Source organism: Bifidobacterium avesanii (genome assembly GCF_009299475.1).
Lineage (GTDB): Bacteria > Actinomycetota > Actinomycetes > Actinomycetales > Bifidobacteriaceae > Bifidobacterium > Bifidobacterium avesanii.
Genome location: NZ_WBSN01000004.1, coordinates 1 through 57,111 on the forward strand (window position 1 = coordinate 1; position 57,111 = coordinate 57,111).

Consider the following 57,111-nt stretch of genomic DNA (forward strand, 5'->3'; position numbering starts at 1 on the left):
GGGCTACGACGAGTTCCACGCGCGCCTGGCCGCCTACCTGTCCCATTACAATGGGACCCGTATCAAGAAGTCGCTGGGCTGGATGAGCCCGGTGCAATACCGCAGACACCTTGGGCTGGCGGTGTAGCCGTCCAAGAAAAAGTCCGCACCCCCAATCAGGCCGCAGCGCATCGGATTCGCTCAATTTGTCGGATCGTGTGTCCGGATTGAGCGAATCGGGTTTGCGGCAAGCCGATTTGTGCCGTGCCGCACTGGACTCGCTCATTTTGAGGTCATGCTTAGCGGAATGTGCGGGACGGATTGAGCGGATTCAGTGCGACGCCCGTCACGGCACGTGGCACAATGGGCGTCATGATGATTCGAGTGGGGCTCACGGGCGGGATCGCCGCGGGCAAGAGCACGGTGGCGGCGCGGCTGAGGGAGCTGGGCGCCGCGCACATCGATTACGATGCGATCGCGCACGGGATCACGCAGCCCGGGGGAGCGGCGCTGCCGGCGATCAGGCGCGAGTTCGGTCCCGAGGCGATCAACCCGGACGGCTCGCTCAACCGCGTGTGGATGGCCGAACACGTGTTCGGCGCGCATGCCGCTTCGGACGCGCGCGAACGGCTGGACGCGATCGAACACCCGCTCATCTACGACGAGGCGCGATGGCAGGAGGCGAACGCCGTCATGGCCGCGCAGCGCGATGGCCGCGATGCCGAGAGCAGGACCGATGGCGGGGAACCGGACGGGAGCGCGGCGCATGGCGAATCCGGAACCTGGGAAGGCGCGGATCCGGACGAGGACGACCGTCCGCTCGTGGTGGTGCACGACGTGCCGCTGCTGGCCGAGGTGATCGAATCCATGCCGTTCGAGTTCGACCATGTAGTGACCGTGGAGGCGCCGGAGGAGACGCGCATCGAGCGCATGGAGGCGACCCGCGGCATGACGCGCGAACAGGCGGAGGACCGCATCCGCCACCAGTCCACGCCGGAGGAGCGTGAGGAGATCGCCGACGCGGTGATCGACTCGACGCAGCCCCTAGAACAAATGTTCGCACAGGTTGATAGGCTGTACCGCAGTTGGATCGCCGAGTGCGGGGAAGGCCGCGAATAGCAGGGAGGCGTGATGGGCTTCAACATCGAGCGCACGAACAAGCCGTTCGTCGTCAAGTCGCCGTACAAGCCGAGCGGAGACCAGCCGCAGGCCATCGACGAGCTGGCGCGGCGCATCGAGAACGGCGAGAACGACGTGGTGCTCATGGGCGCCACCGGCACCGGCAAGACCGCCACCACCGCGTGGCTGATCGAACGGCTGCAGCGCCCCACGCTCATCATCGAGCCTAACAAGACGCTGGCCGCGCAGCTGTGCGCCGAGTTCCGCGAGCTCATGCCGGACAACGCCGTGAGCTACTTCGTCTCCTACTACGACTACTACCAGCCCGAGGCGTACATCCCCCAGACGGACACGTACATCGAGAAGGACTCGAACATCAACGACGACGTGGAGCGCCTGCGCCACGCCGCCACCGCGAACCTGCTCACCCGGCGCGACTGCGTGGTCGTCGCCACCGTCTCCTGCATCTACGGCCTCGGCACGCCGGAGGAGTACGCCGGGCGCATGCTGCTGCTGCACGAGGGCCAGCAGATCGACCGCGACCAGCTGCTGCGCAAGTTCGTGGACATGCAGTACAAGCGCAACGACATCGCCTTCACGCGCGGCACGTTCCGCGTGCGCGGCGACACCGTCGAGATCATCCCCGTGTACGAGGAGCTCGCCGTGCGCATCGAGTTCTTCGGCGACGAGATCGACCGCATCTCCACGCTGCACCCGCTCACCGGCGACGAGATCGCGCACGAGACGCAGGTGCACATCTTCCCGGCGTCGCACTACGTGGCCGGCCCCGAACGCATGGAGCGGGCCCTCAAAACCATCAAGGAGGAGCTCGACCAGCGTACCGCGGAGCTGCGCAAGCAGGGCAAGGAGCTCGAGGCGCAGCGCCTGACCATGCGCACCACGTACGACCTCGAGATGCTCACGCAGGTGGGCGTCTGCTCCGGCGTGGAGAACTACTCGCGGCACTTCGACGGCCGCGCGCCCGGCACGCCGCCGCACACCCTGCTCGACTTCTTCCCCGACGACTTCCTGCTCGTCATCGACGAGTCGCACGTGACCGTCCCGCAGATCGGCGCCATGTACGAGGGCGACGCCTCCCGCAAGCGCACGCTCGTGGAGCACGGCTTCCGCCTGCCGTCCGCGATGGACAACCGCCCGCTCAAATGGCCGGAGTTCCTCGACCGCGTGGGCCAGACCGTGTACCTGTCCGCCACGCCCGGCGACTACGAGCTGGGCCTTTCGGACGGCGTGGTCGAGCAGATCATCCGCCCGACCGGCCTGCTGGACCCGAAGGTGGAGGTGCGCCCGGTCGAGGGGCAGATCGACGACCTGCTCGCGGAGATCAAGGACCGCGTGGCCAGGAACGAGCGCGCGCTGGTCACCACGCTCACCAAGAAGATGGCCGAGGACCTTACGGCGTACCTGCTCGAGCGGGACGTCAAAGTGGAGTACTTGCACTCCGACGTGGACACGCTGCGTCGCGTGGAGCTGCTGCGTGAGTTGCGCGAGGGCAAGATCGACGTGATCGTGGGCATCAACCTGCTGCGCGAGGGCCTCGACCTGCCGGAGGTCTCGCTCGTGGCCATCCTCGACGCGGACAAGGAGGGCTTCCTGCGCTCGTACCGCTCGCTCATCCAGACCATCGGCCGCGCGGCCCGCAACGTGTCCGGCACGGTGATCATGTACGCGGACGAGGTCACCGACGCCATGCACAAGGCCATCGACGAGACCGAGCGCCGCCGCGCCAAGCAGATCGCGTACAACAAGGAGCACGGCATCGACCCGAAGCCGCTCATCAAGAAGATCAGCGACGTCAACGACATGCTCGCCAAGGAGGACGTGGACACCCAGACCCTGCTCGCCGGCGGATACCGCAACGCCGGCAAGGCGGGCAACACGCACCTCGGCGTGCCCACGGCCAACGCCGAGGAGGCCCAGCGGCGCCACGAGGAGATCCTCAGGGCGGGTTTGCCCGCGCAGGATCTCGCCGACCTGATCCGCCAGCTGAGCGAACAGATGCACACCGCCGCCGAACAGCTCCAGTTCGAGCTCGCGGCCCGCCTGCGCGACGAGATCCGCGACCTCAAGAAGGAGCTGCGGCAGATGACCAAGGCGCAGGAGTAGTCTCGGCATATGGGCGTCAGCGCCTTTTCCTATGCTGGTGCCTATGGCTGAAACCCCTCTTGCGTTTGAAATCGGCACCTTTGTGGTGCTTGCGATCTTCTTCATCGTCGATCTGCTCATCATCGGGCGGCGCCCGCACATCCCGTCCACCAAGGAATGCGTGCAGCACATCGCGTTCTTCGTGGTCATGGCGCTGATCTTCGGCGGGTGCATCTGGTTCTTCGCCGGCTCCAAGCCCGCCATCGAGTTCTACTCCGGATGGCTCACCGAATACTCGCTGAGCATCGACAACCTGTTCGTCTTCGTCATCATCATGTCCAACTTCGCCGTGCCGAAGGTCTACCAGAAGTACGTGCTGTCCGTGGGCATCACCGTCGCGCTCGTGCTGCGCGGCTGCTTCATCCTCGTCGGCGCCGCGATCATCGAGCGCTTCACCTGGGTGTTCTTCCTGTTCGGCGCGTTCCTCATCTACACCGCCATCGGCCTGGTCAGGGGCGACGACGACGATGAGGAATACAAGGAGAACGGCGTCATCCGCATGCTGCGCAAGGTCGTCAAGATCTCCGACGACTACGACGGCGAGAAGCTCAGGACCGTCAAGGGCGGCGTGAAGTACTGGACGCCCATGCTCATCGTGTTCCTCGCCATCGGCACCACGGACGTGATGTTCGCGTTCGACTCCATCCCCGCGATCTTCGGCCTGACCAAGGATCCGTTCCTGGTGTTCACCTCCAACGTGTTCGCTCTGCTCGGCCTGCAGCAGCTGTACTTCCTGCTCGGCGCCCTGCTCGACAAGCTCGTCTACCTGCCGCTGGGCCTCGCCGTGGTGCTCGGCTTCATCGGCGTCAAGCTCATCATGGAGGCCCTGCACGGCAACTCGCTGCCCTTCATCAACGGCGGCCAGCCGGTGCACTGGGTGCCGGAGATCCCCACGTGGCTCTCGCTCGCGGTGATCGTCGTGTCCATCGGCGCGGCGGCCGTGGCGTCCGTGCTCAAGATGAAGTCTTTGGAAACGAAGGGTGACGCGAAGGCCGAGGTGACGGCCGAGTAACGCGCCGTCCGGCGTTCGCGTTCTCCGGAAAGGGCGTTCCGCATTCGCGTGCGGGGCGCCCTTTTCCGCGTCTTATCGGGGATTCCGGCCGTTTCCGGCGTTCCCACGTCCAGCATGTGAGCGTTCACAACACGCTAGGCGCCTCAATCTCGACCACGTCCCCGAAAACTAGTAGACTGTCCCTTGGCAATTGAGAGGGTTTGGAAAAACCCCGATACCACCAACTACAAGAAATAGGCAGGCATTCATGCGCAAAGCCAAGATCGTAGATACCATCGGTCCCGCTACCGAATCGCTCGACGGCATCACCAAGCTCGTCGCGGCCGGTATGGACGTCGCTCGTCTGAACCGCTCGCACGGCACCCCGGAGGACCACCTCAAGGTGTACAACAACGTGCGCGAGGCCGCCAAGGCCTCCGGCCGCAACGTGGCCGTGCTGGTTGATCTGCAGGGCCCGAAGATCCGCTGCGGCTGGTTCAAGAAGAACGCCGAGGGCGAGGACAAGGTCCAGCTCACCGAGGGCCAGGAGTTCGTCATCACCACCGACGACGTCGAGGGCGACGAGCACATCACCTCCACCACCTTCAAGGGCCTGCCGGGCGACTGCCACCCGGGCGACCCGATCCTGATCGACGACGGCAAGGTCCGCCTCGAGGTCACCAAGGTCGAGGGCAACAACGTGCACACCAAGGTCGTCGTGGCCGGTCCGGTCTCCTCCCACAAGGGCATCAACCTGCCCGGCGTGGCCGTGAGCCTGCCCGCCCTGACCGAGAAGGACGAGGCCGACCTGCGCTGGGCCATCCGCACCGGCGCCGACATCATCGCCATGTCCTTCGTGCGCTTCGCCACCGACATCGACCGCGCCCACGAGATCATGGACGAGGAAGGCCGCCGCATCCCGATCGTCGCGAAGATCGAGAAGCCGCAGGCCCTCGCCAACCTCGAGGACATCGTCAAGACCTTCGACGGCATCATGGCCGCCCGTGGCGACATGGCCGTCGAGTGCCCGCTCGAGGAGGTCCCGCTGGCCACCAAGCGCATCATCGAGCTGTCCCGCAAGTACGCCAAGCCCGTGATCGTGGCCACCGAGGTGCTCGGCTCCATGGTCCACTCCCCGGTGCCGTCCCGCGCCGAGGCCTCCGACTGCGCCAACGCCGTGCTTGACGGCGCCGACGCCACGATGACCTCCAACGAGACCGCCGTCGGCGAGTACCCGGACGTCACCGTCGCCACCATGGCCCGCATCTCCAACTTCGCCACCGAGCACGGCTTCGAGCGCATCCCGGAGCTGAAGAACCTCGACATGTCCGCCACCGGCGCCGTTTCCTCCGCCGCCGTGGATCTGGCCGAGAAGCTCAACGCCAAGGCCATCGTCGCCTACACCCAGACCGGCTCCACCGTGCACCGCGTGTCCCGCGAGCGCCCGGCCACCCCGATCTACGCCCTGACCACCAACGAGCACACCTACCACTGGCTGGCTCTGAGCTGGGGCACCGAAGCCTTCCTGCTGGACAAGGACTACCACGACCTGTCCCGCAAGGACCTCATGGCCTTCACCGACGCGACCCTCAAGGCCGCCGGCAAGGTCGAGGACGGCGACAAGATCGTCATCCTGAGCTCCGCCCAGGGCGATCACGAGCCGGGCCGTACCGACTCCATCTACGTCCACACCGTCGGCTCCGCCGAGTGACCGTAGCGTCGCATGCGTAGCGTCGCATAGCGCGAACGCGTAGCGAACATAGGCAAGGGCCCGTCGACCGGAAGCGATTCCGATCGGCGGGCCCTTGCTCGTTATGTTTGCGGTGTTTGCGGTATGCGCCCCGCCGGCCTACTCGCCGAGCGTGCGCAGGCCCATGTGGGCGCGCAGGATGGCGATCATCGACTTGGCGTCGCAGATGGTGCCGTTGAGGACCATCTGGTAGGCGTCCTCCAGCGGGAACATGCGCACGTTGAAGCGCGGGCTCTCCGGGCCGATGCCCTCTTCGCGGGCCACCGGCGTGAGGCCCGAGGCATAGAACAGGCACGTGTGCTGCGTGGAGTAGCCGGGCGTGTTGAGGAAGCGCGAAAACTGCGCGTAGTGCTTGGCCTCGAATCCGGCCTCGTCGCGCAGCTTGCGGATCGCCACGTCCAGCGGGCGCTCGCCCGGGTTGTCGGCGTGGCCGGCGGGCAGCTCCAGCGTCCAGCGGTGGTTGGCGATGCGGTACTGTTCGATCAGCGGGATCTTGCCGTCGTCGGTGACGGCCAGCACGGCCACGGTCTCGCCGTTGTTCTCATGGATGAAGTAGCGTTCGAAGGAGCCGACCTGCGGGGATTCGAACGCCACGTGATCGACGTTGAAGTAATGGGTCTCGACGATCTGGTTGCGGGACACCTCCCTGACCGGGGACGGACGCCACGGATCGAAGGTGCGGAAGGTTTTGTCTGCCATGAGAAACTCCTTTGGTTGGGCTGCCTCCCATTGTAGTTGGGCCGGGCATCGCGGCCGGGAGGCGTCCCGCCGTGTCGCGTCGTGTTGCGCCGTGTCGGTCGGGCTGATATGGTACATTCTCTTGGAGCACCGAACAGGCCCTCGTATCCCAATTGGTAGAGGAAGCAGCCTCAAAATCTGCGCAGTGTGGGTTCGAGTCCCACCGAGGGCACTTTGGTTAGGTTCACACTGAAGGCGAACAGCGACGTACGCGGCGCCGGTGGGCCCAGCGGAAAAGGAAAGGGGCTGTCGTGGCAGACGATATGAACTATGAGGATGATTCCACCCGTCGCAAGGTCGTCGTGGCCGAGGACGAGGCGCTGATTCGCATGGACATCGTCGAGGCCCTCAACGACTCCGGCTACGACGTCGTGGGCCAGGCGGCCAACGGCGACGAGGCCGTGGAGCTCACCCGCGACCTCAAGCCGGACGTGGTGGTCATGGACGTCAAGATGCCCGGCAAGGACGGCATCACCGCCGCCACCGAAATCGCGGACATCGCCCCGGTCGTCATGCTCACCGCGTTCTCCCAGCGCAATCTGGTCGAGAAGGCCGCGGACGCCGGCGCCATGGCGTACGTCGTCAAGCCGTTCGTGCCGGAAAAGCTGCTGCCCGCCCTCGAGGTGGCCATCTCCCGCTTCGACCAGATCAACGCCCTGAAGGACGAGGTCACGGACATGAAGGCCCGCTTCGAGGCCCGCAAGCGCGTGGACCGCGCCAAGGGCCTGCTCATGGAGAACATGGGCCTGACGGAGTCCGAGGCGTTCCGCTGGATCCAGAAGACCTCCATGGACCGTCGCCTGACCATGCAGGAGGTGGCGGACGCCGTCATCGCGCAGGTCGAGGGCGATCGCTGATTCCATGACCGACGCGCATAACGAGCGCGGAACGCTGCTGGTCGTCGACGGCCACTCGCTGGCGTTCCGCGCCTTTTTCGCCATGCCCGTGGAAAGCTTCTCCACGTCCGGCGGGCAGGCCACGAACGCCGTGTGGGGCTTCGCCTCCATGCTCTCGCAGGTGATCGAATCCGAACATCCCACACATCTGGCGGTGGCGTTCGACGTCAAGGGAGGCACGTTCCGCAACGAGCTGCTGCCGCAGTACAAGGGCACGCGCGAGGCCGCGCCCGAGGAGCTGCTCACCCAGCTGCCGCTCATCCAGCGCATGCTCACGGCGCTCGGCGTGACGTACATCGAAAAGCCCGGATACGAGGGCGACGACGTGATCGGCACGCTCGCGCACATGGGCGACGACGCCGGCTACCGCACGCTCGTGCTGTCCGGCGACCGCGACGCGTTCCAGCTCATCGGCGGCAACATCACCGTGCTGTACCCCGGCCACCACTTCAAGGATTTGAAGCACATGACGGCCGAGGCGGTGGAGGAGAAGTACCACGTCAGCCCCGCGCTGTACCCGGACCTCGCGGCCCTGCGCGGCGAAACCGCGGACAACATCCCCGGCGTGCCGGGCGTGGGCGACGGCTTCGCGGCCAAGTGGATCAACCAGTTCGGCTCGCTCGACGGCGTGATCGAGCACGCCGACGAAATCGGCGGCAAGAAGGGCGAGGCCCTGCGCGCCAACATCGACCAGGTGCGCCTCAACCGCCGCGTCAACGCGCTGGTGACCGACCTCGACCTCGGCGTGTCCGTCGGCGACCTCACCTTCGGCAAGGTGGACGTCAAGGCCCTCGACGACGTGTTCGCCGACCTCGAATTCGGCGCGCGCACCCGCGCCCGCGTGCTCAAGGTGTTCTCCAACGGCGAGCCGGTCGAATCCGGCGACGGCGACGGCAGCGCGGCGGACGCCGTCGAGCTGCCGGAGCTGGCCGTGGACGAAGCGCCCGTGGCCGCGAAGGCGCTGGACGCATGGCTGGCCGCGCACGTCCCGCAAGCCCCGAGCGAAACCACGGCGGACGTGGGGCGCGCGTGGGTGCTGGACATGGCCGGCTCGGGCAAGCCCGGGCGCGCATCCTGGCGCGGACTGTCGATCGTGGCCGCGGACGGGCACGCGCTGCGCTTCACGCGCGACGGCCTCACCGGCTCCGACGCGGCCGGCGCGTTGGCCGAGGCCCTACGCTCGTTCATCATCGACCGTCTGCCCGGCGCCGTGGTCTACGGCTACAAGGAGCAGCGCCACATGCTCGCCGCGTTCGGCGTCGCGGACGCCCCCGCGCCGCTGTTCGACGCGCAGCTCGCCGGCTATCTGGTCCATCCCGACTTCCACGCCGACACGATCGAGCAGGCCGCCGAGCACTTCCTCGACCTCCACTTCGACGACGACGCGGCCGCGCAGGGCGAACTCGAGCTCGGCGACGACGAGGCGTCGGAGGAGTCCGGGGCGAACGCGGACGACGGCGCCGAACTGCGCCGGCTCGACCTGATCCGCCGCCTCGCCGCGCATCTGGCCCCGATCGTGGACGAGCGCGGACAGCGCAAGCTGCTCGACTCCATCGAGCTGCCGATCTCGCAGGTGCTCCAGCGCATGGAGTCCGTGGGCGCCGCCGTGGACTTGGAACGGCTCACGTCCATGCGGGACACGTTCGCAGCCGACGCCCGTCAGGCGCAGGAGATCGCCTGGGACGCGGCCGGCACGCGCGTGAACCTGCAAAGCCCCAAGCAGCTGCAGCAGGTGCTCTTCGAGGATATGGGCCTGAAGCCCCTGCGCCGCACCAAGGGCGGCTCGTACACCACCAACGCGGCCACGCTGCAGAGCCTGTACGCCCGTTCCGTGGACAACGAGCGAGCCAACAACTTCCTCGGCGCCCTCCTGCGGCACCGCGAGACCAACAAGCTCAAGCAGATCGTCACCACGCTCATCGACACCGTGAACCCGGACGACGGGCGCATCCACACCACGTTCGAGCAGACCGTGGCCGCCACCGGACGCCTGAGCTCCGCGGACCCGAACCTGCAGAACATCCCGAACCGCAACGCCGCCGGACGTGAGATCCGCTCCGCGTTCGTGCCGGGGGAGGGCTTCGAGTCGCTGCTGAGCTCCGACTACTCGCAGGTCGAGCTGCGCATCATGGCCGACCTGTCCGGCGACGAGGCGCTCATCGAGGCGTTCCGCTCCGGCACGGACTTCCACAAGTACGTGGCCAGTCTGGTCTACCAGCTGCCCATCGACGAGATCACACCCGACCAGCGCTCCCATGTCAAGGCGATGAGCTACGGCCTGGCCTACGGCCTGAGCACCTACGGGCTCGCGCAGCAGTTGAGGATCAGCCCCGCCGCCGCGGACGTGCTCAAGGAGAAGTACTTCGCCACGTTCGGCAAGGTGCACGACTACCTTGAGTCGCTGGTGGCGCAGGCGCGCCGCGACGGCTACACCGAGACGATGTTCGGCCGCCGCCGCTACTTCCCGGGCCTCAAGTCCCCGAATCGCAACGTGCGTGACGCCGCCGAGCGCGGCGCCCTCAACGCGCCGATCCAGGGCTCCGCCGCGGACATCATGAAGATCGCCATGATCCGCGCCGACAAGGCCCTGCGCGAGGCGGGCGTGAGGAGCCGGATCATCCTGCAGATCCACGACGAACTCGTGGTCGAGGTGGCGCACGGCGAGGCGGAGCGGGTCACCGAACTCGTGCGCGACGCCATGGAGCACGCCGTCACGCTCGCCGTGCCGCTGGACGTGTCCACGGGCATCGGCTCGGACTGGCAGCTCGCCGCGCACTGACCGGCCGCGACGGCCCGCGTAGACTGGTAGGCAGTGACACCGAGCCTCCAAGGAGGAACCAATGCCGAACCTCAAACAGGTCGTGGACGTGCTGGAACGCCTCTACCCGCTGCGCTACGCCGAATCATGGGACGAACCCGGACTCATCGTGGGCGCGCTCGACCACCCCGTGAACCGCATCTGCTGCGCCGCCGACCCCACGTCCGCCGTGGTGGACGAGGCCATCGCGCGCGGCGCCGACCTGCTGGTCTGCCACCATCCGCTCTTCTTCCGCTCGGTCCATCAGATCAGCGGGCTCGGATTCCGCGGCGACCTCGTCAACCGGCTCGTGGAGCACGGCTGCGCGCTGTGGGTGGGCCACACCAACGCCGACTCCGCCTACCGCGGCGTCGCATGGGCCGCCGCCGACCTGTTTGGGCTGAAGCCCGGGCACCGTCCGCTCGTGCCCATCGACGACCCCGCGAGCGAACACGAAATGGGGCTGGGCCGCGTGGGGGAGCTGCCCGAACCGATGCGGCTCATCGACTTCGCCCGCCGCGTGGCGCGCACGCTGCCGCACACCGAACTCGGCGTGCAGGTGTGCGGCGACCTCGAGGCTCCCGTGCGGCGCGTGGCCCTGCTGCCCGGCTCCGGCGACTCCATGTTCGACGAGGTGCGGGCCAGCGGCGCCGACGTGTACGTGACCAGCGACCTGCGCCACCATCCCGTCACCGACGCCATCGAACAGGCCCGCTACGAGGCCCGCATGCGCGACCGCGGCTTCGTGCTGGGGCGGGGCGACGCGCGCATCCGACCCGCGTTCGTCAACACCCCGCATTCGGCCATCGAATCCCTGTGGTTCGCCTACGCGGTCGAGGACGTGCCCGCCGCGGTCCTCGCCGACACGGGCGAGACCGTGGCGATGGAGCACATCGAACGCAACACCGACCCGTGGGAGGCGAGCATCCATGACTGAGCCCGAGACCGGAACCGAGGCCGGGCGCGCATCCCTCGACGCCGCGCTGGAGAACAGCTCCGACGGCATCGACATGGACCGCCCCGCCACCGTCGTCTCCCACGACGTGGTGTGGAGGGGCGTGGTCTTCGACGTGGACGACATGGCCATCGACCTGAACCGGCACGACGGGGGAGCGACGCGCATCCGCCGCCAGATCACCCGCCACCGGCCGTGTGTGGTGATGCTCGTGCACGACGAGGCACGCGACCTCTACCTGATGGAGCGCGAGTACCGCGCCGGCTCCGACCGCTACGCCCACGGGCTGCCGGCCGGGCTCATCGACGCGGGGGAGGACGTGGAGACCGCCGCGCTGCGCGAACTGGCCGAGGAGACCGGCGTGGCGCCCGACGGGCCCGAGGCCGTCGCCTTCGACCACGTGGGCGCGTTCTACTCGTCCGAGGGCATGAGCGACGAGCTCGCCAACATCATGGTCGTCCACCTCAAGGCGTGGCATGCCGTGGCGCGCCACTTCGACCCGGACGAGCACGTGGAGTCCGCGTGGGTGACGTTCGACCGGCTGCGCGCGGCGGGCGTGACGTCGTCCAACTCCGAGATCGCCATCCTGCACGAGGCGCTGCGGCGGGCCACGCGGACTCGCCGTGAAAACGGCGCGTCCAACGTTTGATTTCCCCGATGCGCGGGGAATGACGCAAGGCGGTGAGATACTAAAGATATGCAGATCAGACCAGGATCGATGTATCCGCTCGGCGCCAGCTACGACGGCGCGGGCGTGAATTTCGCCCTTTTCTCCCAAGTTGCGGAAAAGGTGGAGCTCTGTCTCTTCGACGACGACGGCAACGAGCGTCGCATCCAGATGACCGAGCAGAACTCGTACGTGTGGCACAACTACGTGCCCGGGCTCCAGCCGGGGCAGCTGTACGGCTACCGCGTCTACGGCCCGTACGACCCGGAGCGCGGCCTGAGGTGCAACCCCAGCAAGCTGCTGCTCGACCCGTACGCCAAGGCCATCGCCGGCATGGCGGACGGCGACGAAAGCCTGTTCTCTTACTGGTTCCGCAGCCCCGAGGACACGCACGCGATGAACGACCTCGACTCGGCCGACCACACAATGAAGTCCGCGGTCATCAACCCGTACTTCGACTGGGGCAACGACCAGCATCCGCGCATCCCGTACCACGACTCCGTGATCTACGAGGCCCACGTGCGCGGCATGACCAACCTCAACGACCGCGTGCCCCCGGAGATCCGCGGCACCTACGCGGGCCTCGCGTACCCGACCGTCATCGAATACCTGAAGAAGCTCGGCGTCACCGCCATCGAGCTCATGCCCATCCACCAGTTCGTCAACGACTCCTTCCTGCAGGAGAAGGGCCTGAGCAACTACTGGGGCTACAACACCATCGGCTTCTTCGCCCCGCACAATGGCTACTCCAGCTCCGGCGAGCACGGCGAGCAGGTCAACGAGTTCAAGTCCATGGTCAAGGCGTACCACAACGCCGGCATGGAGGTCATCCTCGACGTGGTGTACAACCACACCGCCGAGGGCAACCACTTGGGGCCCACGCTGAGCTTCAAGGGCATCGACAACCAGCAGTACTACCGCTTGGTCGACAACAGCCCCCGCCACTACTTCGACACCACCGGCACCGGCAACTCGCTGCTCATGCGCTCGCCGCACGCCCTGCAGCTCATCACCGACTCGCTGCGCTACTGGGTCACCGAAATGCACGTGGACGGCTTCCGCTTCGATCTGGCCGCCACGCTGGCCCGCCAGTTCCAGGAGGTGGACAAGCTGTCCGCGTTCTTCGACATCGTCGAGCAGGACCCGGTCATCAGTCGCGTCAAGCTCATCGCCGAACCGTGGGACCTCGGCTCCGGCGGATATCAGGTGGGCGGCTTCCCGTCCAGCTGGTCCGAATGGAACGGCCGGTACCGCGACTGCGTGCGCGACTTCTGGCGCTCGCAGCCGTCCACCCTGCCCGAATTCGCCAGCCGACTGCTCGGCAGCTCCGACCTGTATCAGGTCAACGGCCGCCGACCGGTCGCGTCCGTGAACTTCATCACCGCGCACGACGGCTTCACGCTCAACGACCTCGTGAGCTACAACGACAAGCACAACGAGGCCAACGGCGAGGGCAACCGCGACGGCGAAAGCCACAACCGCTCGTGGAACTGCGGCGTGGAGGGACCGACCAAGATCCATGACGTGACCGAGCTGCGCGCCCGCCAGTGCCGCAACTTCATGGCCACCCTGATGCTCAGCCAGGGCATCCCCATGATCTGCGGCGGCGACGAGATCCGCCGCACCCAGCAGGGCAACAACAACGCCTACTGCCAGGACAACGAGATCTCCTGGACGAACTGGGAGATGGGCCCCGAGCAGTCGGAGATGTGGCAGTTCACGCAGAAGCTCATCCACCTGCGCCTCGCGCATCCCGTGCTGCACCGCCGCCGCTTCTTCACCGGACGCGAGGCGGGCGACACGTCCGACATCGTGCCGCAGGTCGAATGGTTCGACCACACCGGCTCGATCATGGACCGCACCGACTGGGACAACACCCACGCGTTCACCGTGATGGTCTACCTCAACGGCAAGGACATCCCGGAGAAGGACTGGTTCGGCACCTCCATGGTGGACAACGACTTCCTGCTCATCTTCAACGCGTACTACGAGCCGATCGTGTTCACCCTGCCGGACGAGCGCTACGGCAAGAAGTGGCAGCTCGTGGTGGACACCTACAACCCCAAGGGGCCCGAACTGCGCTACGAGGCCGGGTTCGCCATCACCGCGCAGCCGCGCAGCTTCCTGCTGCTCATGAGCGCCGGCAAGCCCGAGCGGCCGAAGGACTTCTGAGTCTTCCGAGCCGGTCGGCCTTATACGAGTGATCCCCGCATTGCGTCGTGCAGTGCGGGGATCACTTCGTATGCGTGCCGAAGTCGCGGGTGAGGCTCGTGCGGCTAATGCGGCTCAGGCCAGAGCCTCCTTGATGGCGCCCACGAAGTAGTCGAGGTCGTCCGGCTTGCGCGAGGTGATGAGCTTCCAGCCGTTCGCGTCGTCCACGGTGAGCTGGCTGTCCACGTAGTGGCCGCCCGCGTTCTCGATGTCGGCGGCGATGTATCGGCACGGCGAGGCGGTCTTGCCGGCGATCAGGCCCGCGTTGACGAGCAGCCAGGCGCCGTGGCAGATCGCGGCGATCGGCTTGCCCTCATGCGCGAACTCCTGCGCCAGCTCGATGGCGTCCTGGTTCACGCGGATGCGGTCCACGTTGCACGTGCCGCCGGGCACCACAAGCAGGTCGTAGTCGGCGGCCTGCACGTCCGCGAGCAGCGCGTCCGGCTTGAGCGTCTCGCCCTCGTAGCGGTCGTGCCGCACGGTCTCGCACGGGTCGAGCGTGGTGGCGGCGAGCGTCACCTGGGCGCCCGCGGCCTTGAGGTCGCGCAGCGGACGGGTCAGCTCCGTCTCCTCGATGCCCCAGTTGTTCACGATGATCAGCACCTTGGCGTTTTCGACGGCCATGGTTTTACTCCTCCTCGTAAGTCCGATGTTGATGGTCCGGCGTGGCGAACCACTGCCCATCCTATTACCGGCCGGTCCGCGGCCGGTCCCCGGTTGTGCCCCGGTCGGGCCGCGGCGCATTGTCGCAAACTTGTGAAAATGCGCTTCTGACGGGGCATATGGCGTACTTTTCAGTCTCTCAGAGGGCGAAAACAACAAGTTTGCGATGCCTGTTCGCGATGTCCATTTCGACCGTCAGGCGACGAAGCGCAGGTAGGTGCGGTCGTCGAACGAGCCCAGACCCGCGGCGAAGCCCTTGGTGGACGGGTATTCGTCGATGAGGGCCGGGTCCTCGCGCCTGAGCCGTTCCAGCTCGCGCTCTGATTCGGCGAGCGTGGGCTTGAGCAGGGGATAGCCGTCCGAGGCGAGCACCACCTCGTCGCCGGGGTTGACCGGCACCGTGTGGACGGGATACGTCGGATCGGTGAACCCGTCGAATACGAAGTAGCCGTACTTGCCGCGGCGGTTCGCGAACTGCGATTGCAGGCGCAGGAACGGCATGATCATCTCGCGCGCGGCGTCCGGGGCGGGAGAGTCGCCGCCGGGGGAGGCCTCGCCTTCGCCGGCGCGCAGCCGCAGCGCGTGCGCCGCGAAGGACCGCAGCTCGCCCAGCAGCTCGTCCACGCGCTTGACGGTGGGCATCTGCACGCCGTTCACCATGATCTGGCAGTCGCCGAACAGCCACGCCTCCCCACGGGCCGCGCTGAACACCACGGCGTTGGCCTGCAGACGCTCCACCGGGTTGCGCTCGAAGAACGCCGGTCCCTGCGGATGCGCCCGGTACGCCGCGCGGAACCGATCGTCCACCGCGCGCTGGACCCCGCGCATGTCCGCGTCGGCCGGCAGACCCGCGACCGCCTCTAGCAGCAGGTCCTTCGCCACCACGCCGCCCGACGGGCTCCACGGCCGGCGCTCGCTTTTGCTCGTCACCCCGTCCGTCACCACGGCGAACGCGTCGCCCACGAGCATCCCGTCCTCGTTGAGCGACTGGTCCGCGTGTTTGCCCCTGCAGCATTGCTCGATGACGTGCATGACGTCCTCCTGTCCGCTATCCGACGCCATTTTATCCGTGGCCCGTCCGCCGGCGCGCGCCATGCGGCCGCAGCCCGTATGATGGTCCGGGCCCGACTGCGACCGGCTTCGGCTTTGGCCCCGGCTTCGGTGGAGGCGTCGGGAACCAAGAACCAGAGGAACCAATTTCCCACAAGGAGAGGAATTCAGTGAAGAAAATCATCACCGCGATGACGGGAACGGCCGTGCTTCTGACCCTGTGCGCCTGCGGGTCTGCCCCGGCCTCCAACCAGCAGACCTCGGCCGCGCCGGCCGGGCCGACGCTCTCGTCCATCACGGTCACGTACGACGGTCCCACCGATCCGGGCACCGAAATCAACGATCTGAGCAACCTGAAGATCGAGGGCCAGTACAGCGACGGCGCGACGAAGGCGCCGGAGGGCTGCGAGCTGCTCAGCGCCGTGACGCTGAAGGCCGCGACGGGCTCCCTCGTGACCGTCGTCTGCGGCGACGTGACCGGCGACGTGGTCGTCACCGGCGCGGGCGACGCCAAGGCCGAGGAGTAAACCCGGCGCGCGTGCGGCGAAATGACGGGCCGGATGCGGCGTTTCCCGGATTCCATGTGCGAATGTGGCGCTTGGGATCGCGGATTTAGCTGCGTTCGGCCCGTGGTGTTCGGTTGCCCGATGCGGGCATACCGCTACAGTGGCGGCATGGGCTTTCTCATCCGCAGGTACCGTTCCGCCGATGCGGCGGCGACGATGGCCGTGTTCCGCCGGTCGGTCATCGGGCTGGCCTCGCGCGACTACGATCCCGAGCAGGTCCGGGTGTGGGCCGATCGGGCGGGGGATGTGCGGCGGTGGGACCGGCGGCGGTCGGCCGTGGACACGTGGGTGGCCGTTTCGGCAGGGGGTGGCGACGCGGTCGTGGGCTTCATCGACGTTGACGGGAGCGGATACATCGACATGCTGTTCATGGACCCCGCCCATGCGCGGCAGGGCGTGGCGTCGGCGCTTCTGGGAGAAGTCGAACGGCATGCGGCCGAGTGGGGGATCGCGGGCCTGAGCGTGCATGCGAGCATCACCGCGCGGCCGTTCTTCGAGCGCTACGGTTTCCGCGTCGTGCGGGTCCGGCATCCGCGGATTGGGAGCGTGCCGTTTGTGAATTACCTGATGGTCAGGGCCGTGAACGGTGGCGATGGTTCGTGGCAGCCGCGATAACCGTCAGGCGGTGATGACGCGGTAGCTGAGGGCGTCGATGCGCATCCGCGTGACGTCCGGGCGTCCACAAGCAGTTCAGCGCGGTTCAATACAGTCACACCCGTGTTACGGATATGACGGGTCGTCCCCCTCGGCATGCGGCCAAATGACGGCGAACATGCGATCGCACGCATCCATGGCGGCGGCAACGGGATCATTTCCCCTACCCAGCGATGCATAGCGGGCGAGTCTGTCCGGGTCGATCCACGACATGCCCTCCAACCAGTCCTCATATCGTTCGATCATGTATTCGCAGGCCATGTCCCGCGCCGTGCAACCGGGATGGAACATGGCGTGATAGGGATGCCCGTCGGCGGCGTCCTGCCAATAGCCGACGATATAGCCGGTGATTTCATGTATGAGTTCGCCGTATGCGGGATTGGTTCGGTCCATGGCTGGCGCTGACGGCGTTCTCGTTCCGGATGACATGGGTCCTGGAATAGCAAACGGCGATGACCGACGACGCGCCCTGCCGAGACGCGATGATGATGGGGATTCCCGGTTTCTGCCTATACTTGTGATTGCAATGCCCCGGAACGTCACTCGTGCGAAACATCATGATTCCCCGGGGATTTTTTAACGGCAAAGCCCCGCTTCCCAATCGGGAGTAAGGTTTACCGGTCGGGGCCGCGGGATTTGAACCCGCGACATCCCGTTAGGAATCGGTGATTTTTGGCTTAAGCTAACCGTCTTGGTTAACCACAGAAACCTTGGAATCAAGCCATTTTCGAGTTTCTGGTTTCTTGGTTCAGACCGCTGTGATTGGTGAATCGTGACGGTCATTGTTAGCAAAATGTTAGCGTCTCAGAGCTCGGGAACGGCGGAAACGCTTGGCGTGTCGCTAATGTCATTCTGGAGTTATGTTAGCGCTCTTGAAGTCTACGTCCGCTTGCTTCGTCGGCTGCGGTATCGAGGAGAGCGGCACATGCTCCCTATTCATCTGATTGCGACTGAGCAACCCCTTGCCGGTTTGAAGGGTCGCTTCGCTGGTTTCCGCGAGCTTCGTCAGTTGTGTTTCCGCTGCAATGACGCCGTTTTGCCGACTTTCGCGAGCTTCGTTGATTGCCGCTGATTTCGCTGTTCTCCGAGGTCATTGCGTCCCCATCGACGCAGGTGTTCTCAGTCGAATGCGACATAATGACTGCGGAGCGGCGACAACCGGCGACGAGGCGTTCATTCGGACCGCTCATGCGAAACGCAGCCGGTGCGAGGCCCTCCATCGTTGCCCGGTTCGCTCTACGTGCAGTGGGATGCCGAACATCGATTCGAGCCTTTCGTCGGTAAGGCCCTCGCCTATCGGCCCGGCGAACGTGATGGTTCCAGGCGTTGTATTGTCTGTTCCATGATGATTGATGGGTGATTGATGGGTGTCCGTGTGATGATGCCGTTGATGCGTATGGGTGGGAGGATGGCCGTCATCGCCCGCCGGGAATACGCGCGGCGATGGCGTTGAGGTTTTCGGCGACCGCCGCGATGATCTCGTCGTCGCTTTGCCCGCCCTCCAGCTTGAGCAGTCCGAGCGAGTGGAGCGTACCGGCGATGGAGAAGACGGCGGCGATGCGCTCGTGCTCGTTCGCCGCATGGGCGGAATACCGTTCGACGAGCATCGACTCGATCTTGCGGAACATGACTTCGGGGCGGTCGCCGAACAGGATGCGCAAATCGTCGATCTGGCTGTCGACGGCCGGTCTCCAGCCGTTGAGGAACGCGAGCGGATCGGACAGGATCTTGTCCTTGGCGGGGTAATGCTCCAGCATCGCGTCGATGGTTTCGTCCTCGAGTTTGTCGTTCAGGTCGTAGACGTCGAGGTAATGCTTGTAGAACGTGCTCGGGTTGACAAGCGCAAGGTCGCAGATGTCCTTGACCTTGACCTTCGATGCCGGAACTCCCGATGCCCGCAGGCGCAGAAACGCCTCGCGGATCGCCTTGCGGGTCTTGACGATGCGTAGATCGGTCATCATGCCCCTTTCGTCTGTTCGTTTGTCGGTGGCGTCATTCCCTCGCCGACCATAAGCCGAGTGTTATACGACGATTCGGGCAAATCGTCGCATAAGCGAGGAATGTCGCATATCGGTGGTTGCCGTCCGTTGCGTTTCGATGATAATTGATGCTCGTTGAATAATCAACAACTATTGTTTATCGGAGTGTTATTGTGAAACTTGGCATCAACAGGAAACAATGGATCATGGTCATCGTGCTGCTCATGGGCACGTTGCTGGCCGTGCTCAACATGGCGGTGGTCACGCCGGCGTTGCCGTCCATCATGAAGGACCTCGGCGTGGATTCCACCACCGTGCAGTGGCTGTCCAGCGGCTATTCGCTAGTCGAGGCGATGGTCATCCCGCTCGCCGCGTTCCTCATGGGACGCTTCTCCACCCGCAGGCTGTTCATCGGCTGCATCTCATTGTTCGCGGCCGGCAGCCTCGTCGCCGCGTTCGCACCGACCTTCCCCCTGCTCATGGTCGGCCGTGTGTTGCAGGCCCTGTGCACCGGCGCCATCATGCCGATGGTCACCGCGGTGATCCTGCTCGTGTTCCCCAAGGAAAGCCGAGGAACGGCGATGGGCATCACCGGACTGGTCGTCGGCTTCGCCCCGGCGCTCGGCCCGTCCATCTCCGGCGTGATCATCGACTCGTTCGGCTGGCGCACGCTGTTCGTCATCATGGCTGCCGTCGCGCTGGTCGTCATCGCTTTGGCCGCCGTCTACCTGCGCAACTTCGACGGATTCCAACCGGGCGCGTTCGACCCCGTCTCCGTGCTGCTCTCCTCGGTCGGCCTGGCATGCCTGCTGTACGGACTGTCCACGTTCACATCCACCGGCAACATGGCGCTCACCGTCGCGCTGATCGTCATCGGCGTACTGCTCGTCGCCGTGTTCGTACGCCGACAGCTCAAGGCGAAGGAACCGATGCTGCGTGTCGGCATCCTCGACAACCGCACCTACGCGCATTCGGTGATCATCGTGGCGTGCATGCAGGCGGCCCTCATGGGATGCAACGTCATGGTGCCGATGTTCATCCAGACCGTGCTCGGCGCATCCGCCACCGCCAGCGGGCTCGCCATGCTCCCCGGCGCCCTCATCGGCGCATGCTGCGGCATTGTCTCGGGCCGTCTGTTCGACAAATACGGCATTCGCAAGGTCGCCCTGCCCGGCCTGACGGTCATGACCATTGGCGGCGTGCTCATGGCGCTGCTCGGCGCCGATGCTTCGGTCGTCGTCACCGCATGCGCCTACACCGTGCTCTACGCGGGACTCATGTTCGCCATGACCCCGGTGAACACCTGGGGCATCAACGCGCTCGACAACGAGAACATCGGACACGCACAGAGCGTCACCAACACCGTCGGACAGATCGCCTCCTCGATGGGCACCGCCCTCATCGTGTCCATCTCCGCGCTGTCCACCACACTCGCGCCCACCGCCACCGAACACGCGCAATCCATACTCGGCTCGACGCTGGCATTCGCCGCCATCGCCGTCATCCTCGCGGCCGCCCTCATCACGGCGCTCCTGACGACGCGGACTCGCCGTGGCGCGACGGAACGGACCCTCGCCGGACGGTGACCGAACCGACAGCGCAACGACAAACACAGGACCAAACGAAACGAGACAAAATGAACACCACGAACAACTCGCTGACCCACAACATCCGCACCTTCCGCCACGGCACCGAACCGCTGGTGGACCCCATCCGGGACACCTTCATCCGCACCGACAAAGCCGGCAACTCATGGTTCTGGGTCGGCCATTTCGAGGCGGACGGACACACCCTCGACTTCATGTACCACGTCAGCGTCCTGCAGCTCTCCAAATACCTGCCGGTGCGCATGATCAACAGCGTGCTGTCCATCACCGATGAGACCGGGCACGTCTACCGCCACGAGGACCGCTTCTACAAGGTCAGGCGAGGACAGGTCGCAGGGCAGGGACTGCGCATCCGCACCGACAAGGACGTCGTCGAAGGCGACCTCGACAACATGCGCATCGCATCGGCCATGCCGAACGGATCCATCTATCTCGACCTGCACGGCACCAGATACCCGCTCTACAGCCTCGGCACCGGCTACTTCCAGATCGCCGGGGTACCCAACTACCAATACTCGTTCCCGCACATGGCGGCCAAAGGCGTCATCACTCTCGACGGCCAACGACACGAGGTGGAGGGCATGGTATGGATGGACCGCCAGTTCGCCGGCATGCCCAAAGGCAGAAGCCTCAAAGACGGCTACAACTGCAAATGGCTGTGGATGAACCTCTGCTTCGACAACGATCCCGACGTGATCAGCCTGTGGGGCGTGACCGAACTGGCCACCGGCGACGAACACTGCTGGGCGAGCGTCCTGCACCAAGACGGCACCCAATCCTTTACCGGCGTGGATCCGATGGTCGAGGACTCCTTCAATGTGTGGGAAAGCCCCGTGACCGGCATGAAATATCCGACCGGATGGACCGTCTCCATCCCCGAATGGGAAGCGAAACTCACCGTCACGTCCATCATGGACGAACAGGAAATCGCCTCGCCGAACCCCTCCGGCCGCAAATACGAAGGCGCGAGCAAGGTGGTCGGCACCTACCGGGGACGCCCGGTGACGGGCCACTGCTGCCTCGAACTCGTCGGCGGATGGAACTAGCGACACCGGTTTATCCTCCCGAAAGCACCGGCATCGGTCCAATTGCACCAACCTACCGAAGAAAGCCACAACCCGACGAACTGGTGAACAAGGGATTTGGAATGGGCGCTGAATAGCCTTTCGGGGGCTCTCGCACAAGTTAAGCCCGTCTCGCGCACAACACGAGACGGGCTTAACTCCTTGTTTTTATTTAGCTTCACTGTCTTTGCTGAGCTTGCCGCTGAACGCCTGATTCACCAAGGTGTAGACGGCTTGTGCGACGCCGATGACTCCGGTGAGGACGATGCCCCACCCGTAGCCGTGGAAGCCGTTGGTGGCGGCGATGGCGATGACGCCGAGCAGGATGCTCACGCCAAGGGATGCGAGGCCCACGTAGTCGGCGGGGATGTACTTCTTGAACGCCTGCACGAGCGCGGGTGCGACAAGGGCGACGATGCCGGCGGCGAGGGTGGTCGCTGCGGAAATATCCATAAATCTTCTCCTTAGGTTGGTTTGGATATGGAAGCTGCGGCCTCCGGCGCGGTGCCGAAGGCCGCAAACGGTTCAGCCGCTGCCTAGTAGCGCAGCTGCTGTCCGGGGTAGATTAGGTTCGGGTTCCTGAGGTTGTTGAGCTGGGCGACGTGCTGCCAGCCGGAAGCACCGAAGATGCCGCTCAGGGTCTCACCATTCTTGACCACGTGAATCCGCACATTCGTGTTGAACGGCGCTTGCGGTTAGTGTGCCGTTGCCGCGGTAAGTGGCGGTCTAGGCGGGCCAGATGCGGTTGCTGTTCCCGGAGACACACTCCGCGTGGTCGCCAGCCAGAGTCCGATATGTGAAGTGATGCCGCTGGTGGTGTCGCCGGAACTGCATCCGGCACCCGCATTCGACCGAGACCGCGATAAGCGGGATAAGTCAATGTGCGATGCTCGACCGACTGTTGACTCGTCTGGACGCCAGCGAGATCGGGGGGGGGCAGTCAATCCGTCAACGCTGGAATTGAGCTTCGGGACGGTGGAATCACTCTGCATGTCGAAACACGGTCCAAGAAGATTGTCGCTGGTTTCCTGAGCTTCGTCAGATGCGTTTTCGTTGCAATGACGCCGTTTGGTGACTTTCGCAGAATTCGGTGATTGCCGTTGATCTCGCTGTTCTCCTCGGTCATTATGCCCCGGTTGCGTTCACGGCGGCGCAGGTGCTCCCCGGTCGAACGAGACGGAATGACTGAGAAGTCGAAATTAAGGACGCCTTGCGCGTAATGCCGGTACTCGTGATTGGCTGCGGATCCAGTCGGCCGCCTTCGGGTCGATGACGCGGGCGATCCACAGCAGGTTTTCCCACTGGGAGTCGAGATACCCCCGTTCAGCGTCCGCGTCCGGTTGGATGAGCGGTTCCTGATGACTGCACCGGTTGCGCATATTCAACAATTGAATGACGTGCGCCTCGAATTCCTTACGCCGACGTGACCGATAGTAGGGTATGCCGCCGTTGGCCTTGTCCCGGAGAGCTTTCCATACGGTCGGCTCCAGTTTGCGCACCAGCAGGAATCGCCACGAGTCCAATGACAGCCCCGCGATCACGCGATCCGAAGTGATGTCGTGACCGGCATAGCGGATGCGTCGTTTGACGCGTTCGACGGCCTTGCGGAATTCATAGTCGAACCCGAAATAGTCCGCTTGGTCGAACCAGTCCTCCCGACCGCAGTCGGATGCGAGTCGGACGGAGATGAAGTTGCGCAGCATGACCTCGACGTGTGCGATGTCCTCGAAATACGCCTTGGACATGCGCGTGTTCCACACGTACAGCGCAATCGGGTCCAACGCCGATTCCTCGTATCGTCTCATGCGTTCCGCGGAGAACCAGTCGCGCAAACCAGCAACTGTGGCTTGCGCATCATCGGTCACGAAGCCTATGCTAACGAGTGCAAGGCCCCGTGAAAGTCACTCATGCGAAACATCATGAAACTCCGGGGTCAACGTATATCCGTGTCGGTCCCTGGCTGCTGAGGGGCATCGACTTCGTGCGATCATCGTTACCGAATGTGTACCGGGAAGCATTCCCGCCAGCAATGACGAAGCCCCAAATCCCAATCGGGAGTAGGGCTTACCGGTCGGGACAGCGGGATTTGAACCCGCGACATCCTGCTCCCAAAGCAGGCGCGCTACCAAGCTGCGCTATGTCCCGTGCGTGTTTCGCCGCATGGCATGCGGGCGATGGCACAAATCATCAGTATAACGCATGGCCGGACCGGGTGATGCCTTCGAAAGCGACGCGGCCCGGTCCGCGGCTCTGCCAGCAGAAATCAGTCATACCAATGCGGCGATCAGCAGGAACAGCAGCGAGAGTGCGGGGAATGCGAACTGTTTGACGGCGGCGGAGCGCTTGTCGGGGCTGCCCGTGAACAGCACCAAGGCGGCGAGCGCCATCGAACCGGTGCCGGCGACCAGCAGCGTGGCTCCGACGGCGATATGGCCCAGTAGCGCCAGAGCCGCGCCGGTCAGCGCCATGATGCCGAGGAACAGGTTGTAGAACCCCTGATTGTAGGCCATTTCCCGGGTTGCCTCGGCCTCCTTGGCGGACGCGATGGAGAAGACGCGCATCGTCTTCGGGTCCGTCCAGCGGAATGATTCGAGGACGAAGATGAAGACGTGGAGCAGGCCGGCGAGGATGGCGAACGCGCAGGAGACGATGAGCGGGGAGAACGGCACGGGGATTCCTTTCCGATTCGGGGGAGAGAGCGCAAGACTGGCTGCGCTCGGCACGGTCTTACGATAGTGCGGACCGGGGTCGGGGCGCCGTGCGTCCGCCGAGGGCGCAACAGGATGTCAGGGTTCCCGCAACGGCCATGATCTTGGCGGCGATCACCGTAGGGATGGGCTCGTTGCGATGTCGGGCGTGCTGTCCGCCGTCTGCCGGGCGGTTGCGACGGGAATCGGGGGAACTGGGGACGGTATTTTCGATTTGTGTGGTCGATTTTTGCGGATCGTCCGGGTATCAGCGTTGCCATATCGCCGGAATGACGTCATGGCTATCGGGAGAATCGTGGAAAAACAACCACACAAATCGAAAATACATATGCGGCAGTCCACTACGTAGCTGCTGCGCACCGGATTTGGGCTCCGGTGAAAACGCAAAGGGCCCCGCGTTCGCACGCAGGGCCCTGATGGTGTCCGGGATGAGACTTGAACTCACACGCCTGTATAAAATAGGCACTAGCACCTCAAGCTAGCGCGTCTACCATTCCGCCACCCGGACAGGTGTCGTTGTTAGGCAACGGGTAGGTACTTTATCGATCATGTGCGCGCCCGTCAAATCGCGACACTCCGGTGCGGTCCGCGATGCGGTTTGAGGATGGTCCGACGATTCCGCTCCCATGCGCCGCTTCGTGCTACCCTAAAGGCAGAGCCGCGTCGTCGGCTCCCGGACGATGGACAAGTACCCGGCCTCGACAAGACTTGCCATACGACGAGGAGCAGCGGGTCATGGCATGGTTCGTTCTGATTGTTTCCGGTATTTGCGAGTCCGTATGGGCCATCGCGCTCGACCGTTCGGAGGGGTTCTCCCGACTTGCGCCCACGGTGGCGTTCGTCCTTGGTCTGGCGGCCAGCATGGGAGGGCTCGGCTATGCGATGCGGTACATCCCCGTAGGCACGTCCTATGTGGTCTGGGTGGGCGTCGGGGCGGCCATCACCGCCGTGTACGGCATGGCGAGCGGCGAGGAACCCGTCTCGTGCGCGCGTGTGCTGCTCGTTGCGGGATTGGTGGCCTGCGCCGTCGGTCTCAGGCTCGTCCGCTGACTCTTCGTCCCGCCGATTCGTTTTCGGACCATTCCGGGGACGACTGGGGAAACGCGTGTATGGTGTGCTGCGGAGTCGCGCATGCGGGACGCGCATCGCGCGCAGCGAAGGGAAGGAACGGGCCATGGTCACCTCGCACAGGAGCCGCGTGGTCGTCGTCGGCACGGGCAGCGTGGGGTCGGCGGTGGCCGGCGCCATCGTGCTGCAGGGGCTGTGCGACGAACTCGTACTCATCAACCACAACCCCGACAAGGCCGAAGGCCTCGCCATGGACCTCATGGACGGCTCCGAGTTCATCGGGCGCTTCGTCTCCATCCGGCGCGGGGACTGGTCCGACTGCCGCGACGCCGACGTGGTGATCGTCACCGCCGGGCCGAAGCCGAAGCCGGGGGAGACGCGGTTTCAGGAGCTCGGCGCCGCCATTGACATCGTCGATCCGATCCTGCGCGCGATCACGCGTTCCGGATTCAACGGAATCCTCATCATGGTGTCCAATCCGGTCGACGTGATGAGCTGGTTCGCATGGCGCCGCACCGGGCTGCCCCGCGCGCAGGTGCTCGGCTCGGGGACCGCGCTGGACACCTCGCGCATGAAGGCGATCATCGGCGAAATCACGCGCCTTGACCCGCGCATGGTGTCCGGCTACGTGATCGGCGAGCACGGCGAATCCCAGTTCGTGCCGTGGTCCACGGTCTCGTTCATCGGCAAGAGCTTCACGCAGTACCTTCAGGACAACCGGGAGCGCTACGAGGGCGTCACAACGGAGGTCATCGAGGAGCGGACTCGCGAGCGCGGCATGGCGATCAAGGCGCTGCGCGGCGGCACCAGCCAGGGCATCGCCGCCACGGTGGCCGGTCTGACCCGCACGATCCTGTGGAACGAGCGCCGGGTGATCCCCGTCTCCACGCTGATCGACGGCGAATACGAATACGACGAGCACGACGTGTTCCTGAGCCTGCCGGTCGCGCTGGACGCCGACGGCGTGGGCGACTTCGTGGACCTGCACCTGACCGGCGACGAACTGGCCAAATTCCACGAGTCCGCACGCGTCGTCCGCGAGCACTGCGTCCTGATCGCCGACCGGCTGCGGTGCCAAAGCTGACGGCTCCGAGCGAAATGTCGGGCGCCGGTCCGGGCGAAGCGGTATAGAATCGGGATGCCGCCGAGTGGCGGCGCTTTGCGATGCGCGGAGGGAGGAATCGGACATGGGACGGCATCAACGGGCGGAGACCTCCGGCCTCATCTCCTTCCTCGTCTGCTCGCTGGTCTGCGCCGTCGCCATGAAGGCGTTCGTGGAACTCGCGCCGCCCATCTGGCAGGTGTCCCGGCGACTGTTCACCGTGTCCGCCGGCATGATCACCGCGTGCGGCGTGCTCTCGTTCGCCATCGGCTACGCCCGGCACTCGCGCTCGTGGAACCTCGACCACGGCTGGTTCACGCCCATCCGCCGCGCGTTCGAGGTGCTGGCCCTCTCCATCGTGTACGCGTCCACCATCTTCCTGTGCGCGTTCGCGATCCTCGGCGTCATCAGCTCGATGATGGGCTCGTTCCTCGTCTATCTGCCGTGGATCACCGCGGGGTTCGCCGGCGTGGTCGGCTACCTCACCTTCGTGCAGGCCGACCTCATGAACGCCAAGACCATCGCCTCGCTGCTGCCGTTCTTCGTGCTCTCCGGCGTCACCACGGCGGGACTCACCACCGACGACCCGTACTGGTACAACAACAACTTCTCGCAGCTCGGCGACCGCACCACGTTCGCGGCCCGCATGTTCAACTCCACGCTCATCCTCGCTGGCGTGTGCATCATCATCGTCAGCTACTTCGCGGTCTCCGAGCTCATCACCACGCACCGGCTGCGCGTGCGCTGGCAGAGCGACCACGCCGACGCCACCGCGGGCCGGGCGGTGGGGGAGATCGCCCACTTCCGTCTGCGCGCCGGGCTGCTCATGGGCTTTCTCACGCTCGCCGGCCTGTTCTTCATCGGCATCGGCACGTTCCGCTACACGCCCCACCCGCACACGCACGACTTCTTCGCGCGCGGACTGCCGATGATCATGAGCGTGCTGCTCATCATCCTGCCGTGGCTCGCCCCGCAGCTGTCCAAGGCGACGTTCGTGATCGGCGACCTCGCCATCGGCGTGTGCGGCGTCGCCACGCTCATCTGGCTGAAGGGCGACAACACGCTCACCAACGTGGAAGCGCTCTCCGGTCTGGTGTTCCTTGGGTGGTTCATCGTGTTCGCCCGCCAGATCGCCGCGATCGAGGCCGACCGCGTGGCCGCGCAGCTCGTCTACGCGCAGCTGCACGCCGGCGGCTCGCCGCGTCCCGCGTCCGCGTCCGCGTCTGCGTCCGCGGCTGAGGCTGTGGCGACGGTGGCGGGCAAGGCCTCGGCGGCGGCTTCGACGATGGCCGGCAACGCCGGGTTCCCCGGCAAGCTCGACCGCGTGTCCGGGCTGGAATCCCGTCTGCCCGCCGACCGCTGACGGGAGCCGGCGGAGGGAGCGGGTTGCGGAGCTGGCGCGTGTCGGCGGAGGCGGGGGAGCCGGACTCGGGTGCGCGGTGGCGGGCCATGCTCCGGACGTGGGTCGAGCATGCGATGGGACGCGGTGGATGCGGCCGCACGACGGGAACGGATTGCGGAGCTGATGCGTTTCGGCGGAAGCTGGGGAAGCGGGCGCGTTCCGGGTGCGCGCTGGGTGCATGCCGGGGTGCGTGACGGATGTGACGGATGCGACGGATGTGCATTGGACGCGTTGCGGTTGTGCTGCGGTCGTGCTGCGGTCGTGGTGCAAGTCCTCCCTATGTAGCATTCGTCACAGAAACCCGATGAATCTTCCATCGTCAATCGGTTGACGTCCAGCAGACGCGCATGAAGGGCATATAGTTTGCGTCGTTGCGATGTTTACGTAAACATTTTGGTTGCGCAATCATCGCTGGTCATCGCAGCGCAGAGGAAGGAATGGCAATGACCGCCAGTGCATTGATGGACAGGGAGACCGCCGCGGATTCGGCGAGTCCCGCGGAAGCCGCAATAAACAAGCGCCCGGCTGATTTCGGGAAGGGACAGGGCGCGGCGGAGCGCGAGGCCGTCCCGGGGAACGAGCCGGACTACGGCGTGCGCGACGCCGACCAGCCCAAGCTGCCCGTGCGGCTCGGACTCGGCCTGCTCGTCGGCCCCGCCTGCTGGATGCTCGCCTACGTGGGCGTGTCCGCGACGCTGCTGCCCGCGAAGCTTGACTTCTTCGCGCCCGACCAGAAGGTCGCCCTCATCCCGCTGTTCTCCACCATCGCCATGGTCGCCGCCACCATCTCCAACATCATCGCCGGCGCCCTGTCGGACGTGACCCGCACGCGCTTCGGCAGCCGCAGCCCGTGGATCGTGGGAGCCTCCTTCGCCTGCGCGCTCATGTTCGTGTGGCTCGCGTTCTCCTCCACATGGCCCATGCTGCTGGTCACCTGGACCCTGTACAACGTGGCGCTCAACTGCGTCACCGCCCCGATGATCGCCCAGCTGTCCGACCGCATCGCCCCGCGCTGGCGCGGCACGGTCTCCTCGTTCTGGGGCATCGGCATGGCCATCGGCAACTACGGCTCCGGCCTCATCGCCGCGCACTTCATCGCGGACAACGCGGCGGCCACCACCGGCGTGCTCATCTTCGCGGTCATCGCGGCCGTGGGCGGCGTGGTCTCCCCGCTCATCATGCACGAGCCCTCCAACCGCGGCGTGGCCCGCACCGCGTTCGACCGCGACGCGATCAAGCGCTACTTCATGTTCCCCACCCGCAACTGCCGCGACTACTACCTCGCCCTCGCCGGCAAGATGCTCATGGTCACCGGCCAGTACGTCATCGTGGGCTACCAGCTGTACATCTTCTCCGACTACATGAGGCTGGACGACGCTGGCCAGACCGCCGCGATCTCCACCATGTCGCTCATCCTCATGATCACCGGCATCGTGTTCTGCGTGATCGCCGGGCCGCTGTCCGACCGCTTCCACCGCATCAAGGCGCCGGTCGCGGTCACCACGATCATGCTCGGCGTGGGCGCGTTCTTCCCGTTCTTCGCCGCGCAGCCGTGGACCATGTACGCCTACGCGCTGATCGCCGGCATCGGCATGGGCGCCTACAACGCCGTCGACCAGGCGCTCAACGTGGCCGTGCTGCCTGATCCGAAGACCGCCGCCAAGGACCTCGGCATCATCAACATGGCCAACACGCTCGGCCAGGTGTTCGGCCCCGCCATCGCCGGACTCGTCATCACCACGCTCGGATACCGCGCCATGTTCCCGGTCGAGACGGTGATCTGCGTGATCGGCGGCCTGCTCATCCTCGCCGTGAAGCGCGTGCGGTAACCGTCGCAACGGTTGCCGACTGGAACGGCCCCGGTTCGCGGAGACGCGTATCGGGGCCGATTTATTATGCGATCACGCCCGCCAGCTCCAGCGCCGTGCGCGCGAACAGCAGCACCAGCACGCCCACGATCACCGGCCGGACGATCCTCGTGCCGTCCTTGAGCACCAGACCGGCGCCCAAGTAGTGGCCCACCATGCCGAACACGCCGGCGACGAGGCCGACGACCCACCACATCTGCCCGCTCAGTGCGAACGTGACGATCGAGGCGACGTTCGCGGACAGGTTCCAGATCTTCATGTCGCCCGAAGCGTCGTGCAGGCCCATGCCGGCGACCGCGGTGAACGCCAGCAGCGTGAACGTGCCCGAACCCGGGCCGTAGAACCCGTTGTACAGCCCGCACGCGAGGGAGCATGCGGCCACGAGCAGCCAGCGGCGTCGCGCCGGCATGGGACGGTCCTTGGCGGCGAAGCTCTTCTTGCGCAGCACCACCACGGCGATGAGCGGCAGCAACGCCAGCAGCACGTAGCGCAGCACGCCCTCCGGCACCAGCAGCGTGACGCGGGCCCCGCCCACACTGCCCGCAAAGCCGAACAGGGCCGCGGGTACGGCGAGCTTGACGTTCACAAAGCCGTTGCGGCACAGGCGGACCGTGGACGTGGTGGAGCCAAGCCCCGCGGACAGCTGGTTCGTGGCGATGGCCAGATGCGGCGGCACGCCAGCGATGAGGTAGGCGGGCATGGTGATGAGCCCGCCGCCGCCCGCGACGGCGTCCACCATGCCGCCGACGAGCACCAGCGGGCAGACGATGAGCAGGGTGATCCACAGTGGGGGCAATGCAGTCAAATCCATGCGCATCAGGGTATGAAGCGCGTGTTACGGGCGCGGCGGGCCGTCCGCATGCCGGCGGGTTCAGGCCATCTCTCCGCGCGCGGCCCAATGCCGCTCCTGCGCGGCCTCCGGGTTCTCGCGCATGAGTTTCGCTGGATACTTGCGCTTGGTCTTCTCCAACTTGGCGAGGATGATCTCGTCCATGTCCACGCCGAGCCGGTCGGCCATCATGATGCAGTAGGTGAGCACGTCCGCCAGCTCCTCGCGCACGTGCTCGTCGTCCAACGTCGGCGACTGCGGCGTCCACTGGTAGCATTCCAACAGTTCGGCGCCTTCGATCATGATGGACTTGGCCAGATTCTCCGGCGTGTGGTATCGCTCCCAGTCCCGTTCCGCGGTGAAATCCCGCACGGCCTGAATCGTGGACTCGCTGATCATGGTTTGTTCCCCTCTCGACGGTCGATATCCGAGTCGATATCCGAACTATATCGGCTTCCGAGGGCAGATTTCGGCATGTGCGGGGATCTACTTGGCGCTCCGAGGGCACCATACATGGATCGCCCACGCTTTTGCGCTGCGGAAAATGGCGAAAAACGGCGGAAAACAAGGCATCATAGCGGTTGGATCGTGCGCGAGTGCCATGCGTGGTGCCCTCGGAAGGCCAAGTAGATGTCGACGGAACATGAAATCCGCCCTCGGAAACGCAAGTACCGTCCACCATGGCGACCATCACCCGCCGACGGACGTGCGGCACGGTACCATGCAGGGTATGACTACAACGAGCAACGCCACCGCCGAAGCGCTGTGGGACGCCCCGGCCGCGGCCGGCCCACTGAACGCCACGGTCACGATCCCCGGCAGCAAATCATTGTCGAACCGCTATCTCATCCTCGCCGCGCTCGGCTCGAAGCCGGTCACGCTGATCGGTCTGCTGCGCTCTCGCGACACCGAACTCATGATGGGGGCGCTGGGGGCGCTGGGCGTGCGCTGCGACGCCGACCCCGCGACGCCCACCACCGTGACGGTCACGCCGCCCGCCGGCGGTCGCTTCCACGGCGACGCGGACGTCTACTGCGGTCTGGCTGGTACGGTGATGCGCTTCGTGCCGGGGCTTGCGCTGTTCGCCGACGGTCCCGTGCGCTTCGACGGCGACGAGCAGGCGTACGCCCGTCCGATGAAGCCGGTGCTTGACGGTCTGGAGCAGCTGGGCGCGACCGTGGAGTACCACGGCGAGGAGGGCAAGCTGCCGTTCACCGTCACGCCGCCGAAGTCCGCCGCCGCTGAATCGGCCGCCGGATCGGCCGCTGGGCCCGCCGTGGTGTCCATCGACTCGTCCGGCTCCTCCCAGTTCATCTCCGGGCTGCTGCTCGTCGGCGCGCGGCTGCCGCACGGTCTCGAACTGCATCACACGGGGGAGAAGACCCCCAGCCTGCCCCACATCCGCATGACCGTCGCCGACCTCAACGCCGCCGGCGCGCATGCCACCGCCGACGAAGCCGCCCGCACGTGGCGCGTGGAACCGGGAAGCGTGCAGCTGCCCGACCGCGTGGTGGTGGAGCCCGACCTGTCCAACGCGGCGCCGTTCCTGGGCGCGGCGCTCATCGCCGGGGGATCGGTGCGCGTGCCGCACTGGCCGGAAACCACCACCCAGCCCGGCGGCCTGCTGCCCGGCTATCTGGAGCGCATGGGCGCGCAGGTGAGCTTCCCCGAGGAAAACGGCGTCCGCTACTGCGAGGTGCGTTCCGACGGGCATATCCACGGCCTCGGCGACTTCGACCTGACCGCCGCGGGGGAGATCGCCCCGTCGCTCGCCGCGATACTGGTGTTCGCGGACGCGCTCACGAACCTCACGGGCATCGGGCACCTGCGCGGCCATGAGACCAACCGCCTCGCCGCGCTCGTCGCGGAGATCACGCGCGTGGGCGGCACGGCGGGCGAGCTGCCGGACGGGCTGCGCATCGAACCGGTGCCCGCCGGGCGCCTGCACGCCGCGGACATGGAAACCTACGCCGACCACCGCATGGCCACTTTCGCCGCAATGCTGGGCCTGAGGATCCCCGGCGTCCGCGTGCGCGACGTGGCCACCACGCGCAAGACCCTGCCCGACTTCACCGGCATGTGGGCCACGCTGCTGGGCTGAGGCGCGGCTGCGTGGCGCTGGAGCATAGCCCGCAGCACGACTGCAACAACTTGTAACAACTAAGGAGCACACGAACCATCATGAGCGCACACACGCTATACGAAACCCGTTCCTACACGGACGAACTGGCCGGCAACCCCCATCTGGACGACCTCCTGCTCACCCTGCGCCTCGCGGACGCGGCGGACGAAATCACCACCGCCCGCTTCGGCGCCATGGACCTGCACGTGGAGACCAAGCCGGACAACACGCCGGTGAGTGACGCCGACCGCGCCACCGAACGCGCCATCCGCGACATCCTCGCCAAGGAGCGTCCCGACGACGCGATCTACGGCGAGGAGCTCGGACGTTCCGAATCGACCGGCCGGCGCTGGATCATCGACCCGATCGACGGCACCAAGAACTACGTGCGCGGCGTGCCCGTGTGGGCCACGCTGATCGGCCTGCAGGAGGGCGACGATCTGGTGGTGGGCGTGGTGTCCGCGCCGTGGCTGCACACCCGCTGGTTCGCGCTCAGGGACGGCGGCGCGTACATGGGCCGCGGCCCCGAGGCGGCCACGCGCATCCACGTCTCGAAGGTGGCCAAGGTGGAGGACGCCTCGATGAGCATGTCGTCGCTGACCGGCTGGCGCGACCGCGGCGACCGCGACAAGCTCATCGCCCTGACGGATTCCATGTGGCGCCTGCGCGGCTTCGGCGACTTCTGGAGCTACATGCTGGTGGCGCAGGGCGCAGTGGACGCCGCCGCCGAGCCGGAGCTCGACCTGTACGACATGGCGGCCCTCGTGCCGATCGTCACCGAGGCGGGCGGCCGGTTCACCGATCTCGACGGCAACCCCGGACCGTGGGGCGGCTGCGCGCTGGCCAGCAACGGACTGCTGCACGAGGCGATCCTCAAGGCGCTGTAGGCCGCTATCCGCGGGGGGGGTACCTCCCGCAGGCCATTTCCCGACGGCCATCCGCCGCATGAACATATGAGGATGAGCATAAGAAAATCCCCGGAACGCTTGGGCATCCCGGGGATTTTCATTGCTCGGCCGCGTCAGTCAAACACGGCCATATGCGTGGAATCAGGCCTCGTCGACCGGCTCGACCACGTTGCCGTAGGAGTCCTTGCCGGCCACGGCGATGGCGGCGGACTTGCGGGCGATGGCCAGCTCCTCGTTGGTCGGGTAGATGGCGATGATCACGGAGGAGTCCGGGGTGGAGATGACGCGCGGCTCCTTGGAGCGGGTTGCGTTCTTCTCCTCGTCGATCTTGACGCCGAACGGGGCGAGCTTGTCGCACACCATCTTGCGCACGATGTCGTCGTTCTCGCCGACGCCGGCGGTGAAGGTGATCACGTCCACGCCGCCCATCTGAGCGGTGTAGTTGCCGATGTAGCCGACGATGCGGTGCACGTAGACCTGCAGGGCGAGCTTGGCGTCCTCGTTGCCCTCGGCGGCCAGACGGTGGACCTCGCGCATGTCGCCGTAGCCGGTGAGGCCGGCCAGACCGGACTTCTTGTTGAACAGGGTGTCCAGCTCGTCCACGTTCATGTGGGCGTTGCGGATCAGGTGGAAGACCACGGCCGGGTCGATGTCGCCGGTGCGGCCGCCCATGACCAGACCCTCGAGCGGGGTGAGGCCCATGGAGGTGTCGACGGGCTTGCCGGAGATCTGGGCGGAGGCGGAGGCGCCGTTGCCGATGTGCAGGACGATCTGCTTGAGGCCCTCGGCCGGCTTGCCGATGAGCTCCGGGACGACGGAGCCGACGAACTCGTGGGAGGTGCCGTGGGCGCCGTAGCGGCGGATGTGGTACTGCTCGGCGATCTGCTTGTTCAGCGCGTAGGTGCTGGCCTCCTTCGGCAGCTGGAAGAAGAAGGAGGAGTCGAAGACGAAGATCTGCGGCACGTCCGGCAGCAGGGCGGTCATGACCTCGGCGCCCTTGGCCTCCGGGCCGTTGTGCAGCGGGGCGAGCACGGCGAGGTCCTTGACCTGGCCGATGGTCTTGGCGTTGACCAGAGCCGGCTGCGGGAAGATGGAGCCGCCCTGCACCACGCGGTGGCCGACGGCGACGATGCCGGCCTCGTCCAGGTTCGGGCCGTACTCCTTGAAGAAGCCGAGGACGCGCTTGAGGCCCTGCTCGTGGTCGTGGATCGGCTCGGTGAGCTCGTGCTTCTCGCCGTTGTACTCGTGCTTGTAGTGGCCGTCGATCGGCTCGCCGATCTTCTCGACGAGGCCGGAGGCGAGGCCTTCGCCGGACTCGAGGTCCACCAGCTGGTACTTGATCGAGCTGGAGCCGGAATTGATGACAAGGACGGTTTTCGCCATTTGGGCTTCCTCCATGTGTTTGTTGATTGCCGCCTGACGCGGCTTACCGTTGTTTAGATTACTCGCTGCTTGCTACAAATGCGGATGCGAAGCCGCGCAAAAACGGGCGCCTCCCGTCCTCGAACGGAAGGCGCCCGGGAGTCTCACTGGGCTTCGATGGCGGTCAGCGCGACGGTGTTGATGATGTCCTGGACGAGGGCGCCGCGGGACAGGTCGTTCACCGGCTTGTTGAGGCCCTGCAGCACCGGGCCGACGGCCACGGCGCCGGAGGAGCGCTGGACGGCCTTGTAGCCGATGTTGCCGGCGCACAGGTCCGGGAACACGAACACGTTGACGTGGCCGGCCACGTCGTTGCCCTTGGCCTTGGTGGAGGCCACGACCGGGGACCAGGCGGCGTCGAACTGGATGGAGCCGACGACCGGGAGCTCCGGGTCCTGCTCCTTGACGAGCTTGGTGGCCTCCTCGACGAGGTCCACGTCCGGGCCCTTGCCGGAGCCGAGGGTGGAGTAGGACAGCATGCCGACCTTCGGGTCGATGCCGAAGGCCTTGGCGGTCTCGGCGGACTGGATGGCGATCTCGGCGAGCTGTTCGGCGTTCGGGTTGAGGTTGATGGCGCAGTCGGCGAACACGGCCACGTGGTCCTTGAAGCACATGAGGAACGCGCCGGAGACGAGCTTCTGACCGGGCTTGGTCTTGATGACCTGCAGGGCCGGGCGCACGGTGTTGGCGGTGGAGTTGATGGAGCCGGAGACGAGGCCGTCGGCCTTGCCGAGCACCACGAGCATGGTGCCGAAGTAGGAGGCGTCGGTCAGCTGCTTGCGGGCCTGCTCGGGGGTCATGCCCTTCTTGGCGCGCAGCTCGCACAGCTTCTCGGTCATCGGGGCGAGGACCTCCTCGTCGTCCATGGCCTGGAAGGTGGCCTTCTCGAGGTTCTCGAGGCCAAGCTCCTTGCCGCGGGCCAGGATCTCGTCCTTCTTGCCCACGATGATCAGGTTGACGATGTCGCGCGCGAGCAGGTAGTCGGCCGCCTTGATGATGCGGTCCTCCTGACCCTCCGGCAGCACGATGGTCTTCTTGTCGGCCTTGGCCTTGCCCAGCAGGCCGTACTGGAAGGCGTACGGGGTGACCGGGGCGTCGAAGTCGGCGTCGAGCGCGGCGAGTACCTCCTCGGCCGGCGCGTTCTCGACGAACGCCTCGGCGGCGGCTTCGGCGCCGCCCTCGGCGGACACGTCCACCTTCGGCAGGACCCACACCGGCACGCCGGCGTCGGCGAGGGCCTCCTTGTCGGGGACGACCTGCTCGGGCTCGGCGCCGGTGACGAACACGCCGATGACCTTGGTGCCGGCGGCCTCAACGGCGGCGGCGGAGGCCTTGACGGTGGCGGCGAGCTGCTCCGGGGTGCGGTCGATGGTGCACACGGCGAGGAACACGGGGGAGGCGAGGTCGGCGGCCACGTCGGCGTTGAAGGCGAAGGCGGCCGGATCGTTCACGGAGGACTTGTCGGTGCCGACCACGACCATGGCCTCGGCGCCGGAGGCGGCGACGGCCTCATGGTAGGCGGCGACGATGTCGGCGCGGGCGCCGGCCTTGTCCTCGCGGGCGCGCTTCGGGCATACGCCGACGGACTGCTCGCTGCTCAGGCCGGCGTTGGCGGCGGCGACGAGCACGTCGGTGAAGGTGTCCTTCTTGCACACGGCCGGACGGAACACGCCGGTCTTCTTGGCGGAGGCGAGGGCGTTGACGACGCCAAGGGCGACGACGTTGCGGCCGTTGGCGGCTTCGGGGCTGATGATGGTGACACTGGTAAGACTCACGGGTCTCTCCTGTTCGTAACTATCCAATGACGTGACTGCCTTGTTCACATCTACGCCACAGTCTAGTGAGCGAACCCGAAAAGCGGGGGAGATTTGCCCTCAATTGCCGCACGGGCGAATGTGATGTACGCCACAGTACGCTGCGCCGCGGTGCTGCGTACTGTGCGGCGCGCGACGATTTGCCATATGACACACGCGGCGGGGGAGGGCACCAAACATGCGAAAGGGGCCGTTCCCGAACCGAAGTCCGGGAACGGCCCCTCACTGGCCTAGCTATGCGCTATGCGATCAGACGATCAGCGAGATCACTCGTTGTCGCCGCCGGTCGCGGCGGTGGCGTCGATGGCGACGTCGTCACCCTTGACCTCCGGCCACACCCAGTCGGTGTAGTCCGGGTGATCGTAGCCGTTGTCCACCGCGAACTGGAAGGCCTCCAGACGGAAGTCGTTCAGCTTCTTGATCTCGTCGGCGTACTTGGCGGCGTCGATGATTTCGAGGGCGGAGGCGGTCAGGCAGTAGCGATCCATGTCGTTGACGCGAACCATGTCGAACGGCGTGGTGGTGGAGCCCTGCTCCTTGTAGCCGTGGACGCGGAAGTTGTCGTGGTTCGGACGGCCGTGGATCAGGCGGTAGATGGAGCCCGGGTACGCGTGGAAGGCGAACAGGACCGGCTTGTCGGCGGAGAAGAGCTTGGTGAACTCCTCGTCGGACAGGGCCTGGTCGTTCTCCTCGGCGTCCTGGATCTTCAGCAGGTCAACGACGTTGACGAACTGGACCTTGAGGCCCATCTTCTGCAGCTTGTCGTTGGCGGCCAGGGCTTCCATGGTCGGCACGTCGCCGCAGGAGGCGATGACGATGTCGGCGTCCTCGGCGTCCTTAGCGTTGGAGGCCCAATCCCAGCGGGCGGCGCCCTTCTCGAGCTCGGCGGCGGCCTCGTCGATGGTCTGGTAGGTCGCGGCCGGCTGCTTGCCGGAGAAGATGGCGTTGATGCAGTTCTTGGACTTGTAGCAACGCTCGGCGACGGTCAGCAGGGAGTTGGCGTCGGCCGGGAAGTAGATGTTGACCACGTGGTCGTTGTTGAAGTTCTTGTTGAGCAGGATGTCAACGAAGCCCGGGTCCTGGTGCGAGAAGCCGTTGTGGTCCTGGCGCCACACGTGGGAGGAGATCAGGACGTTCAGGCCGGCGATCGGCTTACGCCACGGGATCTCGCGGACGGTGGCCTCGAGCCACTTGGCGTGCTGGTTGATCATGGAGTCGATCACGTGGGCGAAGGACTCGTAGGTGCTCCAGATGCCGTGGCGGCCGGTGAGCAGGTAGCCCTCGAGGAAGCCTTCCATCTGGTGCTCGGAAAGCTGCTCGACGACCTGGCCGGTGACGGCCATGTGCTCATCGGTGAGCTCCGACAGGTAGCCGGCGTCCCACTGCTTGTTGGTGACCTCGTAGGCGGCGGCGAGACGGTTGGAGGCGGTCTCGTCCGGTCCGAAGATGCGGAAGTCGGTCGGGTTCTTGCGGATCACGTCGCGGGTGTAGTAGCCCAGCACGCGGGTCGCCTCGGTGGCGCCCCAGCCGTGGCCGTGACCCTTGATATCGACCTCGTAGTCGCGGATGTCCGGGAGCTCGAGCTCCTTGAGCAGACGGCCGCCGTTGGCGTTCGGGTTCTCGCCGATGCGCAGCTCGCCCTTCGGCATGAAGGCGGTGACTTCCGGCTTGACGGCGCCGTTCTCGTCGAACAGCTCCTCCGGCTTGTAGGACTCGAGCCAGTTCTTGAGGACCTCGAAGTGGGCCTCGGTGTCGCGGGCGGAGGCCAGCGGCACCTGGTGGGCGCGCCAGGAGCCCTCGGTCTTCTTGCCGTCGATGAACTTCGGGCAGGTCCAGCCCTTCGGGGTGCGGAAGATGATCATCGGGTAGAACGGACGGTGCACGTCGTCGGTCTGAGCGGCGGCCTTGATGTCGCAGATCTCGTCGAAGACGGTCTCGAACAGCTCGGCGAAGCGACGGTGGATGGACATGTGGTCCTCATCGTCGAAGCCGGCGACGAACTCGTACGGCTCGTAGCCCATGCCGTGGAAGAACTCGTGCAGCTCCTCGTCGGAGATGCGGGAGAGGATGGTCGGGTTGGCGATCTTGTAACCGTTGAGGTGCAGGATCGGCAGCACGATGCCGTCGGTGCGCGGGTTGACGAGCTTGTTGGACTGCCAGCCGGTGGCCAGCGGGCCGGTCTCGGCCTCGCCGTCGCCCACGATGCAGGGGACGAACAGGCTCGGGTTGTTCATGACCGCGCCGTAGGCGTGGGACAGGGCGTAGCCCAGCTCGCCGCCCTCGTGGATCGAGCCCGGGGTCTCCGGGGCGAAGTGGGACGGGATGCCGCCCGGGTAGGAGAACTGGCGGAAGAACTTCTGCAGGCCAGCCTCATCCTTGGTGATGTTCGGGAAGTACTCGGTGTAGGTGCCGTCCAGGTAGGACTGGGAGGTGCCGGCGGGGCCGCCGTGGCCCGGGCCCATGATGAACACGGTGTTCTGGCCGTGGTCGGCGATGAGACGGTTGATGTGGCCGATCAGGAAGTTCAGGCCCGGGGTGGTGCCCCAGTGGCCGACCAGACGGTGCTTGACGTCCTCACGGGTGAAGGGCTCCTTCATCAGCGGGTTGCTGCGAAGGTAGATCTGACCGATGGAGAGGTAGTTCGCCGCGCGCCAGTACTTGTCGACGCCTTCGAGCGATTCCTCGGAAACCGGAGCGTTCAGCTTCTTCCAAGGGGTGCCAATAACAGGATTCGTCATGTGTACTCCTGTACTCCTGCACATAAAGTGCGATTGATTATTTCCATGTGGCCGTGGGCTCCGCGAGCTCCGTGGAACCGCGGTTTTCCCTCGTCCAGTCGTGCTTCATGGTACGGGATGCTTACGACTTTTTGGCCGGTATTGTGACGCGATGTTAGGTTTTGTGCGCTTTCATCGAAGGCAAAGTTTGCCACCGTTTGCCTTGAATTTACTCTCGTGCCACATTTCGGGATCCTGAAAACGTTGGAATTGTGCGGTTTTAGGGCTGTTAGCGCTCCCAGTGGCATGGTCGAAGCGGTTCGACAACGAAACAATGCCCCATCGGCGTGTTGTGCGCTTTTTCATGCGTCCCGCCGCCCGTTCGCCGCCCGCTCGCGCTCTGTTCGAGGCCGCGCCGCCTCCCGCCCGGCACTTGTCTGATTGACCGGCCATAATCGACCTATTCCTACCGAACACCCAACAACCGTATGTAAGGGAGATCATGGCACAGGGACCCGTTCTCGTCGTTGATTTCGGCGCACAGTACGCCCAGCTGATCGCACGCAGGGTGCGTGAGGCTCATGTCTATTCCGAACTCGTACCGCATTCCATGCCGGTCGACGAGATCCTCGCCAAGGACCCCAAGGCGATCATCCTCTCGGGCGGCCCGGCCTCCGTGTTCGAGCCCGGCGCCCCGCGCGTCGACCCCAAGCTGTTCGAGGCCGGCGTCCCGGTGCTCGGCATCTGCTACGGCTTCCAGGCCATGGCCTACGCGCTCGGCGCGGATGTGGACAAGGCCGCGCTCGGCGAGTACGGCAAGACCGAAACCGCCATCGACCATGCCGAGGGTCTGCTCGCCGGCTCCCCGGCCGAGCAGAACACGTGGATGAGCCACGGCGTCGCCGTCAAGACCGCGCCCGCCGGCTTCGAGGTGCTCGCCCACACCGAGGGCGCGCCCGTCGCCGCCATGCAGGACGAGTCCCGCAAGCTCTACGGCGTGCAGTGGCACCCCGAGGTCAAGCACACCCCGCTCGGCCAGACGCTCATCGAGACCTTCCTGCACCAGTGCGCCGGCCTGCCGGACGACTGGGACGCCTCCGGCATCATCGAGGACCAGGTCGCCAAGATCCGCGAGAAGGTCGGCGACGCCGAGGTGATCTGCGGCCTGTCCGGCGGCGTGGACTCCGCCGTCGCCGCCGCGCTCGTCCACCGCGCCATCGGCGACCAGCTCACCTGCGTGTTCGTCGACCACGGCCTGCTGCGCAAGGGCGAGGTCGAGCAGGTCAAGCACGACTTCGTCAAGGCGACCGGCATCCGCCTCATCACCGTCGACGCGGCCGACGACTTCCTCGAGGCGCTCAAGGGCGTCTCCGAGCCCGAGCGCAAGCGCAAGATCATCGGCGAGAAGTTCATCCGCACCTTCGAGAAGGCCCAGCGCCAAGTGCTCGAGGAGGCCGGCGCCCGCGGCAAGGAGGTCAAGTTCCTCGTGCAGGGCACCCTCTACCCGGACGTCGTCGAGTCCGGCGGCGGCGACGGCGCGGCCAACATCAAGAGCCACCACAACGTCGGCGGCCTGCCCAAGGACATCAAGTTCCAGCTCATCGAGCCGCTGCGCACCCTCTTCAAGGACGAGGTGCGCGCCATCGGCACCGAGCTCGGCCTGCCCGACGAGATCGTCTGGCGCCAGCCGTTCCCCGGCCCCGGCCTCGGCATCCGCATCGTCGGCGAGATCACCAAGGAGCGCCTCGACGTCCTGCGCGAGGCCGACGCCATCGCCCGCGAGGAGCTCTCCAAGGCCGGCCTCGACCGCGAGATCTGGCAGTGCCCCGTCGTGCTCCTCGCCGACGTCCACTCCGTCGGCGTCCAGGGCGACGAGCGCACCTACGGCTCGCCCATCGTCCTGCGCCCCGTCTCCTCCGAGGACGCCATGACCGCCGACTGGTCGCGCCTGCCCTACGACGTGCTCGCCACCATCTCCACGCGCATCACCAACGAGTGCCGCCAGATCAACCGCGTGGTGCTGGACTGCACCTCCAAGCCGCCGGCAACCATCGAATGGGAGTGATCGAATAACGGAGCGTCCTCGGCGTTGCTCCTCGGTCGGCGTACCTTTGTACGCCTTCCCTCGGTGCGCCTTGAGGACGCACGCGTTATTCGATCACTGCGCGAATTGAACTGACGGGGAACCTTCCGCGTTGCGGCGGGTTCGACGTGCAAAGTGTACGTTCGTCCGCCGCGCCTTGAAGCTGCGCGTGGCAGTTCAATTCACTGCGGGAAGCAGACTGGCTGGACGCCCCTCCTGTATCTCAAATCGCATCCGTTTTCCGGAAGGGATGCGAATCGAGACACAGGAGGGGCGTTTTGCGTCTCGACTCGCCACCGATTTTGAAATTGGTGGCGGTTTGAGACACGGAAGGGCTGGTTTGTGTCTCAAAGCGCCACCGAAATTCAAAATGGATGCGAGTCGAGACACGGTGAATGAGCCGGGGCACGGTGAATGAGCCGGGAGACGGCGGGCGCATCGGACGCGCTGGACAGGCGCGACGGGCCATGCCGCATGGCGCGGGCGCGGCGGGCGCGGCGGCGGCATGATGACGCGGCGATGCGGTCTACGCGCCCTTGAGGCGGTAGCGCTGGGTCGGGTCGTCGTGGAAGCGCACGGTGGCGACGCGGCCCTCCCTGAGCAGTTCGCGCAGACCCGACGTGGCGGCCAGCGGCGTCAGCTGCAGTTCGCGGATGATCTCCTTGACGCTCATGGCCGAATGCCGCTCCAGCAGCGTCAGGATCGACTTCGACACGTCGCTCGGCGAACTCTTCGCCGCCGTGCGGTGGCGCGTGATCGTCATGGTGAACGTGTTGATGTCGTTGCGCGTCGTCGCCGGCTCGATGCCGTATTCGCGCAGGGACGCGGCGATGCGCTGGTAGCCGTCGCCGCCCTCAGGGTTGACGAACCCGCCGCCCGGGTACGGCGTCGACTCGAGCAGCGTGAACAGGAACTGGTTGCGCGTCGAGTTGAGCGGCGCCCCGCGCACGGCCCGCGGGTTGGCCAGCACGTCGTGCGTGACCGTGCCGTACAGGCCGCCGGGGTTCACGATCTCGATGCGGTTCGTGAACACGTTCACATGCACCTGCGTGCCGCGGGCGTCGGGGGAGTAGTCGCGGTGCGTCAGCGCGTTCGCGATCGCCTCGCGCAGCGCCGACGGCGGGTAGTCGGGCTGCTTCGCGCCGATCCAGCGCATGAGCCCGTTCACCGCGTCGTCGATCATCACCGGGATGGAGCCGACCACCGTCTGCGAGGCCACGAGCCGCTCGTCGCCGCGGAACACCTCGTCGCGTCCCGTGCCCGGAAACACCGCGATCGACACGCTGAGCCGCGGATAGTACTTCTGCGGGTACCGGCCCAACGCCAGCAGGCCGGCGAGGGTGGGCCGCAGCACCCCGCCCACGCCGGTCGCGGCCAGATCCGAGTCGTCGTGGCGCAGCACCTGCAGGTCCAGCAGCACGTCCGTGTCCGCGCGTCCCGCGAACACATGCGGATGCTGACTGCGCACCCGCCCGAGCAGACCGGCCACCAGTTCGGGGTCGAGGTCGTCCGGCGTGGCGTCCGGCACGATGTCCAGATCGTACGTGGGCTGCAGATGCTCCTCGGTGAGCCGGTCCACCTCGTAGGACGTCATGTGCCGGTCGCCGTCGCCGGTGCGGATGTACGAGCCGCCGTACGGGCCGCGTTCGGTGATGAAGCAGGGCTTGTCGCGCGGCAGCATCTCGTCGACGCGGGCGAACACCAGATTCGCGCCCTCGAACGGGCACGTCACGATCACCGGACGCACCACCGGCGTCATTTTCTCGCACGCCTGGCTCAGCGCCTCCTGCATGGCGCGCGCGTCGAACTCCGGCACGGGCGTGAAGCCGTTCTTCTCCGACAGTCCCAGAATGATCCACCCGCCAGAACCGTTCGAGAACGCGGACAGCGTGTCCGTGATGGTCGAGGAGATGCGGCGCTTGCACTCCTTGACCTCGCACTGCTGCGTGTCGTTGCCGATGAGCCGCATCAGTTCGATCAGCTCGGTCATCTTCGCGGTGTAGTCGTCGGTCATGGGCGCGCCTCCTTGCCACCATCATGCCCCGGAAATGAATCGAGGAGGCGGCGGAAGACGCCTAGTTCATCGAAAATTCATGCGTCGCGGCGGCATCGGGCCCGGGGGATCGGCGAATTGCGTCACAGGATGCGGTAGGACTTGCCCCGCTGCGTGACGAAGAACCCGAGCCGGCGCAGCTTGCGCGTCAGGGAGTACAGCACGTTGTTCATGATGTCGTGGTAGCCGAAGAATCCGGTGCCGCACACGGCCCGTCCGAGCTCGTCGAAGGTGAGGAACCGGCCGTCCGCCTCGATGAGCGTCTTGAGCGTGGCGAACTCCCTGGGGGAGAGGGGCAGCGGCTTGCGGCTCTCGCCGTAGTAGGCGCGTCCGGAGCCGAGGTCCAGCGTGAGGTCGCCGTGGATGAGCAGGCGGGAGGCCTTGGCGTCCGGGCGCAGGGACGCCACATGCGCGACCAGCTCCGCGTTGGAGAACGGCATGCGCAGGACGGCGTCGGGTTCGAGTCCGTCACCGTCCGGCGGGGTGGAGGTGCCGTCCACAGCGGATTGGACGAGCAGCAGCGACCGGGCGTGGGGGTAGCCGGCCATAAGCGTGGCGAAGCGTTCGGAGGTCCAGCCGCGCGAGGAGTCGTCCACGATGACGAGGTCCGGGCTGATCGGCGCGGACGGGTCGGTCGGGCCCGCGGCCGCGTCTTCGGACGCCGCATCGGTCCCATTCGGGGAAACCGGCGCCTCCGCGGTCCCGCCGTCCGTGGTTTCCGCCGCCTCGTCGCGCAGCACGCGGCCGTCGCCGGTCATGAGCGTGCAGGCGTGCCCGTTGGCCTCCAGCACGCGCCTCACGGCCTGCGCGAGCGGGAGATCGTCGGACACGAAAAGCACTTCCATCATGTATTCCACGCTAGTGCGCGCGCCAGACGCGCTACTTGGTCTTCCGAGGGCGGATTATGGCCAATGCACGCATCTACTCGGCTTTCCTAGGGCAGGTGATCCGATGGAATACGAGTCGGAGGATTTTCCGCGCGGCGGTATTCCGCCATAATGAGACGATTGCAATGCGGCGGCCGCGTGTGCGGATGCCCTCGGAAGGCCGAATAGGTGTGCGGTATCTCCGGAATCTGCCCTCGGAAGGCCCAATGGGCAATAGGAGCATTCCCCAAAATGCGTGTGGGGGTCGTCGGCTACTGTCGACGACCCCCACACGCATGGTCTTTGTTCGAAAGGCGGAGGGAACGCTATGCGGCGTGTCCGCTCCTGTCCGCATCCCCGCCGTCCTGCGCCGGGGCGTCGGCCGCGGCCGCGGCGGCGAGGAAGTGCTCCTCGCCCGGCAGCACGGCGTTGAGGACCACGGCCACGACGAAGGACACGGCGATGCAGTTCGAGGCGAAGATCGACTGGAAGAGCGCCGGGAAGTTCGCGAAGATCGTGCCGACCTCGGTGAAGCCGATGCCGATGGTCAGGCTCAGCGCGGTGATGGTGATGTTGCGCTGGGTGTAGCCCGCCTCGGAGATCATCTGGAAGCCGGAGAGGATGATGTTGCCGAACATCATGATGGTGCAGCCGCCGAGCACGGCCTGCGGCAGCGAGTTGAACACCTCGGAGACGGCCGGCACGAAGCTGGCGAGCACGAGGATGAGGCCGCCGGACAGGATCACCTTTCGGTTGACGACCTTGGTCATGGCCACCAGTCCGATGTTCTGCGCGAAGGAGGTGAGCGGCAGGCAGCCGAACAGACCGGAGACCGAGGAGATGAGGCCGTCGCCGGCGATGGCGCCCGCGGTCTCCTTCTCGGTGGGCTGGCGGTTGAGGCCGACCTTGGTCAGGGCCGCGGTGTCGCCGAGCACCTCCACGGAGGAGACGACGTACAGCAGCGCGAAGGAGATGATCGCGCCCCAGTCGAACTCGGGCTTGAACGGCATGACGTGCGGCACGGAGACGACGGACAGGCCTTGGAAGCCGGAGAAGTCGACCTTGCCCATGAAGATCGCGACCACGTAGCCCACGACGAGGCCGAACAGCACGGAGAGCTGCTTGGCGGTGCCCTTCATGAGCAGCTGGAACGCGAGGCACGCGACCAGCGAGATGAGGCCGAGGGTGAGGTTCTGCCAGCTGCCGAAGTCGGCCGCGCCCTGGCCGCCGCCGAAGCTGTTCGCGCCCACGCTCAGCAGCGAGAAGCCAATGGAGGTGACCACGATGGCGGAGACGATCGGCGGCACGAAGCGGCGCCACCACTGTGCGGTGAGGCCCAGCACCACCTCGAGCAGGCCGCCGACGAGTACCGCGCCCACCACGGCGCCGTAGCCCTTGTCGGACACGATGGCGATGGCCGCCGCTACGTACGTGAAGGAGATGCCGGTGACCATGGGCAGGCGGGAGCCGATGCGCCACACGCCGTACAGCTGCAGGCAGGTGCCCAGACCCGCGACCAGCAGACCGGACTGGATGACCATGGCGGACTCGGCGGGGCTCATCTTCGCCGCGGCGGCCACGAGGAAGATCGGCGCGAGGTTGGCCACGAACATGGCCATGACGTGCTGCAGGCCGAAGGGGATGCCCTTCCAGAACGACACGGGCGCGTCGAGGCTGCTCAGCGCCTCGAAGGAGATGGCTGAGGACTTGGAGGATTTAGATTCGGGGGATTTGCCGGACATGTGATGCTCTTCTTCTCTGTATGCTCTCGTCTTATTTCTCTCGTCTCGGGAAGATCGCCGGGAACGCTCAGCGGCGGAACGTGATCGAACCGGTCTCGGGGTCCATGGCGTCCACGATCGCGAGGGAGTCGACGTCGTAGCCCTCGTCGCGCAGCAGCTTGCCGCCGTCCTGGAAGCCCTTCTCCACCGCGATGCCGATGCCCTCGATCACCGCGCCGGCCTTGCGGCACAGTTCGATGAGGCCCTGCATGGCCTTGCCGTTGGCGAGGAAGTCGTCGATGAGCAGCACGTGGTCGCCCGCGTTGAGGTACTTCTTGGAGACGATGACCGGGAACTCCTTCTGCTTGGTGAAGGAGTAGACGGTGGTGGCGTACTGGTCGCCGTCCAGATTGATGGACTGGGCCTTCTTGGCGAACACGACCGGCACGTTGCCGAAGTGGCGGGCCGCCATGCACGCGATGCCGATGCCGGACGCCTCGATGGTGAGGATCTTGTCGACGCGCTTGCCGGCGAAGTGCTCGGCCCACGCCGCGCCCATGTGGTCGAACAGCGCCACGTCGCACTGGTGGTTGAGGAACGCGTCCACCTTGAGCACGTTGCCCGGCTTCACGGTGCCGTCGCGCGCGATGCGCTCTTCCAGTTCCTGCATAGACATTCAACAGCTCCCTTGCAAAAGGTCGATGGTTGGATTGGATGAACGTCCAACTTACCACCGCCGGCGGAAGACGCGTCAGGCGGGGCCGGTATGATTTGACGGCGCCTCGCGGGGCGGGGCTGCATCACTACGTCGATACACGGGCAGTAAGGGGCGAACATGGGTCAGGATCGGGACGTCATCGCGCGCGGCGCGCAGGAGCTGGTGGGGGACCTCAACCCCCAGCAGGCCGAGGCGGTGCAGTACCGCGGGCCGGCGCTGCTCATCGGCGCGGGCGCCGGCTCCGGCAAGACGCGCGTGCTCACCCGCCGCATCGCGTGGATCCTGAGCCAGTTCGGCGCGTGGCCCAGCCAGGTCCTCGCCATCACGTTCACCAACAAGGCCGCCGCGGAGATGCACGAGCGCCTCGCCGCGCTCATCGGCCCGGTCGCCGAGCGCATGTGGGTGTCCACGTTCCACTCCGCGTGCGTGCGCATCCTCCGGCGCGACGGCAAGGCCATCGGCCTCAACTCCGGCTTCTCCATCTACGACACCGCCGACTGCGAGCGCCTCGTCAAGCTCATCGGCGCGGACCTTAACGTGGACCTCAAGCGCTACACGCCGCGCACCATCCTCGGGCGCATCTCCGACTACAAGAACAACCTCATGGACTGGCAAACCCAGCTCAAGACCTATGCGGCCGACTACAAGCCGGGCCAGCGCGGCTACCAGCTGGGGCGCTTCGGCAACGTGGAGGAGCTGTACGCGGTCGTGTACGCCGAGTATCAGCACCGGCTCGCGCTCGCGAACGCCGTGGACTTCGACGACCTGATCATGCGCACGGTCGAGCTGCTGAGGACCCAGCCGGCCGTGGCCGAGTACTACCGCCACAAGTTCCGCTACATCCTCGTGGACGAGTACCAGGACACCAACCACGCGCAGTACGTGCTCGTGCGCGAGCTGGCGGGCGTGGACGCCGGCCGCTCCGGTCAGGCGGGCCCCGGCGGGCAGGCGTGGGTGACCGTGGTGGGCGACTCCGACCAGTCGATCTACGCGTTCCGCGGCGCGGACATCCGCAACATCCAGGACTTTGAGAAGGACTTCCCGAACGCGCGCACGATCATGCTCGAGCAGAACTACCGCTCCACGCAGACCATCCTCGACGCGGCCAACGCCGTGATCGCGCACAACGAGAACCGCAAGCCCAAGAAGCTGTGGACCGCGCTGGGCAAGGGCGATCCGATCGTGGGCTACGCGGCGGACAACGCGCAGCAGGAGGCGCAGTGGATCGCCACCGAGATCGCGCGCCTCCACGGCGAGGAGGGCGTCGCGTACTCGGACATGGCGGTCATGTACCGCGCCAACGCGCAGTCCCGCTCGCTCGAGGAGGCGCTCATCAACGCCGGGCTGCCGTACCAGCTCGTGGGCGGCACCAAGTTCTACGAGCGCCGCGAGGTCAAGGACGCCATGGCGTACCTGCAGGCCATCGTGAACCCGGCGGACAGCGTGAACATGCGCCGCATCCTCAACGTGCCCAAGCGCGGGCTCGGCGCGCGCGCCGAGGCGCTGGTGGCCGGGTACGCGGACGAGAACGGCACCGGGTTCTGGGACGGCATCGCGCATCTGGAGCAGATCTACGACATGCCCACGCGCACCGCGACGAAGCTGAAGGAGTTCCGCGAGCTCATGACCGGGCTGGCCTCGTTCGCCGCGGAGCACGCGAACAAGCCGAGCGAGGTGGTGGCCGAGGTGCTCTCCCGCTCCGGGCTGCTCGATGAGCTCCAGCGCAGCGAGGACCCGCAGGACGCCTCGCGCGTGGAGAACCTGTCGCAGCTGCAGTCCGTGGCCGCCGAATTCGAGCAGAACACGCCGGACGCCACGCTGGCCGGCTTCCTCGAGACCACCGCGCTGGTGGCCGACTCCGACCAGCTGCCGGGCGAGGGCGAGGACTCGGGCAAGGTCACGCTCATGACGCTGCACACGGCCAAGGGACTGGAATACCCGGTGGTGTTCCTCACGGGCATGGAGCAGGGCACGTTCCCGCATTCGCGCTCGCTGGAGGACACGGCGGAGCTGGCGGAGGAGCGCCGTCTCGCGTACGTGGGCATCACGCGCGCCAAGCGCCGGCTGTACGTGACCCGTGCCGCCGTGCGCGCGCAGTGGGGGCAGACGGCCGAGATGATGCCGAGCCAGTTCCTCGACGAGATCCCGGACGAGCTCATCGACTGGAAGCGCCGCGAGGCGTCCGTGGAGCGGATGCGCGGCGGCTGGGGGAGCGACGCCGACGACGAGTTCGGCGGATTTGAATCCTCCTCGGACGACGACTTCGGCGGGTTCTCGTTCGGTGGCTCGAAGTCCTATGGCTCGTCGTCCTCGTCCCGCGGCTTCGGGTCGTCCCGGTCGTACGGCGGCTCCTCGTATGGCGGTTCGTCTTATGGCGGCTCCTCGTACGGGTCGCGTTCCCGTTCGGGTTCCTCGTCCTCCCGCTCCGGTGCGTACGGACGTACGTACGGATCGGGGTCGTCGTCCTCGTACGGCTCCGGTTCGCGCGGCTCCGGCTCGTACGGCTCGGATTCCCACGGCCGCACGCGCGGCGGCAAGGTGACCACGCGCCGCGTGAGCCCGAAGTCCGCGGCGCAGCCGTCGTCCTCCCTCACGAAGGACAACCAGCTCAACATCGCGGACTTCGCGGTGGGGGACAAGGTGCTGCACGACCAGTACGGCCTCGGCACCGTGCAGGACACGCAGGACAAGGGCCGCAACTCGGTGATCACCGTGGACTTCGGCTCGCAGGGCGTCAAGCGCCTCATGCTGCGCGTCGCTCCGATCGAAAAGCTGTAGGGCAGGCTGCGGTTGCGATTTCTGACCTCATGCTCCGGATAGCGGGCTGTTCGGATGATGGTTCGCAAACGTCGGATCGTTGCCATTCCGCGGTTTTGCCCGTCGCCGGCATTGCCGATCCCGCCGGGCTATCCGAGGTGACAGGTCAGAAATCGCATTCGCGACGAAAATGGGGGCAGTATAGGCGAACCCGGACGGGAAATCAAGGCTTGTGTTCGCGGCTTCGGCACGGGATAATGGCGGACGTTTGTTTGCGGCACGATCTCGCGGCGCAATGCCGCAGTGTGATCCCGCAGGAGAAGAAACGGAGAAGATCCCATGAAGTCCAAGCTGTTCGCCTCGGTTCCGGCCATCGTGCTCGGCGCGCTCATCGCGGTCGGTCCGCAGACGTTCGCGCACGCCTGCCTCAAGCATGACACGCCCGGCGCATGCCACTATTCCGCGTTGGCCGCCACGGGCGTGGGTGTGGTCATCCTGATCCTCGGGGCTGCGGCGCTGTTCGTGGACGCCCGCGTGCGCATCGGCCTCAACATCGCCGTCATCGCCAACGCGCTGCTCACGCTCGCGGTGCCCACCGTGCTCATCGGCGTGTGCAGGGGCGCCATGATGCACTGCCGCATGGTCATGCTGCCCACGCTCATCGTGCTGTCCGTGCTGGCCATCGTCTTCGCGGCCGCCGCCATTTGGCTGGATGCCAAGGCGTCCCGCGCCGCCGGCGCCGCCGTGGCGGGAACGCGCTGACATGGCCGCGCACGTCAGCCTCGGCACGCTGCCGCTGGAGAACCTCAGGCGCAAGCCGCTGCGCACCGCGGCGCTGCTCGTCGTCGTCACCATGCTCACCATCGCCTTCTACGCCGGCTCCATGCTGTCGCTCAACCTCGACGCCGGACTGACCAGCATGGAGGAGCGCATGGGCGCCGACCTCATGGTCGTGCCGCAGAACACCGGCGCGAAGGCCGAGGCGCTGCTGACCAACGGGGATTCGAACACGTTCTACTTCACCAACGACATCTCCTCGATGGTCGCCAAGGCCGACGGCGTGGCGCAGGAGAGCGCACAGACCTATATCTCCTCGCTCACCGCCGACTGCTGCGACGAGAAGGTGCAGATCATCGGCTTCGACCCCGCCACCGACTTCGTCATCGAGCCGTGGATCACCTCGCAGTTCGACGGCACGCTCGCCGACGGGCAGATCGTCGCCGGCGCCAACATCAACGTGTCAGCGGACGGCTCCGTCAAACTGTACGGCCACCGTTTCCCGGTCGTGGCCCAGCTTGGCGCCACGGGCACCTCGCTCGACAATTCCGTGTTCGTGAACATGGCGACCGTGCCGCAGGTCGTGCGCTATTCCGCCGAAGTGGGCCACCCGGCCATCCCCGAGGGATATGAGGACAAGGTCACCTCCGCCGTGCTCGTCAAGGTGGCCCCCGGCTACGACGCCAGGACCGTCGCCTCGAACATCGAACGCGCCACCGGCATCAGCGACCTGGGCTACGTGTACCCGGGCGGCGTGACCGCATCCACCAAGAGCAGCCTCGGCGCAATCATGCGCTACGTGGCCGTCTTTGTGGCGATCTTCTGGGCCATGGGCGTGGCCGTGCTGCTCGCCGTGTTCTCCGCCACCGCCAACGAGCGCAAGCGCGAGTTCGCGTCGCTGCGCATCATGGGCGCCACGCGCGGCCAGCTCGTGCGCCTGATCGTCGGGGAGTCGACGCTCATCGGCGCGATCGGCGGCGTGGCCGGCGTGGGCCTGTCCTCGTTGGCGATCCTGCCGTTCAGCGCGTTGATCGGGCGCGAGCTGCAGCTGCCGTACCTGCAGACCGGCCTCGGCACGGTGGCGCTGCTGGTCGTGCTCGCGCTGGCGTTCGCGGTGGCGACGGGCGCGCTCGCCTCGCTCGTCGCCGCGGTGCGACTGTCCCGCCCGGAGGCCTACCTGACGCTCAGGGAGGGGGAGTGATGGCGCTGCTCGAAGTCCATGACCTCACGCGCACGTTCATGCGCCGCGGGCGCCCGTTCGCCGCCGTGGACCACGTGAACCTCACGCTCGACGCCGGGCGGTTCGTCGCCATCGTCGGACGCTCCGGCAACGGCAAGTCCACGTTGCTCAACCTCGTCACCGGCCTGCTGCGCCCCACGTCCGGCACGGTGTCGATCGACGGGCGCGTGGTGGCCGACCTGGACGATCGGGGCATCTCCGAACTGCGCAACCGCACCATCGGATTCGTCACCCAGTCGCAGACATTGCTCGCCAACCTCACCGTGCTGGACAACGTGATCCTGCCGGCGACGCTGGGCGGGGCGCGGGCCGAATCGCCGGCGGCCAAGGAGGATCTCGCCGGTGAGGAGAATGCCGCGGCGAAGCCCGCCCCCGAGCCGGCCGACGCCGCCCTGCCCGACACGATCGCGCCCCTCGCCGCCCCCGCCGGCCCGGACGCGTTCGAGCGGCGCGCCATGGATCTGCTCGAGCGGCTCGGCGTGGCGGATCTGGCCTCCTGCCGTCCGCGTGAACTGTCCGGCGGCGAGATGCGCCGCGTGTCCATCGCCCGCGCGCTCATGAACCGCCCGAAGCTGCTCATCGCCGACGAGCCCACCGGCGACCTCGACGCAGAAAGCACCGCGATCGTGATGCGACTGCTGCGCGACGAGGCGAACCGCGGCGCGGCGGTGCTCATGGTCACGCACGATCCGGACGCGCTGGCCTACGCGGACGCCGTCTACGCCATGGACCGCGGCGTGCTGACCGCGCGCTAGCCCGGCGTGTTAGGTCGTCGGACCGTTAGTCCGCGGGTTGTGTGTATTATTGACGATTGGTGTCTGCCGCCCGGCAGCACTTATCTGGAGTCTTAGCCCATCAACGGGTCGGAGGCGCCGCCCGGCAACGGACGGAGCCGCTCGTGCATGCGCACGGTGAAGCGTTGGAGAGGCCGGCTCAGCGCTGGACGCAGGTCCGGCGTTCCGTTCAGATAACGACAGAAACAGAAAAGGTTCAAAGAACATGACCAATGTTCAGCGTTCCCGCCGTCAGGTGCGTCTTTCCCGCGCCCTCGGCATCGCTCTGACCCCCAAGGCCCAGCGCATCTTCGAGAAGCGCCCGTACGCCCCCGGCGAGCACGGCCGCGACCGTCGCCGCACCGAGTCCGACTACGCGGTGCGTCTGCGCGAGAAGCAGCGTCTGCGCGCCCAGTACGGCGTGTCCGAGAAGCAGCTTCGCGCCGCCTACGAGAAGGGCACCCACGAGGCCGGTCAGACCGGCAACGCGATGCTCATCGACCTCGAGACCCGTCTCGACAACCTGGTCCTGCGCGCCGGCTTCGCCCGCACCACCGCCCAGGCCCGTCAGTTCGTGGTCCACCGTCACATCCTCGTCGACGGCAACATCGTGGATCGTCCGTCCTACCGCGTCAAGCCCGGCCAGACCATCCAGGTGAAGGCCAAGAGCCAGACCATGGTGCCGTTCCAGATCGCCGCCGAAGGCGTGCATCGCGACGTGCTGCCCGCGGTTCCCGGCTACCTCGACGTGAACCTGGCCTCCCTGAAGGCCACCCTCACCCGCAAGCCGGAGGTCGAGCAGATCCCGGTGCAGGTCAACATCCAGTACGTCGTCGAGTTCTACGCTCGCTGATCTGGATCCCCATTTAGGACATACCGAAATCGCCCCCGCAGCCGTTTGGCCGCGGGGGCGATTTCGTTGTGCCGGGGCTCAGTCCCCGATGATCGAGGAGACGACGCCGGAGACGACCGCCATGATGATCGAGCCGAGCACCGACCACCAGAAGCCGTCGATGTACACTCCCACGCCGAACACGCCGACCGCGAGCCACGAGGCCAGACGCATGAACAGCCAGTTGAGCACGAGCGAGAACACGCCGAGCGTGAGGATGGTCAGCGGCAGCGACATGAGCTTGACGACCGGCTTGACCGACGCGTCGAGCAGGGCCATGAACAGCGAGAACGCGAGCACGCCCCAGATCGCCGGCTCGCCGACCGGCTGCATGCCGGGCAGCAGCCACACCATCACGCCCGCGGCGACGGCGAGCGTGATCCAACGGGAAAGAAAACCACTCATGGCCCCATTGTGCCACGCCGAACATCGCGGATTTGTGATGATGCACGCGGGGGAGCGCCGGCCGGTGCGATAATCGGAGGCATGATCCTTCATCTGCACCTCGTCCGCCACGGACAGACGTACTTCAATCGCTACAACCGCCTGCAGGGCTGGTCCAACTCGCCGCTGACCGAATCGGGCGTCGCCGACGCCGTCAAGGCCGGGGAAAAGCTCAGGGGCGTCGAGTTCGCCGCCGCCTACTGCTCGGACACCACGCGCGCGCAGCAGACCGCCGAGCGCATCCTCGACATCAACGAGCAGGCCGGGCACGTCCGCCCGAAGCTCGTCTCCGACATGCACTTCCGCGAGCAGTTCTACGGCTACTACGAGGGCCTCGACATGGCGATGGCGTGGTACGCGGCCGGGGCGCCCCACGGCGTGAAGACGTACAACGAGATCGTGGAGCGCTACGGGCTCGCGGCCAGCCGCGACTTCCTCAAGGAGGCCGACCCGTTCCACGACGCCGAGTCCGACTCTGAATACTGGACGCGCGTGGAGGGCGCGTTCGCGCTCATCGCCGCCAACCCGAACCTCAAGGACGGCGACGACGTGCTGCAGATCTCGCACGGCAACACCCTGCTGAGCCTCGCGCACCGCTTCGGCGGCCCGGACCTTGACCTGAGCGAGAGGCCCGCCAACGGCTCGGTCACCGTGCTCGACTTCGACACCGCCAAGCCGTTCGGCCACGCGGTGACGGTCGCGTCCTACAATCGGTGAGGGCAATCGGCGCGGGAGGCCGCACGGTCTGGGCCATTGTCTAGTCTTGTGCAGGTATTGTGCATGCCCAAGGCATGCCACGAACGGAAAAGAGGTACAGGATGGATGTGGGGCAGATCGCGGGTCTGATCGCCGCCATCGCGTTCGCGGTGCTCGCGGGTTTTCTGATTTACCCGCTGATTCGTCTGGGCAAGCTGTTCGACCAGATCGCCGAAACGGTCAAGGACACCGGCGACCACGCGCTGCCGGCGCTTGACGAGTCCGTCACCACCGTCAGGCAGGTCAACCGCTCGCTCGAGGACGTCAACAAGATCTCCGCGGCCGCGTCCACCACCGCCACCAACGTCGGCGCCCTGACGGACCTGTACGGCTCGTTCCTCGGCAAGCCGGTCATCAAGGCGCAGGCGGCCGTCTACGCGGCCAAGGCCACGGTGCAGTCCTTCCTCAACAGGCGCTCCGGGGACGGGGAGCACGCCAAGCACGCCGAGACCGAAACCAGGGAGGGCTGATGTTCAAGCGGATCTTCTGGATCGGCGTGGGCGTGGCCGCCGGCGTGGTGCTGGCCGCCAAGGCCCAGGCCTACGTCAAGGCGCACACCCCGGACGGGGCGCGGCAGTTCGTGCTCGGCCCCGATCAGGACAACGTGACCGTCCGCACGCTCGCGGCCCTGTGGGAGGACTTCAATCAGGCGCGCGAGGCCCGCGAGGCCGAACTGAGCGCGCGCTACCTCGCCAAGCGCTGACGCCGGGGCAAACCGGACACCGGCACACCACGGGCGCGCATGAACGCCCGGACAAGGCCCTCGGGGCCATTCATGCCCAGGGATTTCCACCATAACGATCAAGGAGCCTTCAAGTTGCGCACGTCTGAAATCGCCAAGCGCTATCTGGACTATTTCGCGAAGCACGACCACCTCGTGGTGCCGTCCGCCTCGCTGATCTCGCCCAACCCGACCACGCTGTTCACCATCGCCGGCATGGTGCCGTTCATCCCGTACCTCATGGGCGAGCAGACCCCGCCGAAGCACCGCATGGCCTCCAACCAGAAGTGCGTGCGCACGCTGGACATCGACGAGGTGGGCAAGACCACCCGCCACGGTACCTTCTTCCAGATGCTCGGCAACTTCTCCTTCGGCGACTACTTCAAGGAGGAGGCCATCCACTACGCGTGGGAGCTGCTCACCACCCCGCAGGACAAGGGCGGCTACGGCTTCGACCCGGAGAAGCTGTGGATGACCACCTTCACCGACGACGAGGAAGCCCGCTCGATGTGGAAGAACGAGGGCGTCGACCCCGAACACATCCAGATCATGGGCATGGAGGACAACTTCTGGACCACCGGCGGCCCCGGCCCCGGCGGCCCCTGCTCCGAGATCTACGTGGACCGCGGCCCGGCGTACGGCGTCGAGGGCGGCCCGATCGCGGACGAGAACCGCTACATCGAGATCTGGGACCTCGTGTTCGAGAACTACGAGGTCGACAACGTCAAGTCCAAGACCGACCTGCACATCGTCGGCGAGCTCGAGCACAAGAACATCGACACCGGCGCGGGCCTCGAGCGCCTCGCCTACCTCATGCAGGGCAAGCAGAACATCTACGAGACCGACGAGGTCTTCCCGGTCATCGAGGCCGCCGAGCGCCTGTCCGGCCTCAAGTACGGCGAGGACGCGGCCGCCGACGTGAAGTTCCGCGTCGTGGCCGACCACGTGCGCTCCGCCCTCATGATCATGTCCGACGGCGTGCGCCCGAGCAACGTCGGCCGCGGCTACGTGCTGCGCCGCCTGCTGCGCCGCACCGTGCAGGCCATGCGCGTGCTGGGCGTGACCGACCCGGTCATCCCCGAGCTGCTGCCGGTCTCCAAGGAGGCCATGGCCCCCAGCTACCCGGAGCTCAACGACACGTTCCACGACGTCTCCGAGGCCGCCTACGGCGAGGAGGACGCGTTCCGCCGCACCCTCGAGAACGGCATCCAGATCCTCGACGTGGCCGTCAGGAAGGCCAAGGAGACCAAGGATCCGGTCGTTTCCGGCACCGACGCGTTCACGCTGCACGACACCTACGGCTTCCCGATCGAGCTCACCCTCGAGATGGCCGCCGACCAGGGCGTCAAGGTGGACGAGGCGAAGTTCCGCGAGCTCATGAACGAGCAGAAGTCCCGCGCCCGCGCCGACGCGCTCAAGAAGCGCCACAACGTGGACCTCAACGTCTACGACGACTTCAAGAAGACGCTCGCCAAGCCGATCGACTTCCTCGGCTACACCG

The 57,111-nt window shown here is 66.2% G+C and carries 49 protein-coding genes, 3 tRNA genes and 1 riboswitch (1 of these 53 only partly in view); of the genes, 31 read left to right on the forward strand and 21 right to left on the reverse strand.

The window, feature by feature from the left end; all coding sequences use genetic code 11:
• The 5 genes from DSM100685_RS03115 to pyk all read left to right on the forward strand — a co-directional run.
• Nucleotides 1-127: IS3 family transposase (locus DSM100685_RS03115; protein ID WP_152349903.1), on the forward strand; the 127-nt coding region annotated here is incomplete at its 5' end.
• Nucleotides 128-342: 215 nt separating this feature from the next.
• Nucleotides 343-1,098 carry a dephospho-CoA kinase gene (coaE, locus tag DSM100685_RS03120; RefSeq protein WP_239512632.1) on the forward strand — a complete coding sequence of 252 codons (756 nt, stop codon included), beginning with the start codon at nt 343-345 and terminating at the stop codon, nt 1,096-1,098.
• Between the two features lie 12 nt (nt 1,099-1,110).
• Nucleotides 1,111-3,222, forward strand: coding sequence for an excinuclease ABC subunit UvrB (uvrB, locus tag DSM100685_RS03125; RefSeq protein WP_152349904.1), 2,112 nt, complete (start codon nt 1,111-1,113; stop codon nt 3,220-3,222).
• Between the two features lie 43 nt (nt 3,223-3,265).
• Nucleotides 3,266-4,273, forward strand: coding sequence for a TerC family protein (locus DSM100685_RS03130; protein WP_152349905.1), 1,008 nt, complete (start codon nt 3,266-3,268; stop codon nt 4,271-4,273).
• 247 nt (nt 4,274-4,520) lie between these two features.
• Nucleotides 4,521-5,963 (forward strand): pyruvate kinase, encoded by a 1,443-nt coding sequence (pyk, locus tag DSM100685_RS03135; RefSeq protein WP_152349906.1) that lies wholly within the window; start codon nt 4,521-4,523, stop codon nt 5,961-5,963.
• A 138-nt stretch (nt 5,964-6,101) separates the two neighbouring features.
• On the opposite strand, the gene DSM100685_RS03140 is transcribed toward pyk, so the two are convergent.
• Complete coding sequence (locus DSM100685_RS03140) at nt 6,102-6,701, reverse strand: NUDIX domain-containing protein (protein ID WP_152349907.1); 600 nt, start codon at nt 6,699-6,701, stop codon at nt 6,102-6,104.
• Nucleotides 6,702-6,838: 137 nt separating this feature from the next.
• On the opposite strand from DSM100685_RS03140, the gene DSM100685_RS03145 reads away from it, so the two are divergent.
• The 6 genes from DSM100685_RS03145 to glgX all read left to right on the forward strand — a co-directional run bounded on the left by DSM100685_RS03145 (nt 6,839) and on the right by glgX (nt 14,227).
• Nucleotides 6,839-6,912: transfer RNA gene (locus DSM100685_RS03145), tRNA-Leu, on the forward strand.
• A 91-nt stretch (nt 6,913-7,003) separates the two neighbouring features.
• On the forward strand, nt 7,004-7,597 hold the full coding sequence (locus DSM100685_RS03150; protein WP_152350036.1) for an ANTAR domain-containing response regulator: 594 nt from the start codon (nt 7,004-7,006) through the stop codon (nt 7,595-7,597).
• A gap of 4 nt (nt 7,598-7,601) precedes the next feature.
• Nucleotides 7,602-10,415: a DNA polymerase I gene (polA, locus tag DSM100685_RS03155; protein WP_152349908.1), complete on the forward strand. Its 2,814-nt coding sequence runs from the start codon at nt 7,602-7,604 to the stop codon at nt 10,413-10,415.
• A gap of 61 nt (nt 10,416-10,476) precedes the next feature.
• Entirely contained in the window at nt 10,477-11,370 is an 894-nt protein-coding gene (locus tag DSM100685_RS03160) for a Nif3-like dinuclear metal center hexameric protein (RefSeq protein ID WP_152349909.1), read from the forward strand.
• Nucleotides 11,363-12,037: an NUDIX hydrolase gene (locus tag DSM100685_RS03165; protein ID WP_152349910.1), complete on the forward strand. Its 675-nt coding sequence runs from the start codon at nt 11,363-11,365 to the stop codon at nt 12,035-12,037. Before DSM100685_RS03160 ends, DSM100685_RS03165 begins: the two co-directional genes overlap by 8 nt.
• A gap of 69 nt (nt 12,038-12,106) precedes the next feature.
• Nucleotides 12,107-14,227 (forward strand): glycogen debranching protein GlgX, encoded by a 2,121-nt coding sequence (glgX, locus tag DSM100685_RS03170; protein ID WP_163200912.1) that lies wholly within the window; start codon nt 12,107-12,109, stop codon nt 14,225-14,227.
• 114 nt (nt 14,228-14,341) lie between these two features.
• On the opposite strand, the gene DSM100685_RS03175 is transcribed toward glgX, so the two are convergent.
• Nucleotides 14,342-14,890: a type 1 glutamine amidotransferase domain-containing protein gene (locus DSM100685_RS03175; RefSeq protein ID WP_152349912.1), complete on the reverse strand. Its 549-nt coding sequence runs from the start codon at nt 14,888-14,890 to the stop codon at nt 14,342-14,344.
• A 234-nt stretch (nt 14,891-15,124) separates the two neighbouring features.
• Complete coding sequence (locus DSM100685_RS03180) at nt 15,125-15,961, reverse strand: hypothetical protein (protein ID WP_152349913.1); 837 nt, start codon at nt 15,959-15,961, stop codon at nt 15,125-15,127.
• Between the two features lie 188 nt (nt 15,962-16,149).
• Between DSM100685_RS03180 and DSM100685_RS03185 the strand changes: the two genes are divergently transcribed.
• The gene (locus DSM100685_RS03185) at nt 16,150-16,506 is read left to right on the forward strand and encodes a hypothetical protein (RefSeq protein ID WP_152349914.1); all 357 of its coding nucleotides are present in this window, start codon (nt 16,150-16,152) and stop codon (nt 16,504-16,506) included.
• Nucleotides 16,507-16,653: 147 nt separating this feature from the next.
• Nucleotides 16,654-17,160 (forward strand): GNAT family N-acetyltransferase, encoded by a 507-nt coding sequence (locus tag DSM100685_RS03190; RefSeq protein WP_163200902.1) that lies wholly within the window; start codon nt 16,654-16,656, stop codon nt 17,158-17,160.
• A 105-nt stretch (nt 17,161-17,265) separates the two neighbouring features.
• Here the strand turns inward: DSM100685_RS03190 and DSM100685_RS03195 are convergent, their stop codons facing one another.
• Nucleotides 17,266-17,592 carry a hypothetical protein gene (locus tag DSM100685_RS03195; protein ID WP_152349916.1) on the reverse strand — a complete coding sequence of 109 codons (327 nt, stop codon included), beginning with the start codon at nt 17,590-17,592 and terminating at the stop codon, nt 17,266-17,268.
• A 1,022-nt stretch (nt 17,593-18,614) separates the two neighbouring features.
• A complete protein-coding gene (locus tag DSM100685_RS10670) occupies nt 18,615-19,160 on the reverse strand; it encodes a hypothetical protein (RefSeq protein ID WP_163200900.1) in 546 nt (181 codons plus the stop codon).
• 224 nt (nt 19,161-19,384) lie between these two features.
• Between DSM100685_RS10670 and DSM100685_RS03205 the strand changes: the two genes are divergently transcribed.
• Both DSM100685_RS03205 and DSM100685_RS03210 read left to right on the forward strand, forming a co-directional pair.
• A complete protein-coding gene (locus tag DSM100685_RS03205; protein ID WP_152349918.1) occupies nt 19,385-20,764 on the forward strand; it encodes a DHA2 family efflux MFS transporter permease subunit in 1,380 nt (459 codons plus the stop codon).
• A 50-nt stretch (nt 20,765-20,814) separates the two neighbouring features.
• Nucleotides 20,815-21,831, forward strand: a complete 1,017-nt coding sequence (locus DSM100685_RS03210) for a lipocalin family protein (RefSeq protein WP_152349919.1) — start codon at nt 20,815-20,817, stop codon at nt 21,829-21,831.
• 186 nt (nt 21,832-22,017) lie between these two features.
• Here DSM100685_RS03210 and DSM100685_RS03215 read toward each other — a convergent pair whose 3' ends face one another.
• The 6 genes from DSM100685_RS03215 to DSM100685_RS03240 all read right to left on the reverse strand — a co-directional run bounded on the left by DSM100685_RS03215 (nt 22,018) and on the right by DSM100685_RS03240 (nt 25,065).
• The gene (locus tag DSM100685_RS03215) at nt 22,018-22,302 is read right to left on the reverse strand and encodes a hypothetical protein (RefSeq protein WP_152349920.1); all 285 of its coding nucleotides are present in this window, start codon (nt 22,300-22,302) and stop codon (nt 22,018-22,020) included.
• Between the two features lie 83 nt (nt 22,303-22,385).
• Nucleotides 22,386-22,508 carry a LysM peptidoglycan-binding domain-containing protein gene (locus tag DSM100685_RS10675; protein ID WP_204314252.1) on the reverse strand — a complete coding sequence of 41 codons (123 nt, stop codon included), beginning with the start codon at nt 22,506-22,508 and terminating at the stop codon, nt 22,386-22,388.
• A 540-nt stretch (nt 22,509-23,048) separates the two neighbouring features.
• Nucleotides 23,049-23,714, reverse strand: a complete 666-nt coding sequence (locus tag DSM100685_RS03225) for an Abi family protein (protein ID WP_152349921.1) — start codon at nt 23,712-23,714, stop codon at nt 23,049-23,051.
• A gap of 206 nt (nt 23,715-23,920) precedes the next feature.
• A tRNA-Pro gene (locus tag DSM100685_RS03230) sits at nt 23,921-23,994 on the reverse strand.
• A 122-nt stretch (nt 23,995-24,116) separates the two neighbouring features.
• Nucleotides 24,117-24,518: a DUF1304 domain-containing protein gene (locus DSM100685_RS03235; protein WP_152349922.1), complete on the reverse strand. Its 402-nt coding sequence runs from the start codon at nt 24,516-24,518 to the stop codon at nt 24,117-24,119.
• 456 nt (nt 24,519-24,974) lie between these two features.
• A tRNA-Leu gene (locus DSM100685_RS03240) sits at nt 24,975-25,065 on the reverse strand.
• Nucleotides 25,066-25,209: 144 nt separating this feature from the next.
• Nucleotides 25,210-25,273, forward strand: a riboswitch (guanidine-III (ykkC-III) riboswitch).
• Between the two features lie 19 nt (nt 25,274-25,292).
• On the opposite strand from DSM100685_RS03240, the gene DSM100685_RS03245 reads away from it, so the two are divergent.
• The 4 genes from DSM100685_RS03245 (at nt 25,293) to DSM100685_RS03260 (ending at nt 29,958) form a co-directional block, all read left to right on the forward strand.
• Nucleotides 25,293-25,607 (forward strand): DMT family transporter, encoded by a 315-nt coding sequence (locus DSM100685_RS03245; RefSeq protein ID WP_152349923.1) that lies wholly within the window; start codon nt 25,293-25,295, stop codon nt 25,605-25,607.
• A gap of 124 nt (nt 25,608-25,731) precedes the next feature.
• Complete coding sequence (locus DSM100685_RS03250; protein ID WP_152349924.1) at nt 25,732-26,709, forward strand: L-lactate dehydrogenase; 978 nt, start codon at nt 25,732-25,734, stop codon at nt 26,707-26,709.
• A gap of 103 nt (nt 26,710-26,812) precedes the next feature.
• Nucleotides 26,813-28,090: an ABC transporter permease gene (locus DSM100685_RS03255; RefSeq protein WP_152349925.1), complete on the forward strand. Its 1,278-nt coding sequence runs from the start codon at nt 26,813-26,815 to the stop codon at nt 28,088-28,090.
• 482 nt (nt 28,091-28,572) lie between these two features.
• Nucleotides 28,573-29,958 (forward strand): MFS transporter, encoded by a 1,386-nt coding sequence (locus DSM100685_RS03260; protein ID WP_204314251.1) that lies wholly within the window; start codon nt 28,573-28,575, stop codon nt 29,956-29,958.
• 64 nt (nt 29,959-30,022) lie between these two features.
• Here the strand turns inward: DSM100685_RS03260 and DSM100685_RS03265 are convergent, their stop codons facing one another.
• Both DSM100685_RS03265 and DSM100685_RS03270 read right to left on the reverse strand, forming a co-directional pair.
• Nucleotides 30,023-30,808, reverse strand: coding sequence for a TSUP family transporter (locus DSM100685_RS03265; protein WP_152349926.1), 786 nt, complete (start codon nt 30,806-30,808; stop codon nt 30,023-30,025).
• Nucleotides 30,809-30,868: 60 nt separating this feature from the next.
• Nucleotides 30,869-31,225, reverse strand: coding sequence for a nucleotide pyrophosphohydrolase (locus DSM100685_RS03270; RefSeq protein ID WP_152349927.1), 357 nt, complete (start codon nt 31,223-31,225; stop codon nt 30,869-30,871).
• Nucleotides 31,226-31,556: 331 nt separating this feature from the next.
• Here DSM100685_RS03270 and aroA point away from each other — a divergent pair, with 331 nt between their 5' ends.
• Complete coding sequence (gene aroA / locus DSM100685_RS03275) at nt 31,557-32,927, forward strand: 3-phosphoshikimate 1-carboxyvinyltransferase (protein WP_163200896.1); 1,371 nt, start codon at nt 31,557-31,559, stop codon at nt 32,925-32,927.
• An 80-nt stretch (nt 32,928-33,007) separates the two neighbouring features.
• Nucleotides 33,008-33,835, forward strand: a complete 828-nt coding sequence (gene hisN / locus DSM100685_RS03280; RefSeq protein WP_152349929.1) for a histidinol-phosphatase — start codon at nt 33,008-33,010, stop codon at nt 33,833-33,835.
• A 162-nt stretch (nt 33,836-33,997) separates the two neighbouring features.
• On the opposite strand, the gene DSM100685_RS03285 is transcribed toward hisN, so the two are convergent.
• The 3 genes from DSM100685_RS03285 to DSM100685_RS03295 form a co-directional block, all read right to left on the reverse strand.
• Complete coding sequence (locus DSM100685_RS03285; RefSeq protein WP_152349930.1) at nt 33,998-35,239, reverse strand: acetate/propionate family kinase; 1,242 nt, start codon at nt 35,237-35,239, stop codon at nt 33,998-34,000.
• A gap of 143 nt (nt 35,240-35,382) precedes the next feature.
• The gene (gene pta, locus DSM100685_RS03290; protein ID WP_152349931.1) at nt 35,383-37,053 is read right to left on the reverse strand and encodes a phosphate acetyltransferase; all 1,671 of its coding nucleotides are present in this window, start codon (nt 37,051-37,053) and stop codon (nt 35,383-35,385) included.
• 305 nt (nt 37,054-37,358) lie between these two features.
• Nucleotides 37,359-39,830, reverse strand: a complete 2,472-nt coding sequence (locus tag DSM100685_RS03295) for a phosphoketolase (protein WP_152349932.1) — start codon at nt 39,828-39,830, stop codon at nt 37,359-37,361.
• A gap of 481 nt (nt 39,831-40,311) precedes the next feature.
• Between DSM100685_RS03295 and guaA the strand changes: the two genes are divergently transcribed.
• The gene (gene guaA / locus DSM100685_RS03300; RefSeq protein ID WP_152349933.1) at nt 40,312-41,874 is read left to right on the forward strand and encodes a glutamine-hydrolyzing GMP synthase; all 1,563 of its coding nucleotides are present in this window, start codon (nt 40,312-40,314) and stop codon (nt 41,872-41,874) included.
• A 544-nt stretch (nt 41,875-42,418) separates the two neighbouring features.
• Here guaA and DSM100685_RS03305 read toward each other — a convergent pair.
• The 4 genes from DSM100685_RS03305 to DSM100685_RS03320 form a co-directional block, all read right to left on the reverse strand.
• On the reverse strand, nt 42,419-43,906 hold the full coding sequence (locus tag DSM100685_RS03305) for an ATP-binding protein (RefSeq protein WP_152349934.1): 1,488 nt from the start codon (nt 43,904-43,906) through the stop codon (nt 42,419-42,421).
• Between the two features lie 122 nt (nt 43,907-44,028).
• Entirely contained in the window at nt 44,029-44,793 is a 765-nt protein-coding gene (locus DSM100685_RS03310) for a winged helix-turn-helix domain-containing protein (RefSeq protein WP_152349935.1), read from the reverse strand.
• A 344-nt stretch (nt 44,794-45,137) separates the two neighbouring features.
• Nucleotides 45,138-46,553, reverse strand: coding sequence for a nucleobase:cation symporter-2 family protein (locus DSM100685_RS03315; protein ID WP_152349936.1), 1,416 nt, complete (start codon nt 46,551-46,553; stop codon nt 45,138-45,140).
• Nucleotides 46,554-46,620: 67 nt separating this feature from the next.
• The gene (locus DSM100685_RS03320; RefSeq protein WP_152350038.1) at nt 46,621-47,202 is read right to left on the reverse strand and encodes a xanthine phosphoribosyltransferase; all 582 of its coding nucleotides are present in this window, start codon (nt 47,200-47,202) and stop codon (nt 46,621-46,623) included.
• 165 nt (nt 47,203-47,367) lie between these two features.
• On the opposite strand from DSM100685_RS03320, the gene DSM100685_RS03325 reads away from it, so the two are divergent.
• The 5 genes from DSM100685_RS03325 to rpsD all read left to right on the forward strand — a co-directional run bounded on the left by DSM100685_RS03325 (nt 47,368) and on the right by rpsD (nt 53,650).
• Nucleotides 47,368-50,028, forward strand: a complete 2,661-nt coding sequence (locus DSM100685_RS03325; protein ID WP_152349937.1) for a UvrD-helicase domain-containing protein — start codon at nt 47,368-47,370, stop codon at nt 50,026-50,028.
• Nucleotides 50,029-50,346: 318 nt separating this feature from the next.
• On the forward strand, nt 50,347-50,769 hold the full coding sequence (locus tag DSM100685_RS03330) for a DUF4418 family protein (RefSeq protein ID WP_152349938.1): 423 nt from the start codon (nt 50,347-50,349) through the stop codon (nt 50,767-50,769).
• A 1-nt stretch (nt 50,770) separates the two neighbouring features.
• Nucleotides 50,771-51,985 (forward strand): ABC transporter permease, encoded by a 1,215-nt coding sequence (locus DSM100685_RS03335; protein ID WP_152349939.1) that lies wholly within the window; start codon nt 50,771-50,773, stop codon nt 51,983-51,985.
• The gene (locus DSM100685_RS03340) at nt 51,985-52,779 is read left to right on the forward strand and encodes an ABC transporter ATP-binding protein (RefSeq protein ID WP_152349940.1); all 795 of its coding nucleotides are present in this window, start codon (nt 51,985-51,987) and stop codon (nt 52,777-52,779) included. The genes DSM100685_RS03335 and DSM100685_RS03340 overlap by 1 nt, the downstream gene beginning before the upstream one ends.
• Before the next feature lie 244 nt (nt 52,780-53,023).
• Nucleotides 53,024-53,650, forward strand: a complete 627-nt coding sequence (gene rpsD, locus DSM100685_RS03345) for a 30S ribosomal protein S4 (protein ID WP_152349941.1) — start codon at nt 53,024-53,026, stop codon at nt 53,648-53,650.
• Between the two features lie 78 nt (nt 53,651-53,728).
• Here the strand turns inward: rpsD and DSM100685_RS03350 are convergent, their stop codons facing one another.
• Nucleotides 53,729-54,094 carry a phage holin family protein gene (locus DSM100685_RS03350; RefSeq protein WP_152349942.1) on the reverse strand — a complete coding sequence of 122 codons (366 nt, stop codon included), beginning with the start codon at nt 54,092-54,094 and terminating at the stop codon, nt 53,729-53,731.
• A gap of 81 nt (nt 54,095-54,175) precedes the next feature.
• Here DSM100685_RS03350 and DSM100685_RS03355 point away from each other — a divergent pair, with 81 nt between their 5' ends.
• The 4 genes from DSM100685_RS03355 to alaS form a co-directional block, all read left to right on the forward strand.
• Nucleotides 54,176-54,850, forward strand: coding sequence for a histidine phosphatase family protein (locus DSM100685_RS03355; protein ID WP_152349943.1), 675 nt, complete (start codon nt 54,176-54,178; stop codon nt 54,848-54,850).
• A gap of 101 nt (nt 54,851-54,951) precedes the next feature.
• Nucleotides 54,952-55,359, forward strand: coding sequence for a DUF948 domain-containing protein (locus DSM100685_RS03360; RefSeq protein ID WP_152350039.1), 408 nt, complete (start codon nt 54,952-54,954; stop codon nt 55,357-55,359).
• Nucleotides 55,359-55,592, forward strand: a complete 234-nt coding sequence (locus DSM100685_RS03365; protein ID WP_152349944.1) for a hypothetical protein — start codon at nt 55,359-55,361, stop codon at nt 55,590-55,592. The genes DSM100685_RS03360 and DSM100685_RS03365 overlap by 1 nt, the downstream gene beginning before the upstream one ends.
• A 114-nt stretch (nt 55,593-55,706) precedes the next feature.
• Nucleotides 55,707-57,111, forward strand: partial view of an alanine--tRNA ligase gene (alaS, locus tag DSM100685_RS03370; protein WP_152349945.1) — the 5' portion only. 1,274 nt of this gene lie beyond the right edge of the window; 1,405 of the gene's 2,679 nt are visible here — the first part of the coding sequence; its start codon is at nt 55,707-55,709; the stop codon falls past the right edge of the window.

What these genes read in the sequence shown, in the direction of transcription:
- coaE (WP_239512632.1), top strand. Translation starts at nt 343, where the DNA reads ATGGGCGTCATGATGATTCGAGTGGGGCTCACGGGCGGGATCGCCGCG.
- uvrB (WP_152349904.1), top strand. Translation starts at nt 1,111, where the DNA reads ATGGGCTTCAACATCGAGCGCACGAACAAGCCGTTCGTCGTCAAGTCG.
- DSM100685_RS03130 (WP_152349905.1), top strand. Translation starts at nt 3,266, where the DNA reads ATGGCTGAAACCCCTCTTGCGTTTGAAATCGGCACCTTTGTGGTGCTT.
- pyk (WP_152349906.1), top strand. Translation starts at nt 4,521, where the DNA reads ATGCGCAAAGCCAAGATCGTAGATACCATCGGTCCCGCTACCGAATCG.
- DSM100685_RS03140 (WP_152349907.1), bottom strand. Translation starts at nt 6,701, where the DNA reads ATGGCAGACAAAACCTTCCGCACCTTCGATCCGTGGCGTCCGTCCCCG.
- DSM100685_RS03150 (WP_152350036.1), top strand. Translation starts at nt 7,004, where the DNA reads ATGAACTATGAGGATGATTCCACCCGTCGCAAGGTCGTCGTGGCCGAG.
- polA (WP_152349908.1), top strand. Translation starts at nt 7,602, where the DNA reads ATGACCGACGCGCATAACGAGCGCGGAACGCTGCTGGTCGTCGACGGC.
- DSM100685_RS03160 (WP_152349909.1), top strand. Translation starts at nt 10,477, where the DNA reads ATGCCGAACCTCAAACAGGTCGTGGACGTGCTGGAACGCCTCTACCCG.
- DSM100685_RS03165 (WP_152349910.1), top strand. Translation starts at nt 11,363, where the DNA reads ATGACTGAGCCCGAGACCGGAACCGAGGCCGGGCGCGCATCCCTCGAC.
- glgX (WP_163200912.1), top strand. Translation starts at nt 12,107, where the DNA reads ATGTATCCGCTCGGCGCCAGCTACGACGGCGCGGGCGTGAATTTCGCC.
- DSM100685_RS03175 (WP_152349912.1), bottom strand. Translation starts at nt 14,890, where the DNA reads ATGGCCGTCGAAAACGCCAAGGTGCTGATCATCGTGAACAACTGGGGC.
- DSM100685_RS03180 (WP_152349913.1), bottom strand. Translation starts at nt 15,961, where the DNA reads ATGCACGTCATCGAGCAATGCTGCAGGGGCAAACACGCGGACCAGTCG.
- DSM100685_RS03190 (WP_163200902.1), top strand. Translation starts at nt 16,654, where the DNA reads ATGGGCTTTCTCATCCGCAGGTACCGTTCCGCCGATGCGGCGGCGACG.
- DSM100685_RS03195 (WP_152349916.1), bottom strand. Translation starts at nt 17,592, where the DNA reads ATGGACCGAACCAATCCCGCATACGGCGAACTCATACATGAAATCACC.
- DSM100685_RS10670 (WP_163200900.1), bottom strand. Translation starts at nt 19,160, where the DNA reads ATGATGACCGATCTACGCATCGTCAAGACCCGCAAGGCGATCCGCGAG.
- DSM100685_RS03205 (WP_152349918.1), top strand. Translation starts at nt 19,385, where the DNA reads ATGGTCATCGTGCTGCTCATGGGCACGTTGCTGGCCGTGCTCAACATG.
- DSM100685_RS03210 (WP_152349919.1), top strand. Translation starts at nt 20,815, where the DNA reads ATGAACACCACGAACAACTCGCTGACCCACAACATCCGCACCTTCCGC.
- DSM100685_RS03215 (WP_152349920.1), bottom strand. Translation starts at nt 22,302, where the DNA reads ATGGATATTTCCGCAGCGACCACCCTCGCCGCCGGCATCGTCGCCCTT.
- DSM100685_RS03245 (WP_152349923.1), top strand. Translation starts at nt 25,293, where the DNA reads ATGGCATGGTTCGTTCTGATTGTTTCCGGTATTTGCGAGTCCGTATGG.
- DSM100685_RS03250 (WP_152349924.1), top strand. Translation starts at nt 25,732, where the DNA reads ATGGTCACCTCGCACAGGAGCCGCGTGGTCGTCGTCGGCACGGGCAGC.
- DSM100685_RS03255 (WP_152349925.1), top strand. Translation starts at nt 26,813, where the DNA reads ATGGGACGGCATCAACGGGCGGAGACCTCCGGCCTCATCTCCTTCCTC.
- DSM100685_RS03260 (WP_204314251.1), top strand. Translation starts at nt 28,573, where the DNA reads ATGACCGCCAGTGCATTGATGGACAGGGAGACCGCCGCGGATTCGGCG.
- DSM100685_RS03265 (WP_152349926.1), bottom strand. Translation starts at nt 30,808, where the DNA reads ATGGATTTGACTGCATTGCCCCCACTGTGGATCACCCTGCTCATCGTC.
- DSM100685_RS03270 (WP_152349927.1), bottom strand. Translation starts at nt 31,225, where the DNA reads ATGATCAGCGAGTCCACGATTCAGGCCGTGCGGGATTTCACCGCGGAA.
- aroA (WP_163200896.1), top strand. Translation starts at nt 31,557, where the DNA reads ATGACTACAACGAGCAACGCCACCGCCGAAGCGCTGTGGGACGCCCCG.
- hisN (WP_152349929.1), top strand. Translation starts at nt 33,008, where the DNA reads ATGAGCGCACACACGCTATACGAAACCCGTTCCTACACGGACGAACTG.
- DSM100685_RS03285 (WP_152349930.1), bottom strand. Translation starts at nt 35,239, where the DNA reads ATGGCGAAAACCGTCCTTGTCATCAATTCCGGCTCCAGCTCGATCAAG.
- DSM100685_RS03295 (WP_152349932.1), bottom strand. Translation starts at nt 39,830, where the DNA reads ATGACGAATCCTGTTATTGGCACCCCTTGGAAGAAGCTGAACGCTCCG.
- guaA (WP_152349933.1), top strand. Translation starts at nt 40,312, where the DNA reads ATGGCACAGGGACCCGTTCTCGTCGTTGATTTCGGCGCACAGTACGCC.
- DSM100685_RS03305 (WP_152349934.1), bottom strand. Translation starts at nt 43,906, where the DNA reads ATGACCGACGACTACACCGCGAAGATGACCGAGCTGATCGAACTGATG.
- DSM100685_RS03310 (WP_152349935.1), bottom strand. Translation starts at nt 44,793, where the DNA reads ATGATGGAAGTGCTTTTCGTGTCCGACGATCTCCCGCTCGCGCAGGCC.
- DSM100685_RS03315 (WP_152349936.1), bottom strand. Translation starts at nt 46,553, where the DNA reads ATGTCCGGCAAATCCCCCGAATCTAAATCCTCCAAGTCCTCAGCCATC.
- DSM100685_RS03320 (WP_152350038.1), bottom strand. Translation starts at nt 47,202, where the DNA reads ATGCAGGAACTGGAAGAGCGCATCGCGCGCGACGGCACCGTGAAGCCG.
- DSM100685_RS03325 (WP_152349937.1), top strand. Translation starts at nt 47,368, where the DNA reads ATGGGTCAGGATCGGGACGTCATCGCGCGCGGCGCGCAGGAGCTGGTG.
- DSM100685_RS03330 (WP_152349938.1), top strand. Translation starts at nt 50,347, where the DNA reads ATGAAGTCCAAGCTGTTCGCCTCGGTTCCGGCCATCGTGCTCGGCGCG.
- DSM100685_RS03335 (WP_152349939.1), top strand. Translation starts at nt 50,771, where the DNA reads ATGGCCGCGCACGTCAGCCTCGGCACGCTGCCGCTGGAGAACCTCAGG.
- DSM100685_RS03340 (WP_152349940.1), top strand. Translation starts at nt 51,985, where the DNA reads ATGGCGCTGCTCGAAGTCCATGACCTCACGCGCACGTTCATGCGCCGC.
- rpsD (WP_152349941.1), top strand. Translation starts at nt 53,024, where the DNA reads ATGACCAATGTTCAGCGTTCCCGCCGTCAGGTGCGTCTTTCCCGCGCC.
- DSM100685_RS03350 (WP_152349942.1), bottom strand. Translation starts at nt 54,094, where the DNA reads ATGAGTGGTTTTCTTTCCCGTTGGATCACGCTCGCCGTCGCCGCGGGC.
- DSM100685_RS03355 (WP_152349943.1), top strand. Translation starts at nt 54,176, where the DNA reads ATGATCCTTCATCTGCACCTCGTCCGCCACGGACAGACGTACTTCAAT.
- DSM100685_RS03360 (WP_152350039.1), top strand. Translation starts at nt 54,952, where the DNA reads ATGGATGTGGGGCAGATCGCGGGTCTGATCGCCGCCATCGCGTTCGCG.
- DSM100685_RS03365 (WP_152349944.1), top strand. Translation starts at nt 55,359, where the DNA reads ATGTTCAAGCGGATCTTCTGGATCGGCGTGGGCGTGGCCGCCGGCGTG.